At 65.9% G+C, this 50,630-nt stretch carries 49 protein-coding genes (1 of these 49 running past the window's edge); 32 read left to right on the top strand and 17 right to left on the bottom strand.

Annotation, left to right across the window (positions count from 1 at the left end; translation table 11 throughout):
- From AB0N05_RS27940 to AB0N05_RS27915, 6 genes are all read left to right on the top strand, one after another.
- Nucleotides 1-839: PfkB family carbohydrate kinase (locus AB0N05_RS27940; RefSeq protein WP_364699074.1), on the top strand; the 839-nt coding region annotated here is incomplete at its 5' end.
- Nucleotides 830-1,723, top strand: a complete 894-nt coding sequence (locus AB0N05_RS27935) for an aldolase (RefSeq protein WP_364699072.1) — start codon at nucleotides 830-832, stop codon at nucleotides 1,721-1,723. The genes AB0N05_RS27940 and AB0N05_RS27935, both read left to right, overlap by 10 nt.
- The gene (locus AB0N05_RS27930) at nucleotides 1,720-1,869 is read left to right on the top strand and encodes a hypothetical protein (protein ID WP_364699070.1); all 150 of its coding nucleotides are present in this window, start codon (nucleotides 1,720-1,722) and stop codon (nucleotides 1,867-1,869) included. Before AB0N05_RS27935 ends, AB0N05_RS27930 begins: the two co-directional genes overlap by 4 nt.
- Before the next feature lie 241 nt (nucleotides 1,870-2,110).
- Nucleotides 2,111-3,001: a 5-deoxy-glucuronate isomerase gene (gene iolB / locus AB0N05_RS27925; RefSeq protein ID WP_364699068.1), complete on the top strand. Its 891-nt coding sequence runs from the start codon at nucleotides 2,111-2,113 to the stop codon at nucleotides 2,999-3,001.
- Nucleotides 2,998-4,842, top strand: coding sequence for a 3D-(3,5/4)-trihydroxycyclohexane-1,2-dione acylhydrolase (decyclizing) (iolD, locus tag AB0N05_RS27920; RefSeq protein WP_364699066.1), 1,845 nt, complete (start codon nucleotides 2,998-3,000; stop codon nucleotides 4,840-4,842). Before iolB ends, iolD begins: the two co-directional genes overlap by 4 nt.
- Nucleotides 4,843-5,033: 191 nt before the next feature.
- The gene (locus AB0N05_RS27915; protein WP_364699064.1) at nucleotides 5,034-6,533 is read left to right on the top strand and encodes a hypothetical protein; all 1,500 of its coding nucleotides are present in this window, start codon (nucleotides 5,034-5,036) and stop codon (nucleotides 6,531-6,533) included.
- Nucleotides 6,534-6,536: 3 nt separating this feature from the next.
- Here the strand turns inward: AB0N05_RS27915 and AB0N05_RS27910 are convergent, their stop codons facing one another.
- The gene (locus tag AB0N05_RS27910) at nucleotides 6,537-7,247 is read right to left on the bottom strand and encodes an SDR family oxidoreductase (RefSeq protein WP_364699062.1); all 711 of its coding nucleotides are present in this window, start codon (nucleotides 7,245-7,247) and stop codon (nucleotides 6,537-6,539) included.
- A gap of 23 nt (nucleotides 7,248-7,270) precedes the next feature.
- Between AB0N05_RS27910 and AB0N05_RS27905 the strand changes: the two genes are divergently transcribed.
- From AB0N05_RS27905 to AB0N05_RS27865, 9 genes are all read left to right on the top strand, one after another.
- On the top strand, nucleotides 7,271-7,723 hold the full coding sequence (locus AB0N05_RS27905; RefSeq protein ID WP_364699060.1) for a MerR family transcriptional regulator: 453 nt from the start codon (nucleotides 7,271-7,273) through the stop codon (nucleotides 7,721-7,723).
- 190 nt (nucleotides 7,724-7,913) lie between these two features.
- Entirely contained in the window at nucleotides 7,914-9,863 is a 1,950-nt protein-coding gene (locus AB0N05_RS27900) for an MFS transporter (protein WP_364699058.1), read from the top strand.
- A gap of 21 nt (nucleotides 9,864-9,884) precedes the next feature.
- Nucleotides 9,885-10,823: a helix-turn-helix domain-containing protein gene (locus tag AB0N05_RS27895; protein WP_364699056.1), complete on the top strand. Its 939-nt coding sequence runs from the start codon at nucleotides 9,885-9,887 to the stop codon at nucleotides 10,821-10,823.
- A 93-nt stretch (nucleotides 10,824-10,916) separates the two neighbouring features.
- Nucleotides 10,917-12,377: a carotenoid oxygenase family protein gene (locus AB0N05_RS27890; protein ID WP_364699054.1), complete on the top strand. Its 1,461-nt coding sequence runs from the start codon at nucleotides 10,917-10,919 to the stop codon at nucleotides 12,375-12,377.
- A gap of 160 nt (nucleotides 12,378-12,537) precedes the next feature.
- Nucleotides 12,538-12,732 (top strand): hypothetical protein, encoded by a 195-nt coding sequence (locus AB0N05_RS27885; protein WP_364699052.1) that lies wholly within the window; start codon nucleotides 12,538-12,540, stop codon nucleotides 12,730-12,732.
- On the top strand, nucleotides 12,729-14,117 hold the full coding sequence (gene tnpB, locus AB0N05_RS27880) for an IS607 family element RNA-guided endonuclease TnpB (RefSeq protein ID WP_364699050.1): 1,389 nt from the start codon (nucleotides 12,729-12,731) through the stop codon (nucleotides 14,115-14,117). Before AB0N05_RS27885 ends, tnpB begins: the two co-directional genes overlap by 4 nt.
- A 74-nt stretch (nucleotides 14,118-14,191) precedes the next feature.
- Complete coding sequence (locus AB0N05_RS27875) at nucleotides 14,192-14,824, top strand: hypothetical protein (protein ID WP_364699048.1); 633 nt, start codon at nucleotides 14,192-14,194, stop codon at nucleotides 14,822-14,824.
- 29 nt (nucleotides 14,825-14,853) lie between these two features.
- Complete coding sequence (locus AB0N05_RS27870; protein WP_364699046.1) at nucleotides 14,854-16,575, top strand: class I adenylate-forming enzyme family protein; 1,722 nt, start codon at nucleotides 14,854-14,856, stop codon at nucleotides 16,573-16,575.
- Between the two features lie 26 nt (nucleotides 16,576-16,601).
- Nucleotides 16,602-17,813: an acetyl-CoA acetyltransferase gene (locus AB0N05_RS27865; protein WP_364699044.1), complete on the top strand. Its 1,212-nt coding sequence runs from the start codon at nucleotides 16,602-16,604 to the stop codon at nucleotides 17,811-17,813.
- 8 nt (nucleotides 17,814-17,821) lie between these two features.
- Here the strand turns inward: AB0N05_RS27865 and AB0N05_RS27860 are convergent, their stop codons facing one another.
- Nucleotides 17,822-18,688: an SDR family NAD(P)-dependent oxidoreductase gene (locus AB0N05_RS27860; RefSeq protein WP_364699042.1), complete on the bottom strand. Its 867-nt coding sequence runs from the start codon at nucleotides 18,686-18,688 to the stop codon at nucleotides 17,822-17,824.
- Nucleotides 18,689-18,779: 91 nt separating this feature from the next.
- On the bottom strand, nucleotides 18,780-18,923 hold the full coding sequence (locus tag AB0N05_RS27855; RefSeq protein ID WP_364699040.1) for a hypothetical protein: 144 nt from the start codon (nucleotides 18,921-18,923) through the stop codon (nucleotides 18,780-18,782).
- A gap of 103 nt (nucleotides 18,924-19,026) precedes the next feature.
- Between AB0N05_RS27855 and AB0N05_RS27850 the strand changes: the two genes are divergently transcribed.
- Nucleotides 19,027-20,493: an alpha/beta hydrolase gene (locus AB0N05_RS27850; protein ID WP_364699038.1), complete on the top strand. Its 1,467-nt coding sequence runs from the start codon at nucleotides 19,027-19,029 to the stop codon at nucleotides 20,491-20,493.
- Here AB0N05_RS27850 and AB0N05_RS27845 read toward each other — a convergent pair.
- On the bottom strand, nucleotides 20,480-21,331 hold the full coding sequence (locus tag AB0N05_RS27845; protein ID WP_364699036.1) for an NAD-dependent protein deacetylase: 852 nt from the start codon (nucleotides 21,329-21,331) through the stop codon (nucleotides 20,480-20,482). The two genes, AB0N05_RS27850 and AB0N05_RS27845, sit on opposite strands and share 14 nt — an antisense overlap.
- Nucleotides 21,332-21,461: 130 nt before the next feature.
- Here AB0N05_RS27845 and AB0N05_RS27840 point away from each other — a divergent pair, with 130 nt between their 5' ends.
- Complete coding sequence (locus AB0N05_RS27840) at nucleotides 21,462-22,259, top strand: SDR family oxidoreductase (RefSeq protein WP_364699034.1); 798 nt, start codon at nucleotides 21,462-21,464, stop codon at nucleotides 22,257-22,259.
- Between the two features lie 364 nt (nucleotides 22,260-22,623).
- On the opposite strand, the gene AB0N05_RS27835 is transcribed toward AB0N05_RS27840, so the two are convergent.
- Both AB0N05_RS27835 and AB0N05_RS27830 read right to left on the bottom strand, forming a co-directional pair.
- Nucleotides 22,624-23,529 (bottom strand): aminoglycoside phosphotransferase family protein, encoded by a 906-nt coding sequence (locus tag AB0N05_RS27835; RefSeq protein ID WP_364699032.1) that lies wholly within the window; start codon nucleotides 23,527-23,529, stop codon nucleotides 22,624-22,626.
- A gap of 174 nt (nucleotides 23,530-23,703) precedes the next feature.
- Nucleotides 23,704-24,702, bottom strand: coding sequence for a pyridoxal-phosphate dependent enzyme (locus AB0N05_RS27830; RefSeq protein ID WP_364699030.1), 999 nt, complete (start codon nucleotides 24,700-24,702; stop codon nucleotides 23,704-23,706).
- Between the two features lie 71 nt (nucleotides 24,703-24,773).
- On the opposite strand from AB0N05_RS27830, the gene AB0N05_RS27825 reads away from it, so the two are divergent.
- The 3 genes from AB0N05_RS27825 (at nucleotide 24,774) to AB0N05_RS27815 (ending at nucleotide 27,901) form a co-directional block, all read left to right on the top strand.
- Entirely contained in the window at nucleotides 24,774-25,625 is an 852-nt protein-coding gene (locus tag AB0N05_RS27825) for a hypothetical protein (RefSeq protein WP_364699028.1), read from the top strand.
- An 83-nt stretch (nucleotides 25,626-25,708) separates the two neighbouring features.
- Entirely contained in the window at nucleotides 25,709-26,572 is an 864-nt protein-coding gene (locus tag AB0N05_RS27820; protein WP_364699026.1) for an SDR family oxidoreductase, read from the top strand.
- A 21-nt stretch (nucleotides 26,573-26,593) separates the two neighbouring features.
- Complete coding sequence (locus AB0N05_RS27815) at nucleotides 26,594-27,901, top strand: NAD(P)/FAD-dependent oxidoreductase (protein ID WP_364699024.1); 1,308 nt, start codon at nucleotides 26,594-26,596, stop codon at nucleotides 27,899-27,901.
- 8 nt (nucleotides 27,902-27,909) lie between these two features.
- On the opposite strand, the gene AB0N05_RS27810 is transcribed toward AB0N05_RS27815, so the two are convergent.
- Entirely contained in the window at nucleotides 27,910-28,557 is a 648-nt protein-coding gene (locus AB0N05_RS27810) for a TetR/AcrR family transcriptional regulator (protein WP_364699022.1), read from the bottom strand.
- A 91-nt stretch (nucleotides 28,558-28,648) separates the two neighbouring features.
- On the opposite strand from AB0N05_RS27810, the gene AB0N05_RS27805 reads away from it, so the two are divergent.
- Nucleotides 28,649-30,118, top strand: coding sequence for a cytochrome P450 (locus tag AB0N05_RS27805; protein ID WP_364699020.1), 1,470 nt, complete (start codon nucleotides 28,649-28,651; stop codon nucleotides 30,116-30,118).
- Nucleotides 30,119-30,133: 15 nt separating this feature from the next.
- On the opposite strand, the gene AB0N05_RS27800 is transcribed toward AB0N05_RS27805, so the two are convergent.
- Nucleotides 30,134-31,135 carry a hypothetical protein gene (locus tag AB0N05_RS27800; RefSeq protein ID WP_364699018.1) on the bottom strand — a complete coding sequence of 334 codons (1,002 nt, stop codon included), beginning with the start codon at nucleotides 31,133-31,135 and terminating at the stop codon, nucleotides 30,134-30,136.
- A gap of 124 nt (nucleotides 31,136-31,259) precedes the next feature.
- On the opposite strand from AB0N05_RS27800, the gene AB0N05_RS27795 reads away from it, so the two are divergent.
- Nucleotides 31,260-32,051, top strand: coding sequence for a 3-oxo-5-alpha-steroid 4-dehydrogenase (locus AB0N05_RS27795; RefSeq protein ID WP_364699016.1), 792 nt, complete (start codon nucleotides 31,260-31,262; stop codon nucleotides 32,049-32,051).
- Between the two features lie 18 nt (nucleotides 32,052-32,069).
- Here AB0N05_RS27795 and AB0N05_RS27790 read toward each other — a convergent pair whose 3' ends face one another.
- The 3 genes from AB0N05_RS27790 to AB0N05_RS27780 all read right to left on the bottom strand — a co-directional run bounded on the left by AB0N05_RS27790 (nucleotide 32,070) and on the right by AB0N05_RS27780 (nucleotide 35,060).
- The gene (locus AB0N05_RS27790; RefSeq protein WP_364699014.1) at nucleotides 32,070-33,338 is read right to left on the bottom strand and encodes a sensor domain-containing diguanylate cyclase; all 1,269 of its coding nucleotides are present in this window, start codon (nucleotides 33,336-33,338) and stop codon (nucleotides 32,070-32,072) included.
- Between the two features lie 27 nt (nucleotides 33,339-33,365).
- Complete coding sequence (locus AB0N05_RS27785; RefSeq protein ID WP_364699012.1) at nucleotides 33,366-34,175, bottom strand: SAM-dependent methyltransferase; 810 nt, start codon at nucleotides 34,173-34,175, stop codon at nucleotides 33,366-33,368.
- Nucleotides 34,176-34,280: 105 nt separating this feature from the next.
- Complete coding sequence (locus tag AB0N05_RS27780) at nucleotides 34,281-35,060, bottom strand: M50 family metallopeptidase (RefSeq protein WP_364699010.1); 780 nt, start codon at nucleotides 35,058-35,060, stop codon at nucleotides 34,281-34,283.
- 357 nt (nucleotides 35,061-35,417) lie between these two features.
- On the opposite strand from AB0N05_RS27780, the gene AB0N05_RS27775 reads away from it, so the two are divergent.
- From AB0N05_RS27775 to AB0N05_RS27765, 3 genes are all read left to right on the top strand, one after another.
- Nucleotides 35,418-36,797 (top strand): aldehyde dehydrogenase family protein, encoded by a 1,380-nt coding sequence (locus AB0N05_RS27775; RefSeq protein ID WP_364699008.1) that lies wholly within the window; start codon nucleotides 35,418-35,420, stop codon nucleotides 36,795-36,797.
- 111 nt (nucleotides 36,798-36,908) lie between these two features.
- A complete protein-coding gene (locus AB0N05_RS27770; RefSeq protein WP_364699006.1) occupies nucleotides 36,909-37,202 on the top strand; it encodes a hypothetical protein in 294 nt (97 codons plus the stop codon).
- Nucleotides 37,203-37,239: 37 nt separating this feature from the next.
- A complete protein-coding gene (locus tag AB0N05_RS27765; protein WP_364699004.1) occupies nucleotides 37,240-37,923 on the top strand; it encodes a hypothetical protein in 684 nt (227 codons plus the stop codon).
- A gap of 100 nt (nucleotides 37,924-38,023) precedes the next feature.
- Here the strand turns inward: AB0N05_RS27765 and AB0N05_RS27760 are convergent, their stop codons facing one another.
- Together AB0N05_RS27760 and AB0N05_RS27755 are read right to left on the bottom strand one after the other, a co-directional pair.
- Nucleotides 38,024-39,802, bottom strand: a complete 1,779-nt coding sequence (locus AB0N05_RS27760) for a hypothetical protein (protein ID WP_364699002.1) — start codon at nucleotides 39,800-39,802, stop codon at nucleotides 38,024-38,026.
- Nucleotides 39,803-39,996: 194 nt separating this feature from the next.
- Nucleotides 39,997-40,995: an AraC family transcriptional regulator gene (locus AB0N05_RS27755; protein ID WP_364699000.1), complete on the bottom strand. Its 999-nt coding sequence runs from the start codon at nucleotides 40,993-40,995 to the stop codon at nucleotides 39,997-39,999.
- Between the two features lie 101 nt (nucleotides 40,996-41,096).
- Between AB0N05_RS27755 and AB0N05_RS27750 the strand changes: the two genes are divergently transcribed.
- Nucleotides 41,097-42,065 carry an MBL fold metallo-hydrolase gene (locus tag AB0N05_RS27750; RefSeq protein ID WP_364698998.1) on the top strand — a complete coding sequence of 323 codons (969 nt, stop codon included), beginning with the start codon at nucleotides 41,097-41,099 and terminating at the stop codon, nucleotides 42,063-42,065.
- A 185-nt stretch (nucleotides 42,066-42,250) separates the two neighbouring features.
- Entirely contained in the window at nucleotides 42,251-43,273 is a 1,023-nt protein-coding gene (locus tag AB0N05_RS27745; protein ID WP_364698996.1) for an acyl-CoA desaturase, read from the top strand.
- Here the strand turns inward: AB0N05_RS27745 and AB0N05_RS27740 are convergent.
- Both AB0N05_RS27740 and AB0N05_RS27735 read right to left on the bottom strand, forming a co-directional pair.
- Nucleotides 43,252-44,028 (bottom strand): type II CAAX endopeptidase family protein, encoded by a 777-nt coding sequence (locus AB0N05_RS27740; RefSeq protein WP_364698994.1) that lies wholly within the window; start codon nucleotides 44,026-44,028, stop codon nucleotides 43,252-43,254. The two genes, AB0N05_RS27745 and AB0N05_RS27740, sit on opposite strands and share 22 nt — an antisense overlap.
- A 35-nt stretch (nucleotides 44,029-44,063) precedes the next feature.
- Nucleotides 44,064-44,804, bottom strand: coding sequence for a TetR/AcrR family transcriptional regulator (locus tag AB0N05_RS27735; protein WP_364698992.1), 741 nt, complete (start codon nucleotides 44,802-44,804; stop codon nucleotides 44,064-44,066).
- A gap of 87 nt (nucleotides 44,805-44,891) precedes the next feature.
- On the opposite strand from AB0N05_RS27735, the gene AB0N05_RS27730 reads away from it, so the two are divergent.
- Nucleotides 44,892-45,746: an NAD(P)H-binding protein gene (locus AB0N05_RS27730; protein WP_364698990.1), complete on the top strand. Its 855-nt coding sequence runs from the start codon at nucleotides 44,892-44,894 to the stop codon at nucleotides 45,744-45,746.
- A gap of 199 nt (nucleotides 45,747-45,945) precedes the next feature.
- Here AB0N05_RS27730 and AB0N05_RS27725 read toward each other — a convergent pair whose 3' ends face one another.
- Complete coding sequence (locus AB0N05_RS27725) at nucleotides 45,946-46,905, bottom strand: chlorophyllase (protein ID WP_364698988.1); 960 nt, start codon at nucleotides 46,903-46,905, stop codon at nucleotides 45,946-45,948.
- A 106-nt stretch (nucleotides 46,906-47,011) separates the two neighbouring features.
- Between AB0N05_RS27725 and AB0N05_RS27720 the strand changes: the two genes are divergently transcribed.
- The 3 genes from AB0N05_RS27720 (at nucleotide 47,012) to AB0N05_RS27710 (ending at nucleotide 49,096) form a co-directional block, all read left to right on the top strand.
- A complete protein-coding gene (locus tag AB0N05_RS27720) occupies nucleotides 47,012-47,611 on the top strand; it encodes a TetR/AcrR family transcriptional regulator (RefSeq protein WP_364698986.1) in 600 nt (199 codons plus the stop codon).
- Nucleotides 47,612-47,690: 79 nt separating this feature from the next.
- Nucleotides 47,691-48,626 carry a 2-dehydropantoate 2-reductase gene (locus AB0N05_RS27715; protein WP_364698984.1) on the top strand — a complete coding sequence of 312 codons (936 nt, stop codon included), beginning with the start codon at nucleotides 47,691-47,693 and terminating at the stop codon, nucleotides 48,624-48,626.
- Between the two features lie 275 nt (nucleotides 48,627-48,901).
- The gene (locus tag AB0N05_RS27710) at nucleotides 48,902-49,096 is read left to right on the top strand and encodes a deoxyribodipyrimidine photolyase (protein WP_364698982.1); all 195 of its coding nucleotides are present in this window, start codon (nucleotides 48,902-48,904) and stop codon (nucleotides 49,094-49,096) included.
- A gap of 28 nt (nucleotides 49,097-49,124) precedes the next feature.
- Here AB0N05_RS27710 and AB0N05_RS27705 read toward each other — a convergent pair whose 3' ends face one another.
- The gene (locus AB0N05_RS27705; protein ID WP_364698980.1) at nucleotides 49,125-49,580 is read right to left on the bottom strand and encodes a lipopolysaccharide assembly protein LapA domain-containing protein; all 456 of its coding nucleotides are present in this window, start codon (nucleotides 49,578-49,580) and stop codon (nucleotides 49,125-49,127) included.
- 257 nt (nucleotides 49,581-49,837) lie between these two features.
- Here AB0N05_RS27705 and AB0N05_RS27700 point away from each other — a divergent pair, with 257 nt between their 5' ends.
- Nucleotides 49,838-50,630 carry the 5' portion of a haloalkane dehalogenase gene (locus tag AB0N05_RS27700; RefSeq protein WP_364698978.1) on the top strand. 140 nt of this gene lie beyond the right edge of the window, so the window shows 793 of its 933 coding nt (coding positions 1-793); the start codon lies at nucleotides 49,838-49,840; the stop codon falls past the right edge of the window.

Raw genomic sequence — 50,630 nt, 5'->3', positions numbered from 1 at the left:
GGAATCACCTTCTCGGCGCGCATCTCCACACCGGCGGTCGCGCAGGCGGCACGCAGGGCGTTCACCAGGCGGCGATTGTCGACGGCGGGTTCGGCGACTATGTGCGAACGGCCTTGGAGGACTTCGGAGTTTCGTCACGGTACGTGGGGACTTCGCCGGATCTGCTGACGCCGGTGGTGTTTTGCGAACTCAAGCCGCCCGCCGATCCGCCGCTGCTGTTCTACCGGCTGCCCATCGCACCAGACCTCACTCTCACCGAGGATGAGATCCCTTGGGATGTGGTGGATTCCGTGCCACTGCTGTGGGTGACCGGGACCGGGGTCAGCGCCGAGCCCGGCCGCACCACGCAGCGGGCCATTCTGGAGCGCCGGGCGCGACGTGGTCACACCGTGCTGGATCTCGATTACCGGCCCATGTTCTGGCCGGATGTGGAGACCGCTCGGGCCGAGATCGGCTGGATGGTCGATCACGTGAATGTGGTGGTGGGCAATCGAACCGAGGTGCAGGTGGCGGTGGGCACCGCCGATCCGGATGAGGCCGCCGACCGGCTGCTGGCCCGTGGCGTGCGCCTCGCGGTGATCAAACGCGGTGCCGAGGGCGTGCTCATCGCCACCGAATCCGAGCGCTGGACGGTGCCGCCCTGCCCCGTCGAGGTGGTGTGCGGGCTGGGCGCGGGCGACGGCTTCGGCGGAGCCCTCGTGCACGGCCTGCTCTCCAACTGGGATCCGCACCGCCTTGCCACCTACGCCAATGCCGCCGGCGCACTGGTGGCCTCGCGCCTGGCCTGCGCCGACGCCATGCCGACCAATGCCGAAATCGAGGAGATGCTGTGCACCTGACCGACGACCGCTGGTACGACCTGCTCCGGGTCCGCGCCACCGAGCCCGAGGCCATCCGTGCCGCCTACGCCGACCGCCGTCGCCGCCCGAACCTGCTCTCCGACAAGGGCACCCTGTTCCTGGTGGCCGCCGACCACCCGGCGCGCGGCGCACTCGGCGTCGGCGCGGACCGCACCGCGATGGCGGACCGCCGAACCCTCCTGGAACGCCTGCTCATCGCCCTGGCCAACCCGGCCGTCGACGGCGTCCTCGGCTCCCCGGACATAGTCGAGGAACTCCTCCTACTGGGCGCGGTGCACGACAAGATCGTCATCGGCTCCATGAACCGCGGCGGCCTGGCCGGTGCGGACTGGGAAATCGACGACCGTTTCACCGGCTACGACGCCGAATCCCTCGTCAAGTACCGTCTCGACGGCGGCAAAATGCTTCTGCGCCTGGTGGATTCCGACCCCGGCACCATCCCCACCCTCGAAGCCTGCGCCCGCGCGGTCTCCGAACTGGCCGAACACGGCCTGATGGCCATGGTCGAACCCCTGCCCTACGCCCGCGACGGTTCGGGTGCCCTCACCATGCACAAGGACACCGCCGCCCTCCAACGTGCTGTGACCGTAGCCTCCGGCCTGGGCGTCACCTCCGCCTACACCTGGCTGAAAATCCCAGCCCCGGACGATATCTCGGTACTGGACGCCACCACGCTGCCGGTTCTCCTCCTCGGCGGCGCACCCTCAGGCGACCCCCAAGCCGACCTGGCCTCCTGGGGCGCGGCCCTCCGCCACGACGTAGCCCGCGGCCTCGTAGTAGGCCGCACCCTGCTCTACCCACCGGACGGGGATGTGGCAGGTGCCGTCGACGCCGCGGCGAGAGTGCTGGAGGCGGCGAGATGAGTGCGACGCTCCATACGATCGACCGCCTCGGGCGCTTCGACTCCGCCGTGCCTGCCGGAAATGCTGTCGGCGCGGTGTGTATCCCGCCCGGCGAGTGCGGGAAGGCCCGCGCCACATCGCATTCGACCAAGATCAGGGAGCAGTGATGGCGGGATTGAGGACGAATTTCCACCACCAGAGCTCCCTCACCGTTGGACGCGGCGCAAGGAGGCAGCCGGGAGCGCGAGTATCCGCCGCGAGAGCTCTGTGCGGTGGGAAAGGTGCTGGGGGAGAAGATATTCCACAGCTTGCGGACGGCGGCCGCGGCCGCCTCGTCGGTGTGCTCGCGTTGCTCGTTGACGCGGTGACTGCCGGGAGCGTGCGGGCGTCGGCGGGGGAGGCTGCGGTATGAAGCGGCTGCATCGACCTGCGGGAACACTGCGGGATGCGAGCGATCCCGTCCTGCTGACCCCCGAGGATGCGGGCTGGTCGTACACCGGGCTGCGGGTGCTTCGCATTGCGGCGGGTGAGACTCGGACGGTGCTCACCGGGGAGTTCGAGGCGTTCGTGTTGCCGCTGGCAGGGTCGTGCACCGTGCGGGTGGACGGGATGGTGTTCGAACTCGAGGGGCGTGCTTCGGTTTTCGCTCGGGTGACGGACTTCGCGTATGTGCCTCGGGATGCCGAGGTGGAGTTGTTCAGCGATGCGGGTGTCGAGGTTGCGCTGCCTATGGCGCGGTGCGCCAGGCGGCTGGAGCCGAAATATGGTCCGGCGGAGCTGGTGCCGGTGGAGGTGCGCGGGGCGGGACGGGCTACGCGGCAGGTCACCAACTTCGGGTCGCCCGGGGTGTGGGAACACGCGGACAAGTTGAATGCTTGCGAGCTGATCACTCCAGACGGGAATTGGTCTTCGTATCCGCCGCATAAGCATGACGAGGCGAGTGAATGCGAAGTCGTCAATGAAGAGATCTACTACTTCCGGATTGCGGGGCGGGATGGAATCACCACCAGCCCTGAAGGTTTCGGGATGCATCGCACTTATACCGTCGATGGCGAGCTCGATGAGAACGTCGCGGTGCGGGATGGGGACGTATTCCTTGTGCCGCATGGGTATCACGGGCCGTGCATCGCCGCCCCGGGATATTCCATGTATTACCTGAACGTGCTGGCGGGGCCCGCGCCGGAGCGGTCCATGGCCTTTTGCGACGATCCCGCGCATGCGTGGGTGCGGGCGCAGTGGGCGGAGGAGGAGCTCGATCCGCGGTGCCCGGTGACGAATCATGAAGGGCGGATCGGATGAGGCTTACGACTGCGCAAGCGCTGGTGGCATGGTTGGTCGCGCAGCGGTCGGCCACCCTGGATGGGGTCGAAGTGCCGTTGTTCCCAGCGGTTTTCGCCATTTTCGGGCATGGGAATGTGCTGGGGCTGGGGACCGCGCTGGAGGAGCGGCGGGATGAGATTCCGGTGTGGCGTGGCCATACCGAGGAGGGGATGGCTCTGGCCGCGGTGGGTCTGGCCAAGGCGGCGAATCGGCGGCAGGTGGGGATTGCGACCTCATCGATCGGTCCCGGCGCATTGAATATGGTGACGGCTGCCGGTGTGGCGCATGCCAATCGGCTGCCTTTGCTGTTGCTGCCTGGTGACACCTTTGTGAGTCGCGCGCCGGATCCGGTGTTGCAGCAGGTCGAGAACTATGGCGATCCCACCAGCACCGTGAACGACGCCTTCCGGCCGGTGAGCCGGTATTTCGACCGGATCACTCGGCCCGAGCAGTTGATCGCCACCCTGCCGCAGGTCGCGCGGGTGCTGACCGATCCGGCCGATGCCGGACCTGTGACGCTGGCGCTGCCACAGGATGTGCAGGCCGAGGTGTATGACTTCCCGGATGCGCTGTTCGACACCATCGTTCACCACGTGCCGCGTCCGCGCCCCGACCGGCGCAGTGTTGCTGCGGCGGCAGAGGTGTTGCGGTCCGCGAAGCGCCCATTGCTCGTACTCGGCGGGGGAGTGCGCTACTCCGGTGCGGGTGAGCGTGCGCTGGAATTTGCTCAGCGGCACGGGATTCCGATCACCGAGACGACCGCCGGGCGCACGCTGGTACCGCACGATCATTCGCTGTATGCCGGTCCGCTCGGAGTCACCGGCGCGGCCTCGGCCAATGCCCTCGCGGCGGCTGCCGATGTGGTGCTGGCCGTGGGTACACGCCTGCAAGACTTCACCACCGCATCCTGGACGGTCTTCTCACCGAACGTGCGCCTGGTCCACATCAATGCCGCTCGCTTCGACGCCGTGAAGCACGGAGCTCTCGCCGTGGTCGGTGACGCGGATGCCACGCTCGTGGATCTCGCACCGGATCTGAAGGGCTGGCGTGTCGATGCCGATTGGACCGCGCAGGCGCTGACGGTGCGCGCGGACTGGGATGCCCACATCGACAAACTGCGCACGCCTACGAGTGGGCCACCCAGCTACGCCCAACTCGTCGGCATTGTGAATGACCTCAGCGGCCCGACCGATTACGTCATGACGGCATCCGGTGGCCTGCCCGGCGAACTGGTCGGCGGCTGGCGGGCCGCGGGCGGGAATCCGACCATGGATGTCGAGTACGGGTTCTCTTGCATGGGATACGAGCTCGCCGGAGCCTGGGGCGCGGCCATGGCGCATACCGAGGGTCTGGTCACGACCATGCTGGGCGACGGCTCGTATCTGATGCTCAACTCCGAGCTGTTCTCCGCTGCCTTCGCGGGACACCCGATGGTTGCCGTGGTCTGTGACAACGACGGCTACGCGGTCATCGCACGCCTGCAAGAGGGTCAGGGCGGGGCACCGTTCAACAACTTCTATGCCAACTGCCGCACCCAGCACGCCACCCCGCCGCGCGTGGATTTCGCCGCGCACGCCAAGGCGCTCGGTTGCGTGGTGTTCACTGCGAGCGAACTGACGGAGTTCGCCGATGCCTACGCCCGGGCGCGCACGGCCGCGATTGTGGAACGGCGGCCCGCGGTGATCGTGGTCCGCACGCAACCGTCGTCCTGGACCGAGGCGGGAGCCTGGTGGGAAGTGGGTGTGCCGCAACATCTCTCGGGGCGCGAGGGCTATGACGAGTCGAAACCGCGGCAGTTGCGTGTGGCCCGGCGGGGCTAGCCGCCACGCCGGGACGGGACACGATCTCGAACCGGGCATACCTCCGGATGGGTGACCCGGGCGAAGAATTTGTGGCAGACTCAGCGCAAACGCGCGAGCCGGTCGATGGGCGGCCGACTATGCAGTTCGAATGACTCTGTCAGTTCGGAATACGCGCACACGGTGATTGATGCGGGAGTTTGAAGGTCGCAATGGATCTCAGCGCCATCGAGCGTGAGGTGGCCGCGGATCGCGGGGCCGCGCGGGACCGTTCGGCCGAAAGCGAGCTGCGGCTCGCCACCACGCTGTGCACATTCGCCCGGGCCCTCATGGCCACCAAAACCGACGGCTCCCAGCGGGATCGCTCGGCCTCGGCGCTGGAACCCGCGCAGGAAGCCGTGCTGTTGCGGCTGCGCTGGCTCACCGCCGGGCATGTGACGGCGGCCTTCGCCACCGAGGTGCAGGAGGCGCTGCGGTTGTTCGAGCAGGCCGCCCGCACCATCGGTCACCGTGAGCTCGCCACCTCCACCATTCGCAATGCCTGCCAGGCGTATCGGCATGTGTCGCACGCCTATCCGCAGGCGGCGGGCGTCTGTGCGGACGCGCTGTCCAAATGCAGCGTGTGGCTGTGCCGCCTCGACCCGAACGCGGCCGTCGGCGCAGGTGAGGACGCCGTGCGCATTCGCGCGGGATTGTTCGCCGCCGATCCGGAACAGGCCAATCGGTATCTCGCCACGCTCAATACCCTGTTGCGCACGCTCATGGTCGGGCGGCAGCGCAAGCAGGCCATCGCCATGTACCGGGAACGGTATGCGGCGGTCACCTCACCGGCCATGACGCAGCAGCTGCGCGAGTTGAAGGTCGAGGACATCGGATTCACCAGCAAGACGGTGACCGCGCTCGGCAAGCTGGAGTGCGCGACGCTGGAACGCGCCGGGTATCTGACCCAGCAGGCGATCCTGTACCAGACCTCGGGTGATCTGGCGACCATCGAGGAGATCAACTGGCAGCTCGCGCTGGTCGGCCTCAAGCCCCTGGCAGCGGGTGCCATCCCCGATCCGCCGTCCAAGCCGATGGAGATCAGCACCTCCTTCGGCGCGCTCGGCGTCCGGTGTTCCTCCCGTAATGCCGTCACCCTGGTCCGCGCGGCCATTCTCGCCGCCTATGTATCCGATGGTGCGACGCCCGTACCCAGCTCGGCCTACCTCGGCGTGGATGAAAAGCACTGGAGCACACCCGAGCCCGATGCCAATACGGCCGAGCGTCTCGGTGAGGATGTCGTCCTCATCGAAAAGGTGTCCGAACACTGGGTTTCCGTCAAGAGCTTGAACTGGGAGGTCGCCCCCGTCGGCCGACACCCCTTGGCGCTGCGCCTGTCCCAGGAATGGCCGACCGTCAGCGTCACCACTTCCGAGCAGATGTCCTATGAACTCTGTTGGTATGAGGGCGGTTCCGCCACCCAGTACGCCGCCCTCGGCTTGCCCGCCAAACAGACTCCGCTCGAAAAGCCGCTGGCACCGCTGGATTTCAAGGCGCTCGCCGAGTTCGGCGCGGACTATGCCTCGGAAACCCAGGTCCGCGCCGCCTTCGGCAATGCCACCATGTTCACCAAGCTGACGAGCCTGCCGGGCAGTGGGATACGCCAGGCGGCCGAAGCCGGTCCGCTGGCCTCCCACGGCTCCAACATCCTCTACTTCCGCGATGCGGAATAGCGCTTACCAGGGCAAAGGGCCCGAGGCGGCGAAGTAACCACCGGTGGGTCCGTCCGGATTCACCTGCGCCATGCGCACAATGATCTCCGCGCCCTGCTCGACGGTCTGGTGCCCGGCACCCTGATTGAGATCGGTCCCGGTGAACCCCGGCTCGACCGAGTTGATCCGAATATTCGGAAACGCCTTCGCATACTGCACGGTCAACACATTGACCGCCGTTTTCGAGGCGGGGTACGCCACTCCCAGATAGTCGTACCGCCGGGTGCCCGGGGTCGTGACCAGAGTCAATGAAGCCAGCGCACTACTGACATTCACGATGACCGGAGCCGCGGAGCGTTGCAAAAGCGGCAGGAACGCGTGCGTGACGCGCACCGTGCCGAACACATTGGTCTCGAACGTTTCTCGCATCACGTCGGCCGTCACCTCGGCGGCACCGATCGTCACCTTTCCATCGCTCATCTCGGCTTGGACGCCCGCATTGTTGATGAGCACATCCAGCCCACCATCGGCATCGATGGTCTTGGCGGCGGCCGCGACGGACGCATCATCGGTGACGTCGAGCTGAACCATCCGAGCCCCCAACTGCTCAGCTGCCCGACGCCCGCGTTCGCCATCCCGACTCCCGATATAAACGGTGTGCCCCACCGCAATGAGCTGCCGAGCAGCCTCGAAGCCGATGCCCTTGTTCGCTCCTGTGATCAGTATCGTTGTCATGACTGAACGCTAAAATTTAGAGCGTGCTCGAAGTCAAGCAACAAGCGCGATCCCGTTTCGCCGCGCCCATTCCCCCGAGCGGCCTCACCATCGCCGAAGCCGCCACCCGCACCGGAGTAAGCGTCCACACGCTCCGCTACTACGAACGTGCCGGGCTGGTCGTTTCCACCGTCGAACGCAACTCCAGCGGCCGCCGCCGCTACCACCGCGATGACCTCTACTGGATCCTCTTCTGCACCAAGCTCCGAGCCACCGGCATGCCCATCAAAACCATGCGCCGCTACGCCGAACTCATTGTCGAAGGCCCCGGCAATGAGAAGGAACGCCTCGCCCTCCTGGAATCCCACCAAGCCGACGTCACCGCCAAACTTGCCGAGCTCCAGGAAAACCTGACCCAAATCGACCGCAAGGTCAACACCTATCGAGAGCGGCTAGCCGCAGGCGACGCGGATCAGCTCTGGACCCCACCCGCCTGATCGCCGGAGTTCGCGGGCAAGCCCATCCCCATCAAGCGTTGTCACGCCGTCTTACCCCTTGATCGGGCTTCGCGGTAACAGTGATCTGACTCACTCATGACCGCTACTCTTTTTTCACCCGGCTGCTCGTGCTGCACATGAAGGGTCTTCCGGTCACACGTAATGCCTGGGTCAGAAAGGCATTTCGATCATGAGTTCGACATCTACCGCTCCGGCTGCGCCGGCGTTTCCGCCACCTACCCTGGTGACGGGGTTGTGGCAGCGCAAGCTTCCGCATTATCCGGAGACGCCCGCGCGCTCCTGGTACCTATTTCTCGTGGTGGTCACCTCGGTCGCCCTGTACTACCAGCTGTTTGTCGCGGGTGCGGTGGGCAATGAGCTCATTGCCTACTACCACTTGACCTTCCGGTATTTCGTGGGCATCTTCATTATCGGGGCGGCCTTCGGTGCGGCGGCTTCGGTGGTGGCGGGGCTGCTGGATCGGTGGGGGCGGGCCAATATCGTCGCCTATGGGACGGTGATCTGTTCGGCGCTCACGCTGCTGGCGGTGCCTGCTTGCACGACGAAGGAAGCTTATGTCGTTGTGTACTGCGTGATCGGCATTGTGGAGGGTGCGGTGTTGGTCGCTACTCCCGCTCTCGTGCGCGACTTCTCGCCGCAGTTGGGGCGGGCCTCGGCCATGGGGTTCTGGACGCTGGGGCCGGTGCTCGGCGCGCTGGTGACCACGGAGATCTCCACGCATACGCTCGACGCGCATCCGGACTGGCAGTTCCACTATCGGCTGTGTGGCGCAATCTGTTTGGCCATCTCGATGCTCGGCGTGATCGGGTTGCGGGAGCTCTCCCCGGCGCTGCGTGATCAGATCATGGTGTCGCTGCGGGACAAGGCGCTGGTCGAGGCGCGGGCGCGCGGGCTGGATGTCAGCACGCTCGAACGCGATCAGTGGAAGCAGATGATGAAGCCCAATATCGTGGGCTCCGCGCTCGGGATCTCGATCTTCCTCGCGTTCTTCTACACCATCGTCTCGTTCCTGCCGGTGTACATGGCGACCAACTTCGGATTCACTGCGGCACAATCGAATGCGCTGGGCAACTGGTACTGGATCGCCAATGCGTGTGCGCTGGTGCTGACCGGGATCGTGTCGGACTATCTGAAGGTGCGTAAGCCGTTCATGGTGTTCGGGACGATCATCAGCATTATCGGGTTGCTGGTCTTCCTCGGGTACACCGATAAACCGGGGACCGACTACTACACCTTCGCCATCGTGCTGAGCTTCACCGCGGTCGGCGGTGGTATCGCGTACTCGACTTGGATGGCCAGCTTCACCGAGACGGTGGAGAACCGGAATCCGGCGGCTACGGCGGTCGGGCTGGCGGTGTGGGGTGGCACGCTACGCACCGTCGTCACGGTGGTGCTGTTCGGGTTGCTGATCGTGGTGACCGCGGCGGGCACGCTGGTGAATTACGGTCCACGGCTGCAAGAGATTTCGGCCAAGTATCACACCGAGATCGCCACCATTCAGAAGGTCGGTGCCGAGACCATGGCGGCGCTCGGGGCCAATCCCAATGACACCGGGGCGCAGGTCACGGCGCTGCAAAAACTGACCGGGGCATCGGCCGCCGATATTCAGACCACCATCGCCCTGAACGCCAAGTATCCGGACGAATTGGCCACGCTCCAGGCGATTGACACGCCGGTGCTGATCAAGGTGATGACCAACCCGAACGATCAGGCGTCCCTGGGTCAGGCCGTGGGCCAGATCGCGCAGAAGTTCGGGATCACGCCCGATGCGGCTACCGCTCGATTGGCCGCCGCCAGCAAGGTGCCGACCAATGAGCTGACCGTGGCGTCGGCGACCGGACCGCAGCTGACCGCCGCGAGCGCCCAGCTCAAGGCGGTATCCAATATTCCGATCGGCGATCGTGAATACCTGGCCGCGCACGGCACCGAGGTGCAGCAGGCGCAGGCGGATTCGCCCAAGCAGTGGAAGACCTGGTGGTGGATCTGCCTCGCCGCGCAGGTCGCGTTCCTGCCGTTCATCTTCCTGATGTCCGGACATTGGAGCCCGAAGAAGGCCGCGGAGGAGGCGGCCGAACACGACGAGGCGGTGGATCGCGAGCTCGCGGAGCTGCAAAGTTGATCATCCAGTACAGTTATTGAAGTGCAATCGACGAACCCGCCCGCGACGGCGGCGCCCACCGCGAACGCCGTGGCCGCGACCTTCGATCTGCTCGGCGATCGATTGACGCTGACGATCCTGCGGCACGCGTTCGTCGGGCATGCTCGGCGATTCACCCAATGGCTCGACCACACCGGGGCGCCGCCCGCCGTGCTCACCGCACGGCTGGCGGCGCTCGTCGATGCGGGGGTGCTGGAACGGACACCGCTGCCGGGGACGCCGGATCGGTTCGAATACCGCCTCACCAGGCTCGGATTGGGGACCTGGGAGATTCTCACCTGCGTGTGGTCGTGGCAGCGGGAATGGACGCCCGAATGGGCCTTGCTGCCGGAATTCGTGCACGGGGAGTGCGGGCATCGCGGTCCGCCGGTACTCATGTGCCGGGGCTGCGGGCGGACCGTGGCCGCGCATGACACCGATGTGGAGCTGGATCGGGACGCGTTGTGGCACATCACCTCCGGGCGCAGGCGGTCCGGTCGGGCGACGGGTCCGGTTCAAGGTGATGCGCGCTTCGACGAGATCATGGAGGCCATCGGCGATCGATGGAGCGCCTCGGTGGCCGGGCTGGCCTTGGCGGGAGTGCGGCGATTCTCGGAATTCCGTGCGGCGCTGCATATGTCGCCCACCACGCTGACCGAGCGACTGACCCGGCTGGTCGACGCCGGGATCTTCCATCGACCCGAGAGCGGTTCACGCGAATACCGGTTGACGCCGCGCGGGCGAGCCCTGTTCGGGGTCTTCGCCTTTCTGCTGGCCTGGGCCGATCACGCGCACCCGGAAAGCCCGGAACCCGGTCTGCGCATTCGGCATCGGGACTGCGGTGCGGTCCTGAACCCGGCGCTTCGCTGCCGTGGCTGCGATGCCGAACTCGGCCGCCGGGACGTGCGGTTCGAGTCGTTCGCGCGGGAGCCGCTCGACTGACCCGCCTTGACAGCCTCCACTGAGACGCGTATCACTTCATTAACTGTAGTGAAATTCGCCGGGCGAGCAAAGCCCGGCCGCTGGAGGCTCGTAATGCCGCTCAATGAAGAACTCATCGCACCGGCCGCGGCGGCGCTGACCAATCCGTACCTCGAAGGCCCGTACGCCGCGACCGCCGCCGAGATCACCGCCACCGATCTGACCGTGCTGCACGGCGAACTGCCCGTCGACCTCGACGGCGTGTACGTGCGCAATGGACCCAATCCGCAATTCGCGCCGCTCGGCCGCTACCACTGGTTCGACGGCGACGGCATGCTGCACGCCGTCCACTTCGAGAACGGACGCGCCACCTACCGCAATAGGTTCGTGCGCACCGCCGAATTCGAGGCCGAACAGGCCGCCGGAACCGCCTTGTGGCGCGGCGTGATCGAGCCCTGGGACGGGAATCCGGCCGGGGATCGGCGCGAGCGCAACTCCGCCAATACCGATGTCCTCTACCACCACGGGAACCTGCTCGCCCTGTGGTACCGCGCGGGCAAGCCGTACGCGATCGACCCGATCAGCCTGGAGACCCGCGGCGTCGACACCTTCAACGGCACACTGCCGGGCGAGGTTTCGGCCCACGCCAAGGTGGATGAGCGCACCGAGGAATTCCTCTTCTTCGACTACGGCATCAATGCCCCGTACCTGCGCTACGGCGTCGCCGACCCGACCGGGACCGTCACCCACTTCACAGGCCTGGAACTGCCCGGTCCGCGGCTTCCGCACGATATGGCGATCACCGAGAACCATTCGGTCCTCATGGATCTCCCGCTGTACAACGATCCGCGCGCGGCCGCGGCCGGGCGCTTCAAGATCCATTTTGACCGCAGTCTCCCCAGCCGCTTCGCCGTCCTGCCGCGTTATGGCGATGGCGCACAAGCGAAATGGTTCGAGGGGGAGCCCGGCTACATCTACCACACGGTGAACTCGTGGGAAGAGGGCGAGGAAATCGTCATGGTCGTGTGCCGGGTCTCCGAGCCGAGCCCCGTTTCCGATCGCGCACACCCCTTGGCGCAGCTGCTCGCCTATCTGCGCCCCGAGGCGAAACTGCACAAGTACCGCTTCAACCTGCGCACCGGCTCCACCACCGAAGAGGTGATGGACGACGTGAACACCGAATTCCCGGCCATCGACCTGGGCCGCACCGGCCACCAGGGCCGCTACTCGTACCACATGCGCCTGTCCGTGGACCGGACCATGATCTTCGACGCCATCGTCAAATACGACATCCGCACCGGCGCAAAGGAAACCGCCCCCTTCGGCGACGGCATGTACGGCAGCGAACTCACGGTCGTCCCCCGCCCCGGTGGCACCTCGGAAGACGATGCCTGGCTCACCCTCTTCGTCCACAACTGCCGCACCGACCTGGCCGAAGTCTGGATCTACGACGCCGCCAACCTCATCGACGGCCCCACCTGCCGCCTGGGCCTCCCCGTCCGTGTCCCCCTCGGCTTCCACGCCACCTGGGTAAGCGGCGACCGCATGCGCTCCGCCGCCCAGCCCCTCTCCTGAATCAGGTTGCGCCCGTGCCCCATCCCCACCTCAGCGTGAGCCTCCCGTACTGGCAGGACTACGACGCCCCCTCGTCGCCGAGGCCGATTGCCACATATTCCCTCGGCGTGTCTCGTTGAGGAACTGTTGTGTCGCAGCGAGACTCGATATCTTCGAACGCATGATCGATTCCGCTGATGGTGGCACCGCCAGCCACGGGCCGGGACGAGGATTGCCGCGCGTGCACTCGATGGTCTCGATCCTGGCCACTGGGGACACCGCGAATCCGTCGGTGCCGCACCGGGGGCCCACATCGGCGGCGAACCAGGCCCGCGCGGGGATCGGCCCCGTCGCCGAGCCGGGGCCGGGGCGATGAAGGTCAGCTGCGCCTACAAGTACGCCCTGGATCCGAACGCTACGGCCGAGACCGCCCTGTACGAGCATTGTTGTGCGGCCCGGTTCGTGTTCAATCACATGCTCGGGGTGGTGAAAAATGTGATGGATCAGCGTGGTGCCGAGGTGTCCTACGGCATCGACCCCACCGAGCTGACCCCGACCGTGAACTGGTCCGCCTACGGTCTGCGCAAAATCTGGAACGAGCGCAAGCATGTCGCCGCGGTCAACCGTGCGACCGGGCGTGTGTGGTGGGCCGATTATTCGAAGGAGGCGTACTCGTCCGCGTGTGCGGACGTGGCCGCGGGATTGAAGAACTGGCGGGAGTCCAAGTCCGGGAAACGCAAGGGGCCGAAGGTGGGGTTCCCGCGCTTCAAATCCAAGAGGTCCGGGCACCTGCCCTCGGTCCGGTTCACCACCGGCGCGATCGGTGTGGACGGGCGCACCCATGTGGTGTTGCCGGTGATCGGGCGGGTTAAAACCCACGAATCCACCCGCAAACTCGCACGTCGGATCGAGGCCGGGACCGCCCGCATCCTGGCCGCCACGATCAAAAGACAACGCGGCCGCTGGTTCGTGGTGTTCACCTGCGAGGTCGAACGCACCGAGCGCGTGGTGAGCAAACCTCGGTCGGCGGTTGGGGTGGATCTGGGGGTGAAGACCCTCGCGGTCACCTCCGACGGGGTCGAGCATCCGAACCCGAAACACCTGTCGGGCGAGTTGTCTCGGCTCCGGGGCCAATCGCGGCGGGTCTCCCGCCGACAAGGCCCGGATCGTCGCACCGGGTTCGCAGGCTCGAACCGGTGGCATCGAGCCAACGCCGCCCGTAACCGCACCCACCACCAGATCGCGGACGCGCGCGGGGACGGGCTCCACAAACTCACCACCGCCCTGGCCCGAACCTATGGGGCAATCGGGGTAGAGGACCTGAATGTGGCGGGAATGCTGCGCAATACGCGCTTGGCGCGGGCGATCGCCGACTGCGGGTTCGGTGAACTGCTGCGCCAACTCGAATACAAAACCCGTTGGCGCGCGACGGTGTTCGCGGTGGCCGATCGCTGGTATCCGTCGAGTAAAACCTGTTCGAGGTGCGCGAGAGTGAAAGCCAAACTCTCGCTCGCCGAGCGAATGTTCGTGTGTGAATGGTGTGGGCTGGTCCTGGATCGAGACCTCAATGCCGCCCGCAACCTCGCCCATCAGATAGGCATCCTCTTCCCGGAGTGGCTGGGTGAGGTCAAACGTGGACGCGGAGGTGAGGTAAGACCCATCCGTGGGCAATCACCGGTGAACCGTCTACCCGACGGCCATGAACCCTCGTGGCACAGGGAGCTTCGGGCGGTAACACCCGAATGCACTGAGAATCACTGATACTCAATGCAACGGTGGAATCCATGTCGCGGTGCCCACATCGAAGAGGCGCTGCCGCAATCGTTTCCGAGTCGATGATTCCGATGTGCAAGGGTGGGACGTTATTTCTGGCCGCCGCCGATGAGGGCGCTCGGCCGGATGCCACCGAGGACGCCTTCGCGGACCTTCCCGCGCTGTTCGGGGCGGACCCGTCCTGGGAGCGAGTGGCGCGGCGGCTGCCCGGTGCCCCGCATCCGGCGCAAGGGTTGCACACCATTGCCACCGCCCCTCAGCTCGCCGATGGGGCCTCGGCGGTGCTGCTGGGCAACCGTGCGGCACGAAGCACATTGGGTAGATCGCCGCTGGCGAAGATCGTGGGCACCGCGCAGGCGGCGGTCCGCTCCCCGCTGCTGACGGCTTCCCTCACCGCGGCACGCCTGGCCCTGCGCCGGGCGGGCATCACGGCCGCCGACCTGGACATTATCGAGGTGAATGAATCCTTCGCCGTCACACCGCTGCTGCTCACGCGCGAGCTGGGGCTGGACCCGGCGCGGGTGAATCCTTCGGGCGGTGCGGTCGCGGTCGGCCATCCGCTCGGTGCGACCGGCGGAATCCTGATCGCCCAAGCCCTGGACGCGCTGCGCCGCACCGATGGCGAACACGCGTTGATCACCATTCCGGCCGCGCTCGGCCTGGGCTCCGCCCTGGTGTTGCGCCGCACGTCTTGAAACCAGAACTACGACCCACAGGGGTTCCGATGGACGAATCATCCACTTCCGCTTCGACTTCCGCCCATGCGGTGCCCACCTGCCACCCGGAAGCGACTGTGCGCGACTACCTCGATCGCGGTTGGTGGGAGCCGGAAACCATTCCGGACATCTTCCGCGCACGCGTGGCCGAAGCTCCCGATGCGGCCGCCCTCACCGATCCGGCCAATCTGACCGACCTGACCGGCGCGCTACCCCGCACACTCAGCTGGCGGGAACTCGACGAGCACGTCACCGATATCGCCGCCGTCATGCTCGCCCATGGCATCCACCAGGGCTCGACCGTCGCCGTGCTGCTACCGAATTCGATTGCGCTCACCGCCACCTACCTCGCGCTGTGGCGGCTCGGCGCGGTGGCCACGCCCATGCCCGCGTCGTTCCGGCGGCATGAACTGTCCGGGATCGTGGCGGCCACCGCTGCCGATGCCATCATCACCGTCGGCGTGTTGTCGGATCGCAAGCCGGTGCGCGAAGCCCTCGAGGTCGCGAATGGGGCTCGGATCGTATTCGCCTTCGGCCCGGGTGTACCGCCGGACGCGGTGGCAGTGGGCTCTCCCGTCGACGCTGGAGCCCGTAATCAGGTGCGTGACTATGAGTCCGCGCTCCAGGTCACCGTCAATGACCGCGTCACCATCTGCTGGACCAGCGGCACCGAGGCTGCGCCCAAGGGTGTCCCGCGCTGCCATGGCGACTGGCTGGCGACGGCGCGCGGCGTGCAGGACGGGCTCGGCATCACGCCGGATTCGGTGCTGCTCAACCCCTTTCCCATGGTGAACATGGCAGGATTCGCGGGTTCATTCCTGCCCTGGCTGCTGGCGGGTGGGCATCTGGTCCAGCATCACCCGCTGGACCTGCCGGTGTTCTTCGGCCAGATCGCCCATCATCGCGTGACGTACGCCGCCATGCCGCCTGCCCTACTGACCATGCTGTTGCAGAACGAAACCCTGCGTGCACAAGCCGATCTCACCTCCCTGCGCATCGTCGGCTCCGGTGGCGGGCCGCTGCCGCCGCCGGTGGTGCGGCGCTGGCAGGAGGAGCTCGGCATCGCGGTGCTCAACTTCTTCGGATCAAATGAGGGTGTGAGCCTGCTCGGCGCACCGGCGGATATCCCCGATCCGACGGTGCGGGCTCAGTATCTGCCGCACTACGGTGCGGCCGGGGTGCGCTGGTCCACCAGCCTGGCCGAGCGCACCGCGGTGAAGCTGGTCGACGTCATAACCGGGGAGACGGTGACCGAACTCGGTGGCCGCGGCGAACTTCGCACCCGCGGACCCGCTGTCTTCGGTGGATATCTCCCCGGAACGGCCACCGCTGATCCCTTCGACGAGGAGGGATACCTATGCAGCGGAGACGTTTTCGAACTGTGTGGTGAGGGCGGCCGCTACCTGCGATTCGTGGATCGGCTGAAGGAGATCATTATTCGCGGCGGCATGAACATCGCACCCGCCGAGATCGAGGGCCTGCTCGCCGATCATCCGGCCGTCTCCGACGTGGCCATAGTCGGCTACCCGGACCCGGTGCTGGGCGAAAAGTGCTGTGCCTTCGTAGTTCCCAAGCCGAATGCCAGCGTCACCCTGGGCGATCTGGTCGCACATCTGCGGGCGCGAGAGGTCGCCTCGTTCAAACTTCCGGAGCGCCTGGAGATCACTCATACGCTGCCCCGCAACCCGGTCGGGAAGTTATTGCGCCGCGAGCTGCGCGCCCGCCTCTGATTCACCAACGATTGTCAGGAGTCCCAGTGTCCGTCCACATTCTCGGCGGCAGCCAAACCGATTTCGCGATCAACTGGAATCGCGCCGGTCTCGAATTCGATGCCCTCGTCCGCACCGCCATCGAGGAGGCGCTCGAGGCCACCCGCATCGATGCCGCCGATATCGGAGTCATCCACGTAGGCAATGCCTTCGGTCAGCTCTTCACCGGTCAGGGTCACCTCGGCGGTATGCCCGCCACCGTGTTCCCCGAGCTGTGGGGTACCCCCGCCACCCGTCACGAGGCGGCCTGCGCCTCGGGCAGCATGGCCGTTCTCGCCGCCATGTCCGACCTCGAATCCGGGCGCTACGACTGCGCGCTGGTGCTCGGCGCGGAGCTGGAGAAGACCGTCCCGGGCGGTCAGGCCGCCAGCTACATGGGCGCGGCCGCCTGGACCGGCCACGAAGCCCAGGATACGGACCTGGTGTGGCCCACCATGTTCGCCGCCCTCGCCGACGAATACGACCGCCGTTACGGCCTGGACGCGGCACACCTGCGCGCGATCAGCGAACTGAATATCACGAATGCGCGGCTGAATCCGTATGCCCAGACCCGCAAGTGGACGTACACCCCTGACAGCTTCACCGACGACGACACCGCCAATCCACCCGTCGTGGGCCGCCTCCGCCGCCAGGATTGCAGCCAGATGACCGACGGGGCTGCCGCCCTGCTGTTGGTCTCGGACCGATACATTGAGGGCCGCAAGGATATTCGCTCCGCGACTATCACCGGTTGGGGCCACCGCACGGTCGGCCTACCCCTCGACCGGAAACTCCAGGCCTCCGCCACCGACCCCTATGTCTTCCCCCACGTCCGTGGCACCGTTCTGGACGCCCTCTCCCGTGCGGGCCTCACCGACATCCACGACGTACACGGGATCGAAGTCCACGACTGCTTCTCCATGTCCGAGTACATGGCGATCGACCACCTCGGCCTCACCGCCCCCGGCGAAAGCTGGAAAGCCATCGAATCCGGCGAAATATCCCGCACCGGAACACTTCCCATCAACCCCGGCGGCGGCCTCATCGGCATCGGTCACCCGGTGGGCGCAACCGGCGTCCGCATGCTTCTCGACGCCTACAAACAGGTGACCGGCCAGGCGGGCGACTACCAAGTCCCGAACGCCACCCGCTACGCCACCCTCAATATCGGCGGAAGCACCACTACCACAGCCAGTTTCATAGTCGAGTCAGTGCGCTGATCGCCGGATCAAATCCCCCGCGTGAAGAGGTTGTGCCGCTCGGCATCCATCCGGTCCGGGAGGGCGTGGTCCAGCACTGCCACCAGGCGGCCCAGCACCGGGCCGAGACGGCGCGGCCGATCGATGATCGCATCGCAGATGGCCTGCCCGGCCTGCTCCGGAGTGAGCGCGACCGCATCGCGATAGATCGGGTTCGGGTCGACCATGGCGGTGCGCACCAGCGGCATGTACACCGACGTGAATCGCACATTCTCCGTGAGGGTTTCGATCTGCCAGTTGGCGGTGACCGAGTCGAGCGCGGCCTTCGATGCCACATACGCGCTATAGCCCGGTCCACCGGACAGCACGGACAGCGACAGCACGGTGACGACCTGCCCGCTGCGGCGTTCCCGCATGCCAGGAAGAAGGGCGAGCATGAGCCGGGTCGGTGCGAAGTAGTTCAACACCATGGTGCGCTCGTAGTCGTGGAAGCGCTCATAGGTTTCCTCGAGCCGCCGCCGAATGGACCGGCCCGCATTATTGACCAGAATGTCCACGCCGCCATGGTCGGCCAGTACCTGCGCCGCCATGGCGTCGAGGGCCTCGTAATCACTGAGGTCGCAGGGATACACCGCGGCCTTACCGCCCTGCGCCTCGATCTCCGCGGCAACCTCGCGCAGCTCCGTCTCCCGCCTGGCGACGAGCGCGACCGTAGCGCCCGCCGCCCCGATCTGGACCGCCGCCGCCCGCCCGATCCCGGAAGACGCCCCGGTGATCAGCACGGTCCGCCCCGCCACCCGGTCCTCGAGGGTGTGCCGCCGCCGCAGCCGGGACAGGCTCACCTGAGTGTCGAGGTTGTGCTTGATGAGGTGCGTCAACTCGCCGATTCGGTACATGGTTACGAATCTAGGTGCGGTTCGAACGTGCGGCGCGTGCGGCGTCTCAGTGAGTGATGCGGTGCCCCAAGATGATTCGAGGGGCAACCGTTCAACGATCGAGGAGGGATCGGAGGGCTCGGACGACCTCGGTGAGCGCTCCCTCGCCGACCGCATCCACGACCGATTGCTCCCCGCCGCCGCTGAACTGGCAGGCGCGGGCACCGGCCTGGTCACGCTCGAGCCGGTCGCACACTATCTTCGCCTGTTAGCGGAACGAAAATAGTCCCTCGGAGTGATCCGGCGTTGGCACCGCAGGGTGACGCCCCCGAGCATCCCACGTCCATAACGTCATCCCGGTGAAGCGAACAGCTCGTCTCGGACTGCTAATGACCCTCACCGCTGTGGCCGCATCATTCGTGACGGCCTGCCAGACGTCGTCCGCGTCGGCGGTGCAGTGGTCCACCTGCCAGGGCACCGGCCTCGATCCGCGCCAGGAGTGCGCGACGATCTCGGTCCCACTCGACTACGAAAAGCTTGACGGAGAACAGATTTCCATCGCGATCTCCCGGCTTCGCAGCCAACACCCGGAATCCCGGCACGGGGTGCTCCTGCTGGTGCCCGGTGGCCCGGGTGGTTCCGGCCTGGATCTGCCTTCCACCGACGGCGCCGAACTGCCCTCCGTGGTCCGGGATACCTACGACCTGATCGGATTCGACCCACGCGGACTCGGCGCGAGCACCCCCGCCAATTGCCGTATCGCGAAGGACGATCTGGTTCTGGAGCGACTGCGAGGCTGGCCGGACGCCGCCGGTAGCATTTCCTCGAATATCCCACGCCAGCAACGCATCGCCGACAACTGCGTCAAGAACGGCGGCGATCTGGTGCGCTCCATCAGCACCCGCACCGAGGCCCGGGACATCGACCGGATTCGAGAAGCACTGGGTGAGCAGAAAATCTCCGCATGGGGCGAGTCCTACGGCACCTACGTACTCTCGGTGTACTCAACCCTGTTCGCGGACCGCACCGACCGAATCCTGGTCGACAGCAATGACGACCCCAATCCGGACTACGTCCAACGTAACTGGATGGCGATCTACAGCGTCGGAGCCGAAGACCGCTTCCCAGACTTCGCCCGCTGGGCCTCCACACCCGATAATCCTGACCGTGTCGCGGACACTCCGGAGGCAGTCCGCAGCGAATTCCTCACTCTCGCCGCACGCCTCGATCGCGACCCCCTGTCCTGGCCAGGCGCTGACCTCTCGTCCCTGAGCGGCAATGGATTACGCCAACTTATGCTCGACAGCCTCTACAGCGACAAGAGCTTCCCCTACCTAGCCCAGGTAATCAATGCCGCCGACCGATCCACGACTCTCCCCGCCGCTAGGCCCGGCCCGCCCGAGGCAATCGCTCAGCCATTGACCGCAGTCCTCGTCGCAACCCTCTGCAATGACGTCGCCTGGCCGACATCAATCCCCGACTACGCCGCCGCGGTGACCGAGAACCGAGCCCACTACCCCCTCACTGCCGGAATGCCAAAAACCGTGCCCCCCTGCGCCTTCTGGCCCTACCAGCCAGTCCCACGCACAGTCGTAGATTCCCACGGCCCGTCGAACATCCTGCTCATCCAAAACCTGCGCGACCCAGCCACGCCCTACAGCGGAGCACTGAAATTGCGCGAAGCCTTCGGTACCCGCGCCCGCATGGTCTCCGTCGACGCCGGCGGTCACGGCGCATACCCATCACCCAGCACATGCGCGAATGCCGCAGTCGAAACGTTCCTCCTGGACGGCACCCGCCCCGCCGAGGACATCACGTGCCGATAGCCCCCGCAAGGGCTTCGAGCACAGGCGAGCAGCCGGCGTCGATGGCCATAGTGGCCAAGGCGTCGGCTCGTGTGTGCCCGCGATTCACAATCACCACCGCGCGCCCGGTTTTGGCTGCGCGCCGGGCAAATCGGAGTCCGGACATAACAGTGAGAGAAGACCCGGCCACCAGAAGAACCTCTGCGGCCTCGACGGTTTCGAAGGCGGCCGTCACCCGATCCTTGGGGACGGTTTCGCCAAAGTACACAATGTCCGGCTTGAGCATGCCGCCGCAGTCCGCGCAATCGACCATGCGGAAGCTCTCGGTATCGGTGATGACCGCGTCGGCATCGGGCGCGACCTCGATACCGGTGACGATCGCGTCGTCCGCGAAGCCCGGATTGGCGGCCTCCAGACGCTCGGCGAGAGTCATACGCGAGATCACGGCATCACAGTTCAGGCAGCGCACCCGGGCATAGACGCCGTGCAGGTCGATCACTGAGCGCTGTCCGGCTTTGGTGTGCAGGAGGTCGACATTCTGGGTGATCACGCCCGTCACCACTCCGGTTCGTTCCAGCTGCGCGAGCGCTCGATGCCCAGGATTGGGCCGCGCCGCATCCATGCGCCGCCAGCCGATGTGGTTGCGCGCCCAATACCGCTGCCGGAACACGGGATCGCCGACGAACTGCTGATAGGTCATCGGATTGCGCGGCGGAGCCTCCGGGCTTCGGTAGTCCGGAATGCCGCTGTCGGTGGAGATGCCCGCACCCGTGAGCACCGCGACGCGACGCCCGGAAATCAGCTCGAGCAGGCGATTCAGCTCCGGCTCCGGGAGCGGGGGTGGAGTGGAAGCGGGCATGGGCACCAGGGTACGAGGCGGGGGCGGCTGTGCGCCCGCTCACACCGTGTCACAGTCGGCGGGCGGGCTTCGTCCTCCTTACAACAGCGTCGGAACAGGCACCGAGCGCTGAACGACAAAGGAGATTGTCATGACGAAGACGGTTCTGGTCACCGGCGGCACGGGCACCCTGGGCAAGCTGGTCACGCCGCTGCTGCTCGAGGCGGGCGTGCACGTGCGGGTGCTGAGCCGGACGGCACGCGAAGGGGCCGACGGCATCGAATACGTGGCCGGGGACTTGCAAACCGGTGAGGGCGTCACGGCGGCGGTCGCCGGGGCCGACACGATTCTGCACCTGGCCGGAGGCCAGAAGGGCGACGGCGAAAAGGCCCAAACCCTGGTCACGGCAGCTAAAGCCGCAGGCGCCCCGCACCTGATCTACATCTCGGTCGTCGGCGCGGAGCGAGTGCCGGTCGAAAGCGCCCTGGACCGCATGGTCATGGGCTACATGGCTTCCAAGCGCGACGCCGAGCTCGTAGTCGAGCAGTCGGGCCTGCCATGGACCACCCTGCGCGCCAGCCAGTTCCACGAACTCCTGTTCACCATGGTGTCGGCCATGGCCAAGCTGCCCATCGCCCCCGCCTTCAACTTCCGCTTCCAGCCGATCGCGGCCGTCGAGGTAGCGCGGCGTCTGGTGGAGCTCACCCTGAGCGAGCCCGCCGGACTGGTCCCGGACATCGCCGGTCCGTCGGTCTACACAATGAAGGAACTTGTCCGCAGCTACCTGACTGCGGTAGGCAAGAAGCGCCCCATCATCACGCTGAAGGCCCCGGGCAAGGCGGCGCGCGCCTACGCGGCGGGTGCCAACCTGGCCCTGGATCGCGCCGTCGGAAAGCAGACCTGGGAGGAATTCCTGTCCACCAAGCTCGCCACCCCGACGCACGCCTGAATCACGCTGTCAGCGTGAACCGTTGGTCACGCCTGGTCGAACCGCGCGCCTTGCGGCATGACAGGATGTCGCGTTCGGAAGGCACAGCAGCGATCGCGTCCGGCCTGAACATGCACTTAGACCCATGAAAAGTCAGAAAACTGACCGGCAACAGAGGTTAGTGCATGAATAGGCCGGTAATCCGGACCTCGGCAGTTCCGGACCTTCCGTGGGGACGCCAACGGCCCGAGATAGCCTCGGGCCGTTGATCTTCGGAACTGTCGGTTCTGGCCGTCGTGCAGGGGGCCTACAGCATCATCGATTACGAATCCAGCTGCGGTTGTCAGCCCACAGTTGGTGCCCAGCCTGCCGGTGGGTGGTCTGCTCACCGAGCTTTCAACAACTGTCGTGCTACCTCCAGGTGGTTTGGCACCAGGGGGCGGTTGTCCTGGATCTCCCAGAGGGAGTTCTGCAATACCCGTCCCAGGGTCCATGCCTTTGCCCGCTCCCGGTCGAGTTCGAGGACGTCGGTCATCGCGTCGAAGCGCCAGAGCACGTCAGCGGGGTCGAAACAGTTGTCGATGGCAGGAAAGAGTTCGAAACCGGGATCCCCGGCAAGCGGCTTCGGGTCGATGGCCAGCCAGGGTTCACGTTCCGAGGCGAGCACGTTTTCGTAATGTAGGTCCCAATGCAGCAGCCGCTCACCGGGTTCGCCCATGACCTCGCGCACCGCACCCCCACACTGGTCCAGGAGTGAACGCTCCACCGGGTCAACGATTACCGCGAGTGCTTCCGGGAGATCCGCCACCATCCGCGCCGCGATATCACCGAGGCGCCGCATGCCCTCAGGTGCCGGCACAGCGGTGAGCCGGGCAAGCAGTTCGGCGATTATGAGCACTGCCTGCCGCGTTTCCGCGGTCCCCCGATCGCACATTGTCGATAACATTCGGCCCGAGTCGAGACGCTCGAGCAGCAGCGTCCCCGTCTGATCGTCGTAGTCGAGAAGGCGCGCAGCGCCGTTGCCGCCCCATATCCGCATCGCATCGGGCTCTCCTGCAGTCTCCTCGTCCAAGTGCTGGAACTTGACCACAGCAGACCCGCCATCGGACTGCACTACCGGCAGGACGAGCGCGGCCATGCCGTGCATCGGGGGACCATCGACCCGCAGCTGCCACCGCTGGAGGAACTCCTCCACGCGTGCGGGCAGCGCTGCGATGAAAGCGCGGCCCGCCTCACCCGCATACGTGAACTGCGACTCGATCAGTCCGGCGGGTATGCGAATGTCGATCACGCCAGCACACGCTAGTCATACGAAGAAATCCAGGCACGAACATTTTTGGTCGCCATTGTCCGCACGCAATGGATGCGGACGTCAACGGCCCGAGATAGCCTCGTGCCGTTGATCTTCGGCCCACTACCGATTCCAACTTTCCCTACGAACCCGCGTCGCGGGCTGATAGGTATGTCAGCGGGGGCCGTTGGTATTGAGGAAGAGCACGGGGCCGGTGCCGAAGCGGCCCTGGGCGTTCATATCGAGGAGGGCGGCCATGGCCTTGGCGGTGTAGACCGGTTCCAGGGTGAGGTGTTCCAGGTTGGATGAAAGAGTTTGGGCGGTGGTGGCTTCTGGGGTTGGGTGGCCGTATCCCGGGCCGAGGTAGTCGGTGACCATTTCGAGATTGCCGGTGGGGGAGAGGGTTTCGGGCAGTCGGGCACCACGATCGCGTAGCAAACGGGCGGTGCGCCCGGCTAGACGGGACAGGGTGGGTTCGTCCAGTCGTAGAGTTTCGTTCACGACGACGCCGACCACCCGCGTGGGCAATCCGGCCAGCCGCAAGCCGAGTGACAACCCCGCCACGGTTCCACCGGATCCGACGGCCGTGACGATATGCGTGGGCTCGGGTAGGTCGCCCGCCCGCACCTGGGCGGCCAATTCCAGTGCGGCCTCGACATATCCGAGGGCCCCGACCGGTGAGGACCCGCCCGCGGGCAGGAAATATGGTGGCCGCCGACCGGAGAAGTTTCGGGCCAGGATGAATGGCGCACGCAGGATCGTGCGGGCCTTGGTTCGCGTGAAGTGCAATTCCGCACCCGAGTCCCGTAAGCGCTTCAACTGCTGGCTCACATGCTCGTCTACCGGCTGATCTATCAGTGCCAGAACGGTTTTCAAGCCCTGTTCGCGTCCGTACAGTGCGGTCGCCAGCCCCCAATTGGTGCCCAGCCCGCCCACTGTCACGATGGTCGTGCGCCCCTGCCGCAGCGCATCGGGCAGCAGCCATTCGAGTTTGCGGACCTTGTTCCCGCCCCACCCGCCGTCGCCGAACGCCCCGTCATCCTTCAGCCAGATGTCCACGCCTGCGGTATCCAGTGCGGTCATAGGTCGCACCGGTGTCGGGCTCGTTCCCAGTGCGAGATGCGGGAGGGTGCCCGCGAGTTCGGGATGGAGCTCATGCAGATGCGGTGTCACCTCACCCAACATATATCGACTGTCCAGTCCCGTGACGAGCGTAGGAGACCGCAGAGGGGGCATTCTGGAACATGACCTCGAATTCGGATCCGCCGGGCCGTCCCCGGCGAAGGGTGTATGCGCTGGTGGTAATAGCCGCGGCGATAGTGCTGGCCATAGCCGCCACCGTGTACTTCGGAGTAAGAGAAGACAACAGCACGGACAGCACGAGCACGGCCCCCGCCCCGACCGCGACCGAGCCGAGTGGCCGACCCACCGCACTGCCGACCACAACCCCCACCGGCCCGATAACCTCTACGAGCGCCACCCCGGCACCCGGCCAGTTCGCCTACCAGCCGCTCTGGCCCTTCGCCGACGCCGCCGATGCCGCAACCTGGCAACAGTCCTATCGCGATGGCGGACACCAGCCCTGGCATCTGGATCCCGCCACGGTCGCGCTGAACTTCACCCAGACCTACCTCGGCTACAGCGATATCGACCGCGTGCTGCTCACCAACACCAAGGCCGAACAGTCTTGGGTGACAGTCGGTTTCAACCTGCCGAACGGCGTCGCCAGCCCGGCCGCCGTCCTACATTTGGTCCGCATAAGCACCGGTGACGATGCCCCCTGGGAGGTGGTCGGCACCGAGGACCGCACGCTCACCTTCACCGCACCCCGCTACGGCACGCTGGTCACCTCCCCGCTCCCCGTCGGCGGTCACGTCACCGGCGTCGACGAGAGCTTGCGCGTCCGCGTCCACCAGCTCGGCCATGACCAACCGGTCGGCGAGATTCCGGGCATTCCCGCAGGGGGCGAGCAGTCCCCGTGGTCGGGCAGCGTCCCCTTCGCCGCCTCCTGCCCGGGCACCCTCACCGTCGCCGTTTCCACCGGCGGCCACACCGCGGAAGTGGAGCGTTTCGCCATCACAGGAGTCCACTGCTGAGAGCGAGTGTGCGAATTCCTCTCGAGGACCACCCGGAGGCTGCGACAGTTGTACTGAAACGCGAACTACCGCAGGGAGATTCCATGCCTGGTGTAACCGATCGAGTCATCATCGTCACCGGAGCGGGCGGTGGCCTGGGCCGCGAATACGCGCGGCTGCTGGCCGCGGAGGGCGCATTGGTCGTGGTCAATGACCTTGGTGGGGCCCGTGACGGCACCGGCAGTGGCACCGCCATGGCCGATACCGTGGTCGCCGAGATTCGCGCGGCGGGCGGCACGGCGGTGGCGAATTACGACAGTGTCGCCACCGAGGAAGGCGCGCAGTCGCTCGTGGCCACGGCCGTGAACGAATTCGGCACGGTGCACGGCGTCGTCAACAATGCCGGAATCCTGCGCGATACGAGCTTCGCGAAAATGACCCCCGACGTCTGGGAGATAGTGCTGCGCGTGCACCTGTTCGGCGCGTACCACGTCACCCACGCCGCCTGGCCCCACTTCCGCGAACAAGGCTTCGGCCGAGTGGTCATGGCCACCTCTACGTCCGGCCTGTTCGGCAATTTCGGCCAGGCCAATTACGGTGCGGCCAAACTCGGACTGGTCGGCCTGATGAACACCCTGGCCATCGAGGGCCGCAAATACGACATCAAGGTCAATGCCGTGGCCCCGATGGCCGCCACCCGCATGACCAGCGATATCGCCCCCGCCGAAATGCTGGAACACCTGCCGCCCGAGCATGTCGCCCCGATCGTCGGCCACCTCATGAGCGAGGAATGCACCGACTCCGGTTCGATACTGATCGTCGGCGGCGGATCCGTGCAGCGTGTGCAGCTCTTCGCGAATAAGCCGGTGCAATTTCCGGAGGTCCCCAGCATCGACGAGGTGCGGGACAATTGGAGTCGTATCACCGATATGTCCGACGCCCAGCCCGGGGTGAACCCCGCGGGCTGAGCCCCTCTCGAGGAGCTCGCCATGAGCGAGAACAATTGGGACGCACTGGTTGTCGGCGCCGGGGTGGGCGGTCTCTGCGCCGCCGCCCGGCTCTCGCACCACGGCTACCGAACCCTGGTGGTAGAACGCCTGGATCGGGTCGGCGGCCGCGCCTCCACCGAAGAACTCGACGGATTCACAATCAATAAGGGGGCCGTGGTCGTCGAACTGGGCGGCATCACCGAGCAGACCTTCGAAGAGGTGGGCGCGAAATTCGAAGTGCGCCCGGCGGATCCGCCGATTCTGTACCGGATCAATGGCCGGGACGTGGATGTCGCCAGCGGCGGCTGGGGACTATTGATTTCCCAGCTCACCCGGCACGGGGCCTCGCTGGTAAAGGGCATAGGGGCCGCCCGCGAGGAAAGCGGGCTGCCCGATCGGGAACTATCCACCGCCGACTGGGTGCGTAGGTACACGAAGAACGATGCGGTGCAGGGGATCTTCCGCAATATGTGCGGATCCATCTTCGCGGTCGGCTCGGAGGAACTGCCCGCGCGCGTGTTCCTGACCTACTTCACGCGCAAGTCGGCGTTCAAGCGATTCGGCTTCTGTCCGGAAGGCACCATCGGCATCTGGAAGGCACTGGCGGAGGTCGTGGAACGCACCGGGGGAGCGGTGTGGCTGAACAGCGAAGTGGAGCGGCTGCTCGTCGAGGATGGCCGCATCACCGGCGCGCGCATCAAGCGAGGCGATGAAACAGTAGACGTCACTTGCGCTTTCGCGGTCAGCGATGTCGGACCGTCGGCGACGCTGGACCTGATCGGCCCGGAGCACTTTCCCTCGGACTACGTCGGCACCGTACTCCAGGGCGATCTGCCCTGCGGCATGATCTCGGTCAATTTCGCGAGCGAGAAGCCCTTGATCAAGGCCCCCGGACTGCTCAGCTTCGCCCGCACCCGCCGCCTCTGCTACATCGCCAACTTCACGGCCACCTGTCCCGAGATGGCACCCGAAGGCTGGCATCTCTACGTCGGCTCCGGCGTACCCAAACCCTCGGTCGGCGATTTCGACGCCGATGCCGAAACCGCCCTGGTCCTGCAGGATCTGCGCGAGGAGATCGCCGGTTTCGAACAGGCCCGCATCCTGTCCATCGAGGTGACGCGCGACGACTGGCCACCGCAACGCGCCGTCTCCGGCTACGACCTGCCGCACGGCACGCCGATCCCGAACCTGTGGAATGTCGGCGACGCCGTCAAGGAATACGCCAATGGCGGCATCACCGCCTGCGCCGAAACCGCCAAGATCGTGGTCGAGGAGATCGTCCACAGTGCGGCGGGTCGCCGTTCCTGAGGCAGTGATCAGTCGAGCTGCTCGGCCATCCCGGGCAGCCGGTCCACCATGGCCACCACGAAATCCTCGACAATGCTGATCAGGACCGGCCGCTCCACCTTCAGCCCGCCATTGATCCACACCAGGATCAACTCCGCGGCTCCGCCGGTGATCAACTGCGCCAATGCGTTCAGCGCCGTGTCCTCGCCCTCGGGCAGCTCGAGAATCACGCGAGTCTGATCGATGATCACCTGCGCGACCTCGCGCATGCCCTCGAACCGCCGCCGCATCAGCGCCTCGCTGCCATAGGCCTGTGCGAAGGCGATATTGGCGCGCCGCGGATCGTCGGTGACCGCGATGATCAATGCCGCCACGCCCGCGCGGATCTTCTCCTCGGGAGTGCCCTGCGTGTCGGTCATTGCGGTGCGCGCGGAGTCCAAGGCCTCACCCTGCACCTCGTCCAGCAGCGCGGCGGCCAAGGCGTCCAGATCCGGGAACGCCTCGTAGAAGAACCGCGGCCCCACTTTCGCCAGCTCGCATACCCCGCGCACGGTGAGCGCGGAGAGTCCCTGGGTGCCAACAATGTCCAGCGCGGCATCCAGGAGCCTGCGCCGACGCTGTTCGCGTCGCTCGCCGGTCGTGGTGCCGCGATAGGTCCCATTGATAGCCCGCGTCACTCTGCAAGCTTCGCACAGAAATCGGGAAACAAACGTATACGGAAACATTGGTTTCCTATATCGTGGAGGCAGGCGTTCCGATCGGAGACCAATGATGAATCTCCTTGTGCCCAGCGATTTCCGGTTGGCCAGTGCTCTCCGGGACTCGCATCTGCGCGAGTTACTCAGCCACCGGATCCAGGTCCGGGCCGCGCGAGCGCTGGAGCGGTACCCGTCCGCGCCACGCCCGCTGGCACTACCGCCGCCCGGCAGCGGACTCAAACCCATCATGGGAGATTTCGGGCCGCCCGTCGTCGGCCACATGATGAGCAGCTTCGCGGATCCACTTCCCTTCGCGCGCAAGCGAATGCAGATGTACGGCCCGGTGCAATGGATGGGCGGGTTCGGCCGCCAAGTGGTGGGCCTCGGCAGCCCGGCGGCCATGGAGGAATTCCTGCTGGACCGCAAGAAGGTGCTCTCCGCGCAACGCGGCTGGGAATTCGTGATCGGCCCGTTCTTCCGCGGCGGAATCCTGCTGCGCGACTTCGAGGAGCACGCCTACCACCGCCGCATCCTCCAGCAGGCCTTCACCCGCTCGCGGCTCATCGGCTATCTGGATCTCACCACGCCGCGCATAGTCCGCAGCATCGACGCCTGGCAACCGGGCACCGAATTCCGCCTCTACGACCGCGTCAAGGAACTACTCCTGGAACAGGCCACCGAGGTATTCGCCGGAGCCGAACTCGGCCCGGAGGGCACCCGCCTGGCCCATGCCTTCGAGGATGCGGTGCGCGGCGGGCAAGCCGTACTCCGCACCAATCTGCCGGGCGGCGTATGGCATCGGGGCATCCGAGGCCGCCGAATCCTGGAGGAGTACTTCCGCCGCGAGCTGCCCAAGAAGCGCGCCGGAACCGGTGACGACCTGTTCAGCGTGCTCTGCCACGCCGAGACCGAGGACGGCGAATCCTTCACCGACGCCGACATCGTGCACCACATGATCTTCGTGATGATGGCCGCGCACGACACCAGCACCATCACCATCTCGATGCTGGCCTACGAACTCGCCCGCAATCCGCACTGGCAGGAGCGGCTGCGCGCGGAATCGCTGGCTCTGGGTAAACCGGCCCTCGACTACGCCGATCTGGACCGTCTGCCGAGCCTGGACCTGGCCTTCAGGGAGGCCCTGCGGATGTACGCACCCGTCGCCGGTCAGATCCGCGAAACCATCGCGGACACAGATATTCTCGGCTATTACATCCCGGCCGGGACTCTCGTCGTGATGGGGTCGCACGGCATGATGCGCACCGAGGACTACTGGCATGATCCGGATGTCTTCGACCCGGAACGCTTCGATCCCGCACGCGCGGAGGACAAGTCGCACCGTTTCGCCTGGCCCGCGTTCGGCGGCGGCGCGCACAAGTGCATCGGCCGGTACTTCGGCGGCATGACGGTGAAGGCGGTCCTGCACCGCATGCTGCTGAACTATCGCTGGTCCGTGCCGGAGGACTACGAGGTCCCGCTGGTCCTGGGTACCGGCCCCAAACCCGCCGACGGACTACCCGTCCGCTTGGAGCGCCTGTGAGTTCTTCGAGCAACGTCACCTGACATCGCGCGGCACCCCGAGTTCCACATCGAGATAATGCAATTCGGGGTCCCGCCGCCGTCCATTCCGGAATGCGCGGAACACCAGATCCTGCGGATGCCGCACCGCGAACACATCCCGGAAGGTGGCCACCGTCCGCTGCGGCGCACCCCGCAACTGGGGGTTGTACCCCGCCTGTGCCACCGGCCCCTCCCAGATGAGCGCGGCCCCGCCCGGCACGCTGTGCGGCGCGAAGCTCCAGCCGAGATCCCGCATGCGCCTGTCGAATTCGCCCGACCCGAGCCCCGCCACATCCCATCCGCTGGCCTCATTGAACAGCCGCCTGCCATGCAGGAACTGCACGAAGCACGGATCCGGACCCGGATGGGGCGTACTGATATTGATCACGCCGTCCCAGGGCAGCGTGGTCAGCGCCCAGGCCAGCCGCGCCTCGAAATCGTCCCAGTCATCGCACAATGCGGGCGCGCCGCGCTCGGTCGGGCGATCACCGGCCAGCCCGTACGTGCCCTTCTCCGGCGCGTCCAGACTCCACGCGGTGAAGCGCAGTCGATCGCAGTCCATGGCCAGTCCGTGCCGCAGCACCGCCACCACCGAGTCGGCGATCGCGCGCCGCTGATCGATGCCGGTCCGGCGCGGCCATCCTGAACTCCACTCCCGTGCCAACTGCGGCTGTTCCCGCACCCGCTGCACGGCCCGATATTGCGGATCCGGTGCTGCCGCATCGGATTCCAGGACCAGGGGCACCGGATCCCATATCCCGTCCGGCTGCGCCCGAATCACCGTCAGGAGCCGATCGGCATCGGCGGTATCCTCCGGCACCGCGAGCACCACCTCGACATCGCTGCCCTGCTGCGCGAAATGCACATGCCGCCCGATGCCCTCGTCGCGTACCTGGATGAACCGCGGATTCCACTCGAGCCCCGTCCGCTCGGCCTCCTCGTCTTCGAGGAAGAACGGCATCCATTTCAGAAGTACATCCCAACCCTCTGCACCCACGTTGCCTCCCTCCAGGCATCTAGCCAAACTACCGGTCGGTTACAACCGATGCCGGGCAATGGCTATCGGACGGCATGCTCGCCGTGGTAGAACCTGTTCTAGTTTTCTTGCTGAAGGACCGTGAATGAACTGGTACACCGGTAACACCGTTTACGACACCGTCTTGACGATCGCCTTCGCTTTCGCGGCGTTCGTACTGGTCGGCGGGCTGTTCGGGCAGAGCCCGTACGGCCGATTCGCCACCGCCAAGCTCGGGCTCAATCTGAATCCGAAGCTCGGCTGGTGGCTGATGGAGATTCCAGCCACCGTGGTGTTCGCGGTCGCGTACCTCAGCGGTCCGCAGCGGTTCGAGCCGACTTCGCTGGTGCTGGCGGCCATCTGGATTCTGCACTACGGCAATCGGGGATGGTTCTTCCCCCTGTCGATTCGCCAAGTGCCTGGGAAACAAACCAGTTTCAATGTTTCCGTGCTGGGGATGGGCATGCTGGTCACGACGCTGCACGGGTATCTGAACGGTGCGCTGTTCAGTCACGACTACCTGGGGCAGTATGGCACCGACTGGCTCACCGATCCGAGATTCCTGATCGGACTGGTGATCTACCTCTGCGGTTTCGGGTTGCTGGTCAGCTCCGAGCGGATTGTTCGCAATCTTCGCGATAAGAACAACCCGGGCGCAACGGAATACAAGATTCCCTTCGGCCTCGGCTTCAAGTTCGTCACCAGCCCGACCTACCTGGGTGAGCTGCTCGCCTGGGCCGGATTCGCGATTCTCACCTGGGCGCTGCCCGGCGTGGTCATCTTCCTGATCACCTTCGGCAATCTGGTGCCGCGCGCCTTTGCCACCCATACGTGGTACCGGGAGAAGTTCGCCGACTACCCGGTGGAGCGGAAAGCCCTGGTGCCCTTCGTGATCTAGCGCCGTGCCCTTCGTGATCTAGCGCCCCTGCCGGGCGGCCTTATCGCGATACATCGCGGTGTCCACCGCGTGCATGAGCTCGTCGATGGCGGTCGAATCGGTATCCACCAGCGCGGTGCCGATACTCGCTCCGACCGTCACCGACAGCCCCGCCACATCGAACGGATCCGCCAGGGCGCTCAGCAGCTTGTCCGCCACCGCCCGCAATTCCGCCAGGCCCGAACAGTTTTCGACCAGCACGATGAACTCGTCACCGCCGAGCCGCGCCACCACGGCATTCGGCGGCAGCGCCTTGCGCAGCCGATCGGCCACATCGCAGAGCACCCGATCGCCCGCGGTGTGGCCGCGCCGGTCATTGATCTCCTTGAACCCGTCCAGATCCAGATAGCAGACGCCCACCTGACCGGTGGACGCGGTGAGCCGATCGAAGAACAGCAGCCGGTTCGGCAGCCCGGTGAGCGAATCGTGGTGGGCGTCATGCCAGAGCTGATCGGCCAGCTGCTTGCGCTCGGTGACATCCACCGTGACTCCGATGAGAAACCGCGGATTGCCCTCGAGGTCGCGGACCACCGTCATGGACAGGTCGATAATGGTGATCCGGCCATCCGGCATGGTGTGGGTGGTCTCCATGCGGAACCGGTCGATCGCACCGGTGAGCAGGTTCTGGAACATGGAGAAGGCGTCACCGATATTGGCCGGGCCGAGAATATCGGCCACCGACCGACCCGGCATGGCGTCGGCGGGCACCCCGAGCACCTCGGCCATCGCATTGTTCACGTCCACCACCTGCCCGGTGGTGATGTCGACGGTGCCGATGCCCACCGACGCGCCCTCGAAAATGGCCTGGAACCTGGCCTCCGACAACTGCCGTCGGGCCTCGGCCTCGCGGACCGCGGTGAGTGCGGCGGTGAGGGTGGTTTCCTGCTCGGCCAGTGCGGCAATGCGCAGGCCCGCGGTGAATTCGGCGGCGAAGACGGCCGCCAGTTCGATCGCGCGATCCCGGACATGTTCGTATTCCGGACTATTCGGGTCCGGGCAGACTGTCTTGACGAGGTCCTTGCACAACACCAGCACCGAGCGGTGCACGGCGAGCGGATCGCGATAATTCGCGGCGACGAGGGCGGCGGCGGCATCGCGCGCCACCCAGAGCTCGCCATTGCCGCGCACCGCCGCGATCAGGCGCTCGCCGAAACCGTCGAGCAGGTCCTCCACTTGGGCGCGGGTGAGCGTCGGCGCTACCGCGCCCTCCAGCATGGCGGCCCATCGGACCGCCAGCTCGTCTGCCACCACCTCACCCCCTGCCCGGTTCGCGTGTCAGGCCTTGCGGCCGACGCCCGCGAGTCCTAGCGAACGGCCGGGTACCTCGTGCTGGTCGCGATCGGACTCCGGTCGCCACAGCGGCAATTCCACCACACCGGGTTCGACCAGCTCCCAGCCGTCGAAGAAGGCGGTAATGGATTCGCGATCGCGGAATTGGATGCCGACCTTGGAGACATTGGCGGAATTCGCGCCGAGCTTGGCGGCGTCGTGCGGGCGAGTGGCCGAGGTGAGATGGGAGATGGCCACATAGCTACCCGGCGGCACGGCCGCGTGCAATTGCGCCACGGCGGACGCGGGCTCGTCGGCATCGGCGAGCAGGTGCAGCACCGCGATGAGCAGCACGCCCACCGGCTGCTCGAAATCGATGAGACCGGTGGCGCGCACCTGCTCGAGCAGATCGGCCGGTTTGCGCAGGTCCGCCTCGATGGCGTGCGCCTTGTCATTTCCGGTCAGAATGGCCCGCGCGTGCGCGACCGCCACCGGGTCGATATCCACGTAGAGCACCCGGGCGTCCGGGGCGATCTCCTGCACGATCTCGTGGACATTTCCGGCGGTTGGAATGCCGGAGCCGATATCCAGGAACTGCCGCACGCCCGACTCCGCCAGGAACCGTACCGCGCGGCGCAGGAAGGCCCGATTGCTCAAGGCCAACCGGGGCAGATCCGGTACCAGCAGCTTGCCCGTCTCGGCGGCCTGGCGGTCGATCTCGAAGTTATGTGAACCGCCCAGCAGGGCGTCGTACATGCGAGCCGGGCTCGCCTGTGTCATGTCCACGCCGTCTGGAGCCCATACCGGTCTGTCCATTCGAAACCCTCCTGCGAAACGATCAGTCCCCGCCGCTGCGAATGTTAGCCGCCGTTCGCGGGAAGCCTTGCAGTGCCGCCGATCTCGCTGTGAGGTGGGTCGAAATCAGCGCGCGGGGGACGCCTCACAGGTGCTGTGCGTGAGCGGCGGGACGCAGACCCCGGTGACATCGGCCAGTAGCAGTCGCGCGCCCAGGACCAGCGAACACAGTGCGATCGCACCGAACAGCAGTACCCAGAGTATCCCCGGAATGCGGGTCAAACGGGCCAACTGGTCGGCATCGGAATTGGGTTCGTGCGCACGATTGCGCTGCAATTCGAGGACCGGCCGGACCGCCGCCAGCAGAAGGAACCAGGCCGCCGCATAGGCCAGCGCCGCCTGCACGGTGTCGGTGCCGAACCACGACGCCCCGAACACCACGCCGCCGGTCACCAGAATCGACAGCAGCCCGTACCAATTGCGCACCTTCAACAGCAGCACGAGCAATAGCGCGATGGTCAGCCACAACATGAGCGTGATCCGATGCGCCCCCAGCAGCGCCGCATAACCCAGCCCCAGCAGCGCGGGCGCGGGATACCCGGCTGCACTGGTCAAAATCATCCCGAACCCATACGGCTTCCCACTCGACACGGTGAGACCCGAAGTATCCGAATGCAATCTGATGCTGTTCAGCCGCCGCCCCGTCAGCAACGCCGTGAACGCATGCCCACCCTCATGCGCCAGGGTCACCACATTCCGCAGCACCCGCCACGTAGGCCGGAAAACCACCACTAGCAGCGCGACCACACCCGTCCCGATCACCAACTGCCAGGGCGGCGGACTCTGCGTAGTGGTCAGCCGATCCATGATCGTGCTGCCGCGCTCAACGAACTCTGCGGTGTTCACCGCCGAACCATAGCGATTCCAGCCGAGCTCGACCACAGCTCCGTCCGCCCGCGCCTCAGGATGTAGCGGGCTCCTCGGGGACGTCATAGATGCCCGTGGCGAGATCGAGGACATCAGCGGTGCGGGCGGCTGCTTCATCGATGGCAATCCGGGGCAGCGCGGGAAGGGTATCCCGGTAGTACGTTCCAGGACCGTAGAACTGTCGATTCGATCGGGCACCACCCTCACCTTATGCTCGGTGAACCGGTTTCCGGCGATCCGCGGCGGGTAGGGCCGTGTTAGGTCTTGTTCGATTCGATCGGGCCACAACAGGTTTCGCATTGCCGAGCGCGGAGCCGCAGCGGCGGGAGGTTCGTGATGACTGCTGTGGATGAGGCCGGACGGATCACCGTGGTGAATCCGGCTACCGAGGAGGTTGTTTCGACGCTGCCGTGCGGCGGCGCGGCCGAGATCGATCGTGCGGTCGCGGCGGCGGGGGCGGCGTTCGAGTCCTGGGCCACGACGGAACCGGCCGAGCGGTGTGCGGTACTGGATCGGTTCGCGGCGCTGTATGCCGCGGAGCTCGAACAGACCGCGCAGGTGATCACGATGGAAATGGGCGCGCCGATACAGGTGTCGCGGGCGGTGCATGCCGGGGTTTCCGGGCAGGTGATCGCCGATACCGTACGGATAGCAAGGGAATTCGAGTATGAGAGCCGGGCCGGGGATTCATTGCTCCGGCGCGAACCGTACGGGGTGGTCGGGGCGATCACGCCGTGGAACAACCCGCTGTACATGATGTTCTTGAAGGCGATGCCCGCGCTCGCGGCCGGGTGCACGGTGGTGCACAAACCGTCGGAGCTCAGTCCGCTCAGTGCGCAGCGGATGGCTGGGCTGCTCGAACGGGCCGGCTTGCCCGACGGGGTGTACAACCTGGTGGTCGGCGCGGCGGAGGCGGGTGCGGCATTGAGTGCGCATCCCGGGGTGGATGTGTTGTCGTTCACCGGTTCCACCGGCGCCGGTAGGAAGGTCGCCGCGGCTGCCGCCGACACGGTGACGCCGGCGACGCTGGAGTTGGGCGGCAAATCGGCCGCGGTGATTCTCGAGGACGCCGACCTGGACCAGGCTGTATCCGAAGGGCTGCGAAGCGCCTTCAACAATGCCGGGCAGATGTGCGGGGCGTGGACTCGGATGGTGGTGCCGCGCCGGTTGATGGGCGAAATCACCGAACGCGCTGTCGCTGGGGTCGGGGAATTCGTGGTGGGTGATCCGCTCGACGAGAAAACGACCATGGGGCCGTTGGTCTCCGCGGCCCAGCGGGCTCGAGTGCTCGGATTCATTCGAGCCGGGATCGAGGAAGGCGCCACGCCGGCGATCGGCGGACTCGGCGCACCACCGGGACTGGAGCGCGGATTCTATGTGCGCCCAACGGTATTCACGAACGTCGACAATTCGATGACCATCGCGCAGCAGGAGATCTTCGGGCCGGTACTGTCGATCATCGCCCACGATGGCGACGAGGATGCGGTGCGCATCGCCAATGATTCCGATTACGGGCTACGGGGTGCGGTCTTCTCCGCCGATCCCGATCGGGCGCTTGCGGTGGCACGCCGAATGCGCACGGGTCAGGTCGATATCAACGGCTACAAGCTGACGATCGATATTCCCTTCGGCGGGTACAAACAATCCGGGTACGGCCGCTGCCAGGGCGTGATGGGTTTCGAGGAGTACTTGCAGATCAAATCGATTCAGCTATAAGGACAAACCGCCCACCGTGGCGATCTGGTCCTGCCACACGCTTGACCGGTACCCAGCCAAACCCCTCTTCTCTTAAGCGGAGCAAAGGATCTCGTCGGTACGCTCGTGGGCATGGGTGGGGACTTGTTGGCGCTGATCGTCACCATTGGTCTGTTGGTGTTGTTCGGGTGGGCGGGTATTCGGGCGAAGCATCGCGGGCTTGGGGGGTCGTTTGTCGGGCCGTTGCAGGAGATGTTCGATCCCGGTGCGGCGCGGGCGCAGGTCGTTATCGAGGAGAGGGCGGAGCTGCCGGATCCTTCGGACTCCGGCGATCCGGACAACGACGGGGATGTGCCGAATACTGTGGTGTACAAGGGTATTCGGATCCACATCAACCCTGATAAGGCCCGGCGACGCGCGGGGTGACGGGACCACCAGGCGAGGTGATTGCCCACGGGGAGGGATGATGGTCGGCGAACCTGTCACGACGCTGCATGACTATCAGTTGGCGATGCTTCATCCGATGAACAAGAGCGCTCCGGCCCAGGCCGCGAAGCTACTCGATTCTGTTGGTGCCACCTCAGCTGATACGGCGGCCGCGGAGAAGAGGTGGTTCTACGGAGAAGCCGTGAATGCCTTCAAGTCGATCGATGAGTATGTAACGGCTTGGGGTGCACCGACTTCGGAACGGAGCGAACCGCTCGGCAGTCGAGAGATCCGCTATGCGCGATGGGATCTCACGTTCTGGCCCGGACTGCAGATCGAGTTCATGGAACTGCATCGCGGATACAACCTCTTCCGGCAATTGCGTCGCAATCCCGAGATGCCGCGGCCGCAGATCGACTCCGTCGCCGATCTGACGCCCTGGTCATGCACATGTGCGGAGCTCCAAGAATCCAGCCTCGGCCCCGTTGACTTCGTAGACGGATTCGGTGCGGTCGGAGACGTGTTTGTTTTCACCGCAGTCCACCCCGGCACCGGCCGTCAGCAGCAGTACTTCGCCTACATCGATTGGGGCCTGTTGCAGGGAGTCGAACCGGCACCGGTGCAACCCCCAGATGACGTGCTCGTCGGAGGTGTTCCTGTACAGCCGATTACAAGATCAGGGAGCTCTCACGTCGGAATTTTGTCCGATTCCCCTGACTGAGAGCTCCCTGATCTTGTCGCGACATGCGGCTAGTTAGAGAATTTGGTGTCAGGGTCGAGTCCCGGTGCCCCGATCAGCGGGAGCGCAACGTGAGGGGTGGTCAGTGCAGGGTGTTGATGAAGGCTGCTAGTTCGTAGCCGCTGTAGTCGGGGCGGCCGTCGTTTTGGACGGCTGCGGCGCCGATGGTGTCGATGTGGGTGTAGCCGGGGAGTTGGACTACTTTGGCGGTGGCGGGGGCGGGGAAGAAGACGCCGCTGCCGGTGATGATGGGGCTGTCGCCTGCGTAGGCTACGAAGTTTGGTTTGGTGCGGTTGAGGGCGTGGTATTTGAGGTCGGCTAGGTCGCCGGTGCGGGCGCCGCCGAAGCCTGCGCCGGTGTCGACCACCACGCGTAGGGGGAAGTAGGTTTCCCAGTAGGCATAGGGGGCGCCGGAGGCCAATTGTCTTGCGACATCGCGGATATCGGCTACTTCGTGGCCGGGGGCGGTGTAGCCGACGCCCTGTACGTCGTTGTAGTTTCGCCAGCGGTAGAGGACAGTGCGGTCGGTTGGCGCTACGCGCGTTTGGTTGCCCGCGGTGATGCGGAGGAATCCGCCGAGCAGCGGGAGTTGGGTGAGTTCACCGGGATTGGGGAAGCTCTTGACCTGTACCGGCCCACCGTCCAGCACGCCTACGCCCTGCTGGAACAGCGTGAAGTTGGTGGAGTTGTTGTCGATGAGAACACCGAGCAGGGCTGTATTGGTGAAGTGATAGTCCCGCATGGTGCCGCTGCCGTCGCCGCCATTAGTGGCGAAGGCACTCCAGGTCGGCGCGAACGCGTAGTTGAGTGTCGCGTCCATTTCGAGATCGTGCGGAAGATGGGACAGGAGTTGGCTTTCCCCGTCCGGATCGAGATGAGCGGCCAGCCCTGCGAGCCGCAGCAACAGGAAGGCTCTGGTTCCCAGCACCGGGAGTGAACCGAAGGTGCGGGGGAGTACGCCTGCCCGGAATCCGGCCTCCACGAGCGCATTCGTAGGACTCACAATGGCATTGGTGATGTCGTGCAGCAGGGGCGTGTTCTGGATGGCCACGGGATCGGAGCTGACCATCGAGTCCTGGGCGGCGAAGGCCGCGCACTGATCCGTGCCCGAGCCGTCGACGCCGAAGTCCCAGTCGGAGAAGAACCCGGTGACGAGACCGCCGAGAGAAATTCCGGTGCAGACGAATTTGCGCTGCCGGTCGGCCCGATCGGGCAGGGCCGCGCGCATCACCTCGAACTGGTCGTGCACGATGCGCTCGAGACCCATGTAGTCGAGCACCGCCAGATCACCGTTGGATTTGAAGCCGGGGAAGCGCTGGCCGTCGATGGCCAGGCCATTGAAGTAGTAGTCGACCGCATCGAGGTAGTTGCCCGTGCTCAGCGCGTAATCGAATCCGGTGGTCTCGTCCAGACATGCGGAACGCCTTGCCAGCGCCCAGAATTCGATCTTCTGGCCGAGCGAGCGCGCCGAACGCACGGTATTGGTAGCTACGCTGTCCGAATTCATGGCGCCACCACCGAGCCCCTGCTGCTGGACGACGATGTGATCGGCATCCGTGGACTCCGCCGGACCGTCGGCGGACCGATAGCGCAGATAGCCCACCCGATCACACGCGGCCGGATGCGGAGGCGCGTCCGCGGGCAACGGCAGCAGGTAGCTGACCTCGGAGACGGCAATGCCGTCGCGGTCCGACAGGACCTGTTCCTGCCGGTCGGTCGCGGCGCCCGGCGGGTCGGCGTGCGCGAATCCCACACTGCCGCAACCCACAAGGCTCAAACTCAGCACCATCGCCAGCCGCCCATGCCGCGCGCGCAGCCCGGCGAATCCGGCGCGCCGCTGCCCCGACCATCCATAGCTCATGCACGGATAGTTACACGCGTCTGAGACGGTAACATCCGGCAAATGCACAGATTTCGGGTGCGCGCCTTGTGCTGACGAATAGACCGCGCTCGACCACAGCCCGGCGGGTCGGGCCGAGAGGCCGTATGCGCGTCGATAGCTGCCGGGCGTGTCAGGCCGATAGGCGGGACGCGTGCTGATAGCTGCCCGGCGTGTCAGGCTGAGAGGCGAGACGCGCGCCGATAGCTGCCCGGCGCGACGCCGTACTCGCGTTTGAACGCCTTCGCGAAGGCGAATTCCGAACGGTACCCGGATCGTTCGGCCACGACCGCCAGCGTGGCATCGGTCTCCCGCAGCAGCCTACCCGCCGCGGTCATGCGCCAACCGGTGAGATAGCCGAGCGGTGGCTCGCCCAGCACGGCGGTGAATCGCTTGGCGAAGGCGGCGCGTGAGAGACCCGAGGCACGGCTGAGTTCCTCGACGGTCCACGGATGGCCCGGGTCGGCGTGAATGGCGCGCAGTGCGGGCGCGATGGCCGGGTCGGTGACCGCGGCGGACCAGCCTTTCGCGTGATCGGCGGTCATGTCCTGATACCAGGCTCGCATGATCAAGAGCAGCAGTAGATCGATCAGCGCCGCGACAATGCTGTCACTGCCGGGGCCCGGATCGTCCATCTCGCTGGTCAATTGGCCGATGGCGGTACGGAGTGCGGGTTGCTGGCTCGCGGCGGGGAGATGGATCACCTCGGGCATACCCGCGAGCAATGGATGCTGCCGGGTGAGATCGAGTTTGTAAGCGCCACAAGCGAGTACGGCGCGCTCACCGGGCCCGTCCTTGTATAAGCCGCAGCCGACGACAGGTTGATTCGCCGGAGCCTCGACTCGCCGATCGACCGACTTGCCGTCGATCACCAACTCGCGCAGGTACGAGCTGGTGTCGATTCGGTTCTGGGAGAACACATCCGGTGTCAGGTCCGGGTCGCTGCACAGCGTGTGCCCGCTGCCCTGCCGCAGGAAGATGACGTCGCCGGTGTCGAGGCCCAAGGAAGCGCCGCCATCGAGCGGGACGAGTTGGCAACTGCCGTGCAGCACCACATGGAAACTGGCTCCGGACACGGCCGGAAACCGCATGCTCCATGGCGCTCGGGCATCAGTGTGGGTGAATACCGGCGTACCGGTGCGCAGCGCGGTGAGGGCATCACTGAATACATCCATCTGCAACCTCGCCACACACCGAAGACGTTCGGACAGAACAGGAAGCGTATCAGCCATACAATCACCGTCCCGGCTTCCCTAACGTCGTCCACGTGATGCAAATGACCAGGAAATTCGCAGTGCGGGGAGTGGCTGCCGCGTCGGTGCTGACCGTTCTCGCCACCGGTTGCGCTACGACGGACAAGCCGACCGCGGCACCCACCATCGGTCAGTTCGCCTCGCCGAATCCGGGCTCGGTCAACACCTTTTGGCTCGACACCGCTGATGGCCTGGTGGTGGTAGACGCCCAGCGCTCGCAGACCGATGCCCGCAGCGCCCTGTCGGCGATCCAGGCCACCGGTCGCCCCGTCGCGGCGATGGTGATCACCCACTCGCATCCGGATCATGTCGGCGGAATCGGTGTGCTGCACGAGGCATTTCCGGCCGCCCCGATCTACTCGTCCAAGACGACAGCGCAGGACATCCAGACCGATCCGCTGGGCTTCTACGACCTCACCCGCCGCCTGCCGAACTCCGACTACGCACCGCGAATGACCGTCCCCGACCACATTTTCGAGCCGGGCGCGACCGTCGCAGTCGGCGCGACCGAGCTTCAGACCGCCGAATTCGAACCCGGCGAGTCCGAGACGGCCACGGTCTACTACGAGCCGCGCAGCGCCACCCTGTTCGCCGGTGACCTGGTCGCCGACAAAGCCACTCCCGCACTGCTGGAAGGACATTCGTGCGGCTGGCTGATCAATCTCGACAAGCTGACCGCGCGATTTCCCGCGATCCGCACGATCTATCCCGGCCATGGTGCGCCCGCGGGGCCGGAGCTCATCGACCAGCAGCGCACCTACATCAAGCTGGTCCGCCGCCTGGTCGGCACCGCGATCGCGCCGACTTCACCCGGTGCCGCCGAGGTGACCGACGACGAACAACGCTCGATCCTGGCCGAACTCGACCGCACCTACCCGGGCTACCCCTCGGTCGCCTCCCTGCCCACGATGGCCGAGCTCAATGTCCAGACCGTGGCGAAGGAGATGCGGGCCGAGGACTCCGGCGCACTGTCCCCCTCATGCCGGGCCTGATCGCAAGCCGCCAACTGTGTCGCCCGCCTGCCCCGTCTGATCATCGGCCGCCAACTGTTTCGGCGGAGTGGGCCTGTTGTTTGTTTCTGGCCGGTAGGTTCGTGGGTATGCCGGTACCTTCCGCCACAGTTGGCCGAGGCGGTCGCTCCGGCGATCCCGAACACGCAGATTTCCCATCCGAGTTGATGATCGAGGGCGACCCGAAGTCCGGGACGGCCACGGGCGTCAAACGGGGCAGCGAGTACGCGATCCTGATGCGCCAGGTCCGTGAGGCGGGACTGCTCGACCGGCGGCTGCGCTACTACGGCTTGCGGATCGCCGCCACCTTCGGCGCGCTGGCCGCCGGATGGATCGCCTTCGTGCTCATCGGCGATTCCTGGTGGCAGTTGGGCACCGCGGCATTCCTCGCCGCGGTCTTCGCGCAGTTCGCCTTCCTCGGGCACGATGCGGGACATCAGCAGGTCTTCGGCAGCCGTAAGGCCAATAACGTGCTCGGCCTGATCAGCGGGGATCTCGCCATCGGGCTGAGCATCGGCTGGTGGGTCGGCAATCACAATCGGCACCATGCCAATCCGAATACCGAGGGCTCGGATCCCGACATCATGGGAATCCTGGCGCATTCCAGCGCGCGAGCCCGCGCCGGGCGAGGCTTCCGCGGATTCATCTTCCGGCACCAGGCCTGGCTGTTCTTCCCGATGCTCACTCTGGAGGCGGGCAGCCTGCACGGTGCGAGCGTCAAAGCCGTGGCTCGGCGGGCAACTCCGCAGTGGGCGCGCGAGGCGGTGCTACTGAGTGCGCATGTGGTGCTGTACCTTTCCGCGGTATTCCTCGTGCTGCCTCCCGGGAAAGCACTCATCTTCATCGCGGTGCAGCAGGGTCTGTTCGGTCTCTACATGGGCTGCACCTTCGCGCCCAACCACAAGGGCATGGAAATTATCGAGACTCCAGGCGCGGTGGACTTCCTGCGCCGTCAGGTCCTCACCTCCCGCAATGTTCGCGGCGGCTGGTTTACCGACGTCGCATTGGGCGGCCTGAATTACCAGATCGAACACCACTTGTTCCCGTCCATGCCGCGCGCGAACCTCCGCCACGCCAGGCCCCTGGTCATGGCATTCTGTGCCGAACACGAGATTCCGTACTGCGAGACCAGTCTCCTGGAGTCCTACGCGCAGGCGTTGCGTCACCTTCACGCCGTCGGGCGCGAGTAGACCTTCACTCCCGCGGCGACGAGCACGGCCGCAATCGCGACGAATACGATCTGCGGCCGATCCAGGGTGTTGTCCCCGGCCAGCAGATACCACGCGATATTGATGAGCCAATGCCCGATCGCCGCGGTCAGGACGCGCTGGCGGAAGCTCCCATCGCCGACGTATCCGAGCACGAACGAGAACGCCATGGCCGAGACGAAAAAGCATGCCCCGGTCACCGGTCCCGCCGCGAATGCCTGCACATGCCACAGTGCCCACGTCGCCCCGGTCACCGAAATCGCTGCGACCCTGGTCATTCGAGATTCGAGCAGCGGCTGCATCAACCCACGCCAGCCGATCTCTTCACCGGCCGCGCCGATGAGCTGAAGCCCTAGGAACACCGAAAAGGGCACGCTACCCACCGCTGCGGCGCCCACGGTCGCAGTCCCCGAAACGACCGCCGCCGCCGTGATCAAACCCCAGAACGCCACGCAAGCCGCGACCATCGTCAGGACATTCGCGCCTACCCGCCGAGTCGAAACCGCAGACGGCAGCGCCTGCGCGACAGTGCTCCTGAACATCAGCCAGGTCGCCACTGCGCCGAGCGCCGGGCCGAACTGCACCAGCGATAACGCCGCCGGGTCGAGGCCCGTATGCGGTTGCACCGCAAGCAACACCGCCGAAGCGACAAGCGTGGAGAGAACGAAAACGCCGAGGGCAGCCCAAGCCCTCGACTGCACCGCGGAGGCGGTACCGGGTCGCGTAGTGGTCTTCATTCGCCCTACTCTGACGGCCGATATCCGCCAACGAATCACCCTGGAGTGCTGATCCCCTGTAGTACAGAGGTATTACCGGTGGCCCGATCCAGCCACTCGGACAGCAGCGCGCGCTCGGTCTCGGTGAGCAGCTCGAGTTTCGGCACCACGGTCCGGAATGCGATGGCGGCCGCGGTCGTCCCGTCCTCGGCGAGCGCGGGCGCATCGGTCAGGATCGATTGCGTCACAGCGTCATACATCGCCTCCGCGAGATCGAGGTCTCGCCGCTCGGGTGGCATGGCGAGCAGGGTGAGCACGGCACCGGTCCCGGCAGCGTGAATAAGCTCGACCGCACGGTTTTCGGTGACCCGGAGCCTTCCGATCTCGGCAATCCGATGCACGCGACCGCGCAATACCTCCAAACCGGCTGCCCCGGCGGGTGAACGAGCACTGCGGCCGGGATCGACGAGCAGGCCGAACAGCGCGGCATTGGCCAGGCCGAAACCGATATGTGTGTTCCAGCCCGCTCGCAGGTCCGCGATCGGGTCCTCGTCATTCGCGACCAGTGCCTTCTCGGAGACATAGGTCGCGAAGGCATGTTCGGCGACGGCTTCGAGCAGCCCCTCCTTGTCTCCGAAGAGGCGGTAGATGGTCGGGGCCTGCACCCCTGCCGCCAGTGCGACGGACCGGGTGGTGACCGCGGCCGCGCCCTGCTCACGTAGGAGCGTCGCCGCGACCTCCACGAGATTCGCCCGTACCTCGTCTCGGCTGATGCTGCCTGCCCTGGTGTCGACCATGTTTCCAAGGATAACGCATGCTTGATATCGCTGGAGTATCAATGATAACGTGAGAACGATTCCATTGATAACAGTGCGGAGTGAACAATGATTATCGTCAGCGGCGCGACCGGACAACTCGGCTCGCAGACCGTCCAGCGGCTACTCGAACGAGTCCCGGCCGACCAAATCGGCATCAGCGTGCGTGACCCCGGCCGTGCCGCCGACCTCGCCGCGCGCGGCGTTCGCGTACGCCGCGGCGACTTCACCGAACCGGATTCCCTGGCCGCCGCCTTCGAGGACGCCACCCAGATACTCATCGTCTCGTCCAATACGAGCGGCGACACGGCCGTCGAACAGCACACCGCGGCAATCGAAGCCGCGCACGCCGCCGGAGCCAAGCGCATCCTGTACACCAGTCACCAAGGCGCAAGCGAAGATTCAACCTTCGCACCCATGCCCGACCACGCCGCCACCGAACGACGGCTCACCGAGGGGTCGGTCCCGTTCACGGCATTGCGGAACGGCTTCTACGCGAGCACCGTCCCGCTCTTGCTCGGCCGGGCACTCGAGACCGGCGAACTCATCGCACCGGCGGACGGCCCCGTGTCATGGACCGCCCACGCCGATCTGGCCGAGGCGACAGCGCGAATCCTCGCCGATGAGAACCGATTCGACGGCCCGACCCCACCGCTCACCGGCCCGGAAGCCCTGGACCTGCAAGACATCGCCCACATCCTCACCGATCTCACCGGCCGCACCATCCGCCGCGTACTCGCCGCCGACGACGAATGGACCGCCAACCTGATCGCGCTCGGCATGCCCGCCGGACAGGCCAACCTCCTGCTCGGCATGTTCCACGCCTCCCGCCGCGGCGAATTCACCACCACCGGCCCGGCGCTCGAGGACCTGCTCGGCCATCCCGCCACACCCTTGCGCACAATCCTGGAAGCGGCGTTGTAGCAGAGGCTTCCTGTTCGATCTACTGGAACGCCTTGGCAATTCAGGTCCGGCGCATCCGGAAGGCGTGGACTGCCTGCGGAATGCCGAGCGCAACAAGCCGCCACCCGGTGACCAGCGTCAGCACCGTGAGCGAATCGAAGTGCGAGACGACAAGGACCACGCCGCCCGCGCCTGTTCTTCGAAGGCGTTTGGGCCGAGGTTATTTGGACTCGATTCGCCCCAGCGGGTCGGATTCGGCCGCCAACGCGTCCTGTGCGGCGGGCCACGAGGAATCGTCGCCGTGGAGTTGGGTGCGGAGGTAGGCCCAGGTGAGTTGCTGGACCGCGGCGACTCGCTTGAGGTTCTCATCCGTGGTCTCGGCGACGTCATAACCGGAGATCCCGCCGAGTCCATGCTCGGCGTCGAAAAGCGTGAGCAGGGATTTGGGGCCGGGGGAGAGGAAGTATGGATCGGTGTGCCATTCCGCGCCCCGGACCGTCAGATGCGTCGAGGTGTCCTTGTCCCCGGCGACCACGAGTGCGGGCGTGGTCATGTGGGAGAAGTCCGGGGTCGACATGAACGAATAGTTCTCGGCCACAAACTCGGTCACGGCGTCGCCACCCCGGCCGGGTGCGGCGAGTAGGACACCCGCCTTGATCCGAGCCTCGGCCAGGTCAACCTCGGTTCCGTCGCGCGGATCGGTGAGCCGCGCGCCCAGCAGCAGACTCGCGGTGTGCCCGCCCATCGAGTGCCCGGCCACTGCGACCTTGTCGCGGGCGAGGCGTCCGAGGAGCTGTGGGACGGCGGCCTCGATCGCATCGAGCTGGTCGAGAATGCGAGTCATATCCTCGGCTCGCGACCGCCACGCCGGAATCCCCTGGGGGTCAACGGGATTGCGTATCAGCGTCATCGAGTCGAGGTGAGTGGGTTGAATGACGGCGAACCCATGCGCCGCCCAGAAATTGACGAGCGGCGCGTACCCGTTCAGCGAGGACAGATGGTTCGAATGGCCCAGTCCGTGCGAGAGCAGGATGATCGGCAGCTCGTCCCCGGTGACGGGCGCGGACACCCGAACCCGCAGATCCACGCCGCGCCCGGGAGCCTTGACAGTCACCGGGGCGACCGAGAGAACGGGGGCGGATGCGGCAGCGGCAGCCGCCGCAAAAGTCGATTCACTCATGATGTGGAGTTCGCCTTCCAAGGAGATACGCTCAAAGCGGAACATTGTTCCACAACGATATGGAACATTGTTCCGCTTTGTCAACGTCCATCCGAAAGGAGAGTTCGTGCCCACGACAGGCCCGTCCGGCGAGGTGCCCGCTCGCAGCAAGCGAACCGACGCGGTCCGCAACCAACAAACCCTGCTCGCCGCGGCCGCCGAGGTTTTCGCCACTTCCGGCGTAGACGCCCCGATCCGCGAGATCGCAACAAAGGCAGGCGTCGGCCTGGGAACGATCTACCGCCACTTCCCAACCCGCGCAGACCTGGTCGTCGCCGTCTACCGCCACCAGGTCGAGACCTGCGCCGAAGCAGGCCCCACCCTCCTGGCCGCCGCCGACTCCCCCCTAGCCGCACTCCGCCAATGGGTAGACCTCTTCATCGACTTCCTGGTAACCAAGCACGGCCTGGCCAACACCCTCCAATCCGACACCAGCGGCTTCGACGCCCTCCACACCTACTTCATCGACCGCCTGATCCCCGTCTGCGCCCAGTTACTCGACGCCGCAACCGAATCCGGCGAAATCACCCCCGGCACCCACCCCTACGAACTCATGCGCGGCATCGGCAACCTCTGCATCGGCAGCGACACCGACCCCCGCTACGACCCTCGCCGCCTAGTCGACCTACTCCTGCGGGGCCTCGCCCGGCCGAACTCCGGAGCCTGAATCTGGAGCGACTGCAGTCAGCTTGAGGCCGAACAACATTCGATGCGGTGCTCACACCGGTCGGACTAAGATCAATTGGATGAACGTCACAGTTTTCGGTGCTGGTGGAATGGGGCTGTACTTCGCGGCTGTGCTGGCCCGCGCCGGGCATCGGGTCACGGTGGTCGGTCGAGCCGATACCGTCGCGGCGGCGGGCGAACCGCTGGTGTTCGGGCATGGGGCGGAGGAGATTTCGGTGCCCGGCGTGCGTGCCGTGGCGGCGGTGCCCGCGGATGCCGAACCGGCGGATCTGATCATCGTGGCGGTCAAGGCATGGCAGGTGGCCGAGGCGGCGGTGGCGCTGCGCCCGCTGGTCGGGCCGGATACGACTGTGCTGCCGGTGCAGAACGGAGTCGAGGCGGGTACGGATTTGGCCACGGTGCTGGGCGCGGACCGGATTCTGGGCTGCACGTGTGTGGTCATCGCCCAGCGGGTCGGGCCGTGGTCGGTGCGCTGTCTCGGCGCGCACGCCACCGTGGAAATCGGTGCGCTGGCACCGGAATCCGGGCCGAGTCGGTTCGACGCCGTTGCCGCGGCGCTGTCGGCCGCCGGGATCGGCGTCACCCGCTCCGGAGACATCGAGGCCACGCTCTGGCGCAAACTCATGCTGATCTCCTCCTACGGCGGCGTCGGTGCGCTGGCGCGCCAGCCGGTGGGCATCACCCGCGCCGAACCCGCGACCGCAGACCTCGTGCGCGCCGCCATGATGGAAGTACTGGAGGTCGCGCGGGCCCGCGGCATCGCACTCGACGACCAGGACGTCGATCGAATGATGAAGGTGTACTTCGGATTCAGCCCCGACACCACGTCGTCGATGCAACGCGACCTCGCCGCCGGACGCCCCTCCGAACTGGAGTACCAGAACGGCGCGGTACTCCGCTTCGGCCGTGCGTCGGGGGTCCCCACGCCCATCCACCAGACCGTCTACGCCTCGCAGCTACCCGGTGAACTGCTCGCCCGAGGCCAGCGAGCCTGACCAGCTGACGCTCCGCCGCAGGGCATGACAAACCATGCCCAGGTGAGACGCCGACGCGAGGACTTCATGAGCTACCCAATTGCGTCTGCGATGCCTCTGTCCGGGTTGCGAGCGAGTTCAGGTATCGGCCCCACCGTTCATTGAGTACAGGTCATGGCCGCAAAATAGTCATGAATCGACGGAGTGATCCGCAGCACTATTACAGTGCGGCCCAAGAGTTTGGACCCGTGAACCACCGGGATCGGACTCTAGCCGCTCCAACGCCGAGTGCCCCGATGGCGCATCGTATTGCATTGCCAGCCGGTCTCAAGGGCATCTTCGTCGCGATCGGCAGCATCCTGGCCGCGTTCATCTGCGCGGGCATCGCCGCCGCCAAGGGCCGGAACCCGCTCGGCTGGGGTGTACTGGGCCTGCTCTTCAGCATCCTCACCCTGATCGTGGTCATCGTCATACCGCACAAGGACAGCTGAGCCGGAGTCGAATATTTAACCCGCACAGTCATATTTGGCGTTGCCGGCGTAGTGCCGACGGTCCGCGGGTGGCGGCCCGACGGAGTTGCAGGATCCGCCCGCCACCGACCAGCGCCATCACCAGGACGCCCGCGATCACCGACAGCAGGATCGTGACGCCCAGAGGTACGGAGAAGCGCCAGAAGAACAGAGTGAGCTCCGCCTGGCCGAGATTCTGCAAGATGAACACCAGCACCACGACGCCCACCACCGCCGCCGTGCTCAGCGCGACCCAGGCGTTGCCGGTGCGCGTTGCCGGTAGTCGTATGCGTGCGTTCGCCGCAGGACCGCCCGGCGGCTGATCGACCTGGGGCGGCGCGGTCCGGGCGGGCGGCGCGACGGCCGGGGGCGATACTCCGGCTTGCGGTTCGGGAGACGCCGAGCCGCCCGGCGGTGCGGGATCACGAGGTTCCGGGGCAGAAGGTGGGAAATGGTCACTGGTCATACCCCGGGCATTCCCCGTGGCAGCGGCTCTACGCCCACGCTGCCGATGCCCGCAGCCGTCCCCAGGGGAGCCCCGGCTCGCTAGTCGAGGGCTAGACGTTTCCGTCTACAAACGCCGCAACGTCATCGAACGTGCCTTCAACCGGCCAAGTCTCGTCTGCTGTGAGTGGGCGCGGGTTTTCGCCCTCTATATCCGCGTGCGGGATTCATCCGATGGACAGCGGTTTACTGGAAGGAGTCCATCGGGAGGAGCGAGACATGACCGCACCGGAGATCTCCACCGAAGACATCTCCTACCGCAAGTACGTGCCTGTGCTGGACAGCTATATGGCGTATGTGGATGCCGGAACCGGTGATCCGATCGTCTTCCTGCACGGCAATCCGACGCCGTCGTATCTGTGGCGCAATATCATTCCGTATCTGCTGCCGTTCGGGCGTTGCCTGGCACCGGACTACGTCGGCATGGGCAATTCGGGTGCGTCGCCGGACGGCAACTACCGGTTCTTCGATCACCAGCGGTATCTCGACGCGTGGTTCGAGGCACTCGGCATCGACCGCGAAGTCATCTTGGTCGTGCACGACTGGGGTTCGGCGCTCGGATTCGCGTGGGCACGAAGGCATCCCGAGCGGGTCAAGGCGATTGTGTACATGGAGTCGATCGTGCGCCCGTTCCACTCCTGGGACGAATGGCCCGCGGCGACTCGGGCATTCTTCCAGCGACAGCGCGGCCCCGAGGGCGAGGACCTGATCCTGCGCCAGAATTTGTTCATCGAATACCTGCTGCCCCTGCGTAATATCGCCCCCGAGGTCATGGAGGTCTACCGGCGGCACTACCGCAATCCCGGTCCGGCCCGGCTGCCGATGCTGGCCTGGACGCGGGATCTGCCGATCGCCGACGAGCCCGCCGATGTAGTCGCCGTCGTCGAGGACTACGCGGAATGGCTATCCGCCAGCGATATTCCCAAGCTGTTCATCGACGCCGAACCCGCCGGATTTCTCATCGGCGCCCAGCGCGAGTTCTGTCGCGCCTGGCCAAATCAGGAAACCCTCA

The sequence above is a fragment of the Nocardia sp. NPDC051030 genome (assembly GCF_040683015.1).
Taxonomy (GTDB): domain Bacteria; phylum Actinomycetota; class Actinomycetes; order Mycobacteriales; family Mycobacteriaceae; genus Nocardia.
The sequence above is the reverse complement of the archived record's forward strand: the minus strand, read 5'-3'. Positions and strand labels throughout refer to the sequence as shown.

Coding starts and splice junctions, on each gene's coding strand:
- AB0N05_RS27710 (WP_364698982.1), top strand. CDS start 48,902: ATGGCGCATCGTATTGCATTGCCAGCCGGTCTCAAGGGCATCTTCGTC.
- AB0N05_RS27930 (WP_364699070.1), top strand. CDS start 1,720: ATGAGTGCGACGCTCCATACGATCGACCGCCTCGGGCGCTTCGACTCC.
- AB0N05_RS27765 (WP_364699004.1), top strand. CDS start 37,240: ATGATGGTCGGCGAACCTGTCACGACGCTGCATGACTATCAGTTGGCG.
- AB0N05_RS27915 (WP_364699064.1), top strand. CDS start 5,034: ATGGATCTCAGCGCCATCGAGCGTGAGGTGGCCGCGGATCGCGGGGCC.
- AB0N05_RS27860 (WP_364699042.1), bottom strand. CDS start 18,688: ATGTACCGAATCGGCGAGTTGACGCACCTCATCAAGCACAACCTCGAC.
- iolB (WP_364699068.1), top strand. CDS start 2,111: ATGAAGCGGCTGCATCGACCTGCGGGAACACTGCGGGATGCGAGCGAT.
- AB0N05_RS27730 (WP_364698990.1), top strand. CDS start 44,892: ATGATTATCGTCAGCGGCGCGACCGGACAACTCGGCTCGCAGACCGTC.
- AB0N05_RS27760 (WP_364699002.1), bottom strand. CDS start 39,802: ATGAGCTATGGATGGTCGGGGCAGCGGCGCGCCGGATTCGCCGGGCTG.
- AB0N05_RS27870 (WP_364699046.1), top strand. CDS start 14,854: ATGGACGAATCATCCACTTCCGCTTCGACTTCCGCCCATGCGGTGCCC.
- AB0N05_RS27840 (WP_364699034.1), top strand. CDS start 21,462: ATGACGAAGACGGTTCTGGTCACCGGCGGCACGGGCACCCTGGGCAAG.
- AB0N05_RS27745 (WP_364698996.1), top strand. CDS start 42,251: ATGATCGAGGGCGACCCGAAGTCCGGGACGGCCACGGGCGTCAAACGG.
- AB0N05_RS27785 (WP_364699012.1), bottom strand. CDS start 34,175: ATGGACAGACCGGTATGGGCTCCAGACGGCGTGGACATGACACAGGCG.
- tnpB (WP_364699050.1), top strand. CDS start 12,729: ATGAAGGTCAGCTGCGCCTACAAGTACGCCCTGGATCCGAACGCTACG.
- AB0N05_RS27770 (WP_364699006.1), top strand. CDS start 36,909: ATGGGTGGGGACTTGTTGGCGCTGATCGTCACCATTGGTCTGTTGGTG.
- AB0N05_RS27885 (WP_364699052.1), top strand. CDS start 12,538: ATGATCGATTCCGCTGATGGTGGCACCGCCAGCCACGGGCCGGGACGA.
- AB0N05_RS27750 (WP_364698998.1), top strand. CDS start 41,097: ATGACCAGGAAATTCGCAGTGCGGGGAGTGGCTGCCGCGTCGGTGCTG.
- AB0N05_RS27755 (WP_364699000.1), bottom strand. CDS start 40,995: ATGGATGTATTCAGTGATGCCCTCACCGCGCTGCGCACCGGTACGCCG.
- AB0N05_RS27845 (WP_364699036.1), bottom strand. CDS start 21,331: ATGCCCGCTTCCACTCCACCCCCGCTCCCGGAGCCGGAGCTGAATCGC.
- iolD (WP_364699066.1), top strand. CDS start 2,998: ATGAGGCTTACGACTGCGCAAGCGCTGGTGGCATGGTTGGTCGCGCAG.
- AB0N05_RS27910 (WP_364699062.1), bottom strand. CDS start 7,247: ATGACAACGATACTGATCACAGGAGCGAACAAGGGCATCGGCTTCGAG.
- AB0N05_RS27725 (WP_364698988.1), bottom strand. CDS start 46,905: ATGAGTGAATCGACTTTTGCGGCGGCTGCCGCTGCCGCATCCGCCCCC.
- AB0N05_RS27825 (WP_364699028.1), top strand. CDS start 24,774: ATGACCTCGAATTCGGATCCGCCGGGCCGTCCCCGGCGAAGGGTGTAT.
- AB0N05_RS27715 (WP_364698984.1), top strand. CDS start 47,691: ATGAACGTCACAGTTTTCGGTGCTGGTGGAATGGGGCTGTACTTCGCG.
- AB0N05_RS27875 (WP_364699048.1), top strand. CDS start 14,192: ATGATTCCGATGTGCAAGGGTGGGACGTTATTTCTGGCCGCCGCCGAT.
- AB0N05_RS27815 (WP_364699024.1), top strand. CDS start 26,594: ATGAGCGAGAACAATTGGGACGCACTGGTTGTCGGCGCCGGGGTGGGC.
- AB0N05_RS27900 (WP_364699058.1), top strand. CDS start 7,914: ATGAGTTCGACATCTACCGCTCCGGCTGCGCCGGCGTTTCCGCCACCT.
- AB0N05_RS27795 (WP_364699016.1), top strand. CDS start 31,260: ATGAACTGGTACACCGGTAACACCGTTTACGACACCGTCTTGACGATC.
- AB0N05_RS27805 (WP_364699020.1), top strand. CDS start 28,649: ATGATGAATCTCCTTGTGCCCAGCGATTTCCGGTTGGCCAGTGCTCTC.
- AB0N05_RS27820 (WP_364699026.1), top strand. CDS start 25,709: ATGCCTGGTGTAACCGATCGAGTCATCATCGTCACCGGAGCGGGCGGT.
- AB0N05_RS27775 (WP_364699008.1), top strand. CDS start 35,418: ATGACTGCTGTGGATGAGGCCGGACGGATCACCGTGGTGAATCCGGCT.
- AB0N05_RS27890 (WP_364699054.1), top strand. CDS start 10,917: ATGCCGCTCAATGAAGAACTCATCGCACCGGCCGCGGCGGCGCTGACC.
- AB0N05_RS27740 (WP_364698994.1), bottom strand. CDS start 44,028: ATGAAGACCACTACGCGACCCGGTACCGCCTCCGCGGTGCAGTCGAGG.
- AB0N05_RS27705 (WP_364698980.1), bottom strand. CDS start 49,580: ATGACCAGTGACCATTTCCCACCTTCTGCCCCGGAACCTCGTGATCCC.
- AB0N05_RS27735 (WP_364698992.1), bottom strand. CDS start 44,804: ATGGTCGACACCAGGGCAGGCAGCATCAGCCGAGACGAGGTACGGGCG.